Below are 47883 nucleotides of genomic sequence, written 5' to 3' on the forward strand. Positions count from 1 at the left end.
CCAGGTGACGCAGCAACACTGGCGGGACTGCACGCACACTGTTCAACGGTCGGCCACTCATGCGCACGAAACCGATGTGCAGTGCCAGGCCCAGCTTGTGGTTGTCGCCTCGCCGCCTTGAGATCAGCTCCAGCTCGGCTTGACTGAAGCTGAAGAAGGCCTGGAGTTCAAAGTCAGTGAGCTCGCGCGGCAGATCGCGCAGGCCAAGGTATGGGGTCTGCCAGCCTTGCATTTCGGTTGCTCCTCGTCTCTCGAAAGGCAGCCAACGATACGCGGCGAAATACCGAACAGCAATCCCTTTGAAATCAACAAGTTACCTGCCCATGCCCGCGCCGTTGCTGGGGAAGCGAACCGTCACTTTTGACACTGAAATCAAATGGACCCCGTTCGGGGGAGCCGGCCGTCAGGCACTTCGACTGGGTGGTGAACTGCACCGGGCTCGACCCCGGCACTGCCTGGCGGTCCAACCCCTTTCTGAATGCCCTCGCAGACCGCGGTTGGCTGCGGCTGGACCCGACCGGCATCGGCGTGCATGTGGGGTCCCACTGCGAAGCGCTGGATGCGGCCGGGAACCCGCAACCCACGCTGAGGGCCGTCGGTCCGCCTACCGCCGGAGTGTTCGGCGACCCGCTTGGGGTGCCGTTCATCTCCGCTCAGGTCCGGCGGATCCTGCCGGACGTGCTGCGCACCTTGGATTGCTGAGTTCGGGCCGCTCACCTCGGCAGCGCGTGCGTGTGACCCGCGAACGCCCCCACCGGCGGCGGGGGCGAGGGGCGCCGCATTGACAGCCCGCGGGCGCCATCGAATAATAGCGAACCGCAAGTAATTTTCGTCCGAGGTCACACATGCTGAATTCCGAGAACAATGAGATCCTCACCCGCGTCGGCCCCGGCACTGCCATGGGTGGCCTGTTCCGGCAGTTCTGGCAGCCCGCGCTTCTGTGCGAGGAGCTGCCGGCGCCCGATTGCGCTCCGGTGCGGGTTCGGCTGATGGGCGAGAACTTCGTTGCCTTCCGGGACTCCAGCGGGAAGGTCGGGCTGCTGGACGCGCATTGCCCGCACCGCCTGGCCGAGCTCTTCTTCGGGCGCAACGAGGAGGGCGGCCTGCGCTGCGTGTACCACGGCTGGAAGTTCAGCGTCACCGGCGAGCTGCTGGACATGCCGAGTGAACCTGCCGGCAGCCCGATGCGGTGCAATCCGAACATTCGCGCCAAGGCATACCCGGTCCACGAAGCCGGCGGCATCGTCTGGGCCTACCTGGGCCCGCAGGAGTCCATCCCGCCTTTGCCGCAGATGGAATTCATGGGCCTGCCGGCACAGAACTTCTACACCTCGAAGTGCCTGATGAAATGCAATTACCAGCAGGCGCTGGAAGGCAGCATCGATACAGCGCACCTCACCTTTCTGCACCGGTCCATGGCACCCATGCAGAAGGACGTGTTCAACGTCGGCCACCTGCAGGAGTACGGCGACGCCGACGGGGCGCCACGCTTTTTCTGCGAGGACACCGAGTACGGCATGCGCATCTCTGCGCGCCGGGACGGAGGCGAGGACACCTACTACTGGCGCATCACGCAGTGGCTGATGCCCGCGGCCGTGCTGGTGCCGACAGCCGAAGGCCTGGTCTGCAGGGCCAACCTGTTCATCCCCATCGACGATGAGAACTGCTGGTGGTACCGCATCCGCTACCACGCCGGACGTCCTCTGAGCGACGATGAACTCGCCGAGTACAAGGGCGGCGGCCTCGACTACGCGAAGCTGGTTCCGGGAACGTACATCCCCGAAGGCAACCGCGCCAACGATTACCTGATGGACCGCACCCTCCAGAAGAGCGGCTCGTTCACCGGCATCCTGAGCGCCCAGCTGCAGGACCTCGCAGTGCAGGAGAGCCAGGGCGCGATCGCCGACCGGACCAAGGAACACCTGGGCTCCTCGGATACCGCGATCGTCAAGTGCCGCCGGCGCCTGATCGAATCCGCGAAGAGGTTCGCCACGGAAGGCACGATCCCGGCGGCCGTCGCGCGCGCCGATCTGTACAAGCGGCGCGCCGTCGCCATACTCTTGCCCAAGGAGATGACCGCAGACCAGGCGGGAACCCATCCTGCGACCTTGCCGAGCGCCTGAGCGCGCCGCTGCAGTGGTCGGGCGCGCGCCGCCGAAGGGCGCGCCCGTGCATCGCCACCAATCCAAAGGAGACTCCGGTGAATGTTCTCGTGAAGTTCCGCCAAGCCCTCGCCCTGGCTGCCGCTGTAGTGGCGACCGCCTGTGCGTTTGCGGCGCAGGCCCAGCCCAGGGATTCCTGGCCGTCCAAGCCGATCCGCTTCGTGGTCCCGTTTGCCGCAGGCGGCTCAATCGACGTAGTGGCCCGTCTGATGGGCCGGCACTTGGAAGGACGGCTCGGTCAAAACGTCGTGGTGGAGAACCGCCCCGGCGCAGGTGGAACCGTCGGTGCGGACTTGGTGGCGCGGGCCGCGGCCGACGGGCACACCTTCCTGTTCACGGCGCAGGGGCCGCTGGTGCTCAATCCCTTCCTGATGAAGCGCCTGCCTTACAACGCCGAAACTGCGTTCGCGCCGGTCACCATCGTGGCCGAGGCACCGAATGTTTTGGTGACCAACCAAGCGTTCCCGGTGTCGAGTTTTTCCGACTTGCTTGCTTTTGCCAAGTCAAACCCGGACAAGATGACGTTTGGCACGCAAGGAGTGGGCACCACCGGGCACGTCACCGGCGAACTGATCAATCAGCTGACTGGGCTTGGTCTCACTCACGTTGCCTATCAGGGGTTTCCTCCCGCCCTGACGGACGTTCTGGCCGGGCGGGTCGGCATGATGATCGGGGACACGATCAATCTCGTGCCGCGCATCCGATCCGGCCAGCTGCGTCCCATCGCGATCGCGTCTGCCCGACGCAGCACCGTGCTGCCGCAGGTGCCGACCTTCGCCGAGGCGGGTCACCCTGAAATCGTCTCGGGCCCATGGTTCGCGGTGCTGGCACCCGCAGGCACCGGCATCGAGATCCGTCGCAAGCTCTCCGATGAGATGCGCCAGATCCTGAATCAGGGTGAGGTCCAGGAGAAGTTGAAGGAACTCGGCGTGGAAAGCCGAGGGATGACTCCGGAGGAGTTCGATGCCTACCTGAAGGCCGAGTACAAGCGCTGGGGCGGCGTGATTCGCAAGGCGGGGATCACGCTGGACAAGTGACCCGGCTACGGATCGCAGGCGCCAAGCCTGCCGGCTCGGCTTTCCAGCAGGGACATGGTGGTGAAGAAGGTACTCAGATCATCGGCGGGAATCCCGGCGAGAAGGTCGGCTTCCACCAGGTTGATCATGTCCTCCACCTGCCGGTGGACTTTCCTGCCGGTGGCCGTCAGGCTCAGTCGCAATCGCCGGCGGTCCTCGGGGTCCACGCCCTTCTTGAGGTAGCCCTGTTCGACCAGCTTGTCGATCGCCCGGCCGACGAAGAAGGCATCGGTGCTGGTGCGCTCGGCGACCTGCATCGCCGAGAGGGGCTCGTAGCGTCCGATGACGGCCATGACACGCCAGCTGGTCACCGTCAGGCCGAACTCGCTCTTCCACCACGGGGCGAGATGGCGTGTGATGCGCGATGCCACCGACAGGCAGCGGTAAGAGATTCTGTTTTCAAGAGGCACACGGGGAGCGTTGCGCATGCGCAGATTCTACGGATCGGGACAGCCGCGTCGGCTGCCGGTCCGCAGCGCGGCGCGAGCATTTCTTCGTCTGCCAGTCGGGAGAAGTCGAGACCATGAATGCGCAAATGCTGCAAGTGCGCGTGGCGCGCAAGATTGCCCTTGCGCTGGACATTGCCTTGTTCGAACTGGTGAGCACCGACGGCAGGGCACTGCCTCCGTTCTCTGCGGGCTCGCACGTGGACGTTCTGTTGCCCTCTGGTGTCACGCGCCAGTACTCGCTGTGCAACGATCCGGCGGAGTCGCACCGCTACCAGATTGCCGTGCTCAAGGACCCGCGGGGTAGGGGAGGGTCGCGCGCGATGCACGAGCTCGTGCGCGAAGGTGATGTGATCACCATCAGCGCACCCCGCAACCATTTCCCACTCACTCCGGGTGCCGAGGAGACCTTGCTGATCGCTGGCGGCATCGGCATCACGCCCTTACTGTGCATGGCCGAGCGGCTGTACGTGCTCAAGCTGCCTTTCACCCTTCATTACTGCACGCGTTCGGTGGAACGCACAGCGTTCCGGGAGCGCATCCAGCAGGCCGGCTATGCAGCGCACGTGCAGTTGCACCTTGACGACGGCCCGCAGCAGCAGAAGCTCGATTTGCCCGCGCTGCTGCGCACGCCACGGCGCGGAGTCCACATCTACACCTGCGGCCCCCAGGGTTTTATGGACGCTGTGCTGTCCAATGCGCGCAGCAGCGGCTGGCCGCAGGACCAGCTTCACTACGAGTTCTTCAGCGCCGCGCCGCAGAAGCTGGCCACCGACGGAAGCTTCGAGGTCAAGCTAGCCAGCTCCGGTCGAACCATCCGCGTTGCGGCCGACGCCACCGTGACCTCGGCGCTTGCGGCCGAAGGTATCCTGGTGCCGACCTCATGCGAGCAAGGCGTGTGTGGGACCTGCCTCACACGCGTGCTCGAAGGCGAGCCCGACCATCGGGACATGTACCTGACGCCGCAGGAGCAGTCCGCGAACGACCAGTTCCTGCCTTGCTGTTCCCGCTCCAAGTCAGCTTGCCTTGTTCTGGACCTTTGAGGCCGACGACGCGGCTGCGCCGCGTGGGCCGGAAGCCCGAGCGCGAGGAGTCGACCGGATGCCCAAGGCCGCTAGCGAGATCCTTGCGCCAAGCGCGCACGCCAGCCCGCCCCTGCTGCAAGCCTGGCTTTTTCAGGACGTCCGCTCGATGCCGCCCCCCGCAAGCGGACCGCACGCGCTCCTGGGAGCGCTTGCTTGGGCCGGTGGGCTATTGCGGATCTTGGCCATCGCGTACAGCGCAAAAAGACCAGCGGCCGCCAACCAAGCAGGGGCAGCCGCATCATCGCAGTCCAGCGCACTGGCTACATCGCTGACCTGCAGGGATGCCGGTTCACCCGCCCGGCCATCGCGGCGGGCTCCTGACGCCTGCGCACGGCGCGCGAACTCCGGGCCAGCAGGCACTTGCAGGAGTTCGAGTCGCATCGCCATCGGAAGCGCTTGCCACTGTTCCCGCGACAGCCGCAGACCGCATTCCTCCAGCTTGTGGGCGTACGGCGAGCGGCAGCCGGCGATTTGCAACTCCGTCGCTGCTGCTGCTCTGGCTCACACAAGCAGGGCAGGGCCGGTTCTGCACCTTACTCCACACCGAGAAGCACCTCGACGAAGATGATCACTTTGACAGGCAGGCGCTCGCCCTTTTCACTGGGTGCGTGTCATTGATCGGTAAGTCTCAGCAAGCATCCTATGGCAGAGCTGCATCCGAAGTCGCACCCCCCCACAAGCCCGATGTCGAGTGACAGCTCGGTGCGTTCCGTGGAACGCGCCATCGATGTGCTCTTCAGTTTCACACAACAGGAGCCGGTTCTCGACATTCCTGCGCTGCAGCAGCGCACCGGGCTGTCCCGACCCACTCTCTACCGACTGTTGCGAACACTGGAAAGCAGGGGGCTGATCTACTCGTTCGGCAACCCGCTACGTTTCCAACTGGGCGCCCGCATCGGCTTGCTCGCGAGCACGTGGACGCCTGCGCCTCCGCTGGTCACGCTGGCTGCCGGCCCACTGGAGCAGCTTTGGCGCAGCACCCAGGAAACCGTCGCGCTCATGATGCCCGTCTCCGCTTCCCATCGCATGTGCGTCTTCGAGCGGAAGAGCCCTCAGGCCCTCTCGTTCAGCCGCGGAGTGGGTTACACCGAGCCGCTGCACAACGGTGCCAGCGGCAAGGTCATACTGGCGCACTTGACGCCGGACCAGCGGCGGCAGTCGCTCAGCAATCTCAGCCGCCGTGCACGCGACCAGATCGCCCGTGACATCCAGACCGCGCTCCAGGACGGTGTGCTCGTGACGCACGCTGAAGTGATGGCGGGGACGGTGGCCGTCGCCTCGCCGGTGCTGACAAAAAGCGGCCAGCCGGTGGCGGCAGTCTGCGTGTTCGGGACGGAGATGCGGCTGCGCGGCGCCGCACTGCGCTCCTGTCGCAGCCAGACCGCCAAGGCGGCGCGCGACATCTCGACGCGACTCTGATCTGTCCACGCTCCGGACATTTTGAGGGTAACCCGCAAGACCCCGGCCCGCGGGAACGACTAGAGTAGGCCGGCAATCAACGATCGCAGCCGCGTCGACAGACGCGCCATCATCCTCCTCTAGGCTTCCCATGCGCCAAATATTCACGCTGATTTGCGTTGCTTCGGCCGCTCTGGCCTCACCCCTTGCGTTCGGGCAATCCTGGACACCGAGCAAGCCCGTGCGCATCGTCGTGCCGGCATCGGGCGGAACGGTTGATCTCGTCGCGCGTGCCGTGATCCCGGCGTTGCAGCAGGCTCTCGGTCAGCCGGTGATCGCCGATGCGAAACCAGGCGCGTCGGGCAACATTGCCGCTACCCTGGTTGCGAAGTCGCCGGGTGACGGTCACACCATCCTCACCGGTTTCAATCCGCTCGTCATCAGTACGTTCCTCTCAAAGAACCTGCAATACGATCTGCAGAAGGATCTGAAGCCGATCACGCTGGGTGTTACCTCCGAGCAGGTCCTGGTGGTCAACTCTGAAGTCCCAGTGTCCACCTTGGCTGAGTTCGTGGCGCTCGCGAAGAAGTCCGATGGGAACATGAACTTCGGATCCATCGGCACCGGCAGTGCGTCGCACCTCACGATGGAGCTGTTCAAGTCCCGTGCGGGCGTCGAGATCAAGCACATCCCCTACAAGGGGGCTGCCCCCGCCATGACCGATCTCCTCGGCAAGGTGACCCACGCAGGGGTATTTGCGGCGGCAAACGTCATTCCCTACGTCAAGGACGGCCGGCTCAAAGCGCTCGCGGTCACCGGCAGCAAGCGGCTGAAGGCGCTTCCCAATGTCCCCTCCATGGCGGAGGCAGGCTTCCCGAATTTCAGTGCCACCATCTGGATCGGTTTCCTTGCTCCGGCCAGCACGCCGGACCCGGTGGTGCGCGACATGCAGCAGCAGTTCGCGCGGGCGCTCATGAGTCCCGGAGTGCAGAAAAACATGGAAGCCAACGAGTTCGACGTTGTTGCGAACTCACCGGAGGAATTTGCAAAGTTCCTGAAGCGGGAAGCTGAAACCTGGGGCAGGGTCGCCAAGCAGGCGGGCCTCGTCGCCGAGTAGCGTTACCGGCCACCGATTTTTTCCAAGGCGCGCGCTCCGCGCCGAACCAAGCAGGTACATCCCATGCAGAACCCTGGCCACTTGCCTCCGGCATTGCCGCCCACCCACTATCTGGACAACCGGATCTTCACCGATCCATCCATCTTCCGGGAGGAACAGGAACGTCTGTTCTCCAAGGTGTGGCAGTTTGTCTGCCATGAGAGCGAGCTGCCGAACAGCGGTGACTTCCGCACCACGCAGGTCGCGGGAAAGCCACTCATCGTGGTCCGCGACGAAAGCGGCAGCATCCGAGCCTTCTTCAACGTCTGCCGGCATCGTGCCGCGGAAGTGGTGCGTTCCGAGTCCGGCAACGCGCGCTCGTTCACTTGCTTCTACCACCACTGGAACTACGGGTTGGACGGAAGCCTGCGAGCGGTCTCCAAGCCGGAAGGATACGAGCGCGCATGTCTAGACAAGGCTGCGCTCGGCCTCGTTCCGGTGAGGACCGAGTCCGTGCTCGGGCTGGTCTTCACCTGTCTGGATCCGCAAGCGCCTGCGTTGAGGGAGTACCTCGGAGAAATCCTCCGCCCATTGCAGGACCCACTCGGGTCGGTGCCGATGCAAGTCATCCACTTCCACAAGGCAGTGGTCAAGACGAACTGGAAGCTCTGGCAGGACAACAACAGCGAACGCTATCACAGCATGCTGCACGCGATCAACCGGGCGACGCAACCCTGGGTGTTGGGCAAGACCAGCCCGATGAAGCTGCGCCTGTTTCCCAATGGCCATAGTGGCTACTGGTCCGAGGGCGAGGCCGCCGTCGCGTACGAGCGCGGCGGCTACACCAATGTGACCGGGGGCACGTTGCCGGGCATGCGCGACAATGAAATGCGGGTGGTCAACTTGTTTCCTGATCTGATGGTGAATATTCGCTCGAACGTGGTGCGGATCGACCGCATGATTCCGATCGACGAGCAGCACACGATGGTCGAATGGCGGGGGCTTGGTGTCGCCGGCGACGATGCCGAGACGCGGGAGCTAAGGCTGCGCCATCACAACATGTTCTGGGGCCCGGCGGGGCGCAACCTGCCGGAGGACCTGATTGCGGTGGAATCGCAGTACCGTGCCATGCGTGCCGACGCAGTCCGCTACAGCATTCTCGCGCGAGAGGAAGACCTCAATCCGACGGACGACGCGAACCTGCGAGCCTATTATCAAGAGTGGAACCGGCTGATGGGGCGAAGCGCGTCAGCACCGTTCGAGGCGCACGCACAAGAGGTGACGCTGTGAGCTACGAGAATCTTCTGGACGCGTTCGAGGTGCAGCAGTTCATCCAGCGCACGGCCGCGCTGTTGAACGCCGAGAAGCTTTCCGAATGGCTGGAGCAGTTCCATTCGGATGGCTTGTACGAGATCACCGCGTACAGCACTGAGCTTGGCAAGGAGCTGGCATGGTGGAAGCAGGAATTGCCGCTGCTGCAAAAAACCATCTCGGAGGTGCCGAGACACGTGCGTGATCCGGCCAAGCGTCTGCACGTGCTGGGACCGCCGCTGGTGAGCGTGACGGGTGACGCGGCGCGAGGGCAAACGGCCTTCTCGGTATTTCGCACCCTGCCAACAGGGGAGACCAGCCTCTTCGTGGTGGGCCGCTACCTTGACGAGCTGGTGCGGGTCGGGAGCGGCTGGCGCTTCAGCGTCCATCGGGTGCAACTGGAGACACGCGTCCTCGATGCATTTACGCATCTGCCGCTGTAGATGTCGCAGCCAAGCGGTTGCTCACAACGCGAATGCTCCTGATGGGCGGCTTGCAATGTCGCGGAGTGTTGGCCAAACGGCGAGTTCGTACGTGACGAATGCCCAGGTATCGTCGCAGAGCGAAGCTTGAGCCAGGCTGCCGACTGAACATTGAGCGAGGGCTAGATGCCTTCCGCGAGCGTTCGGCACGCGATAAGCCTCGAGATCGAATGCTTTCCAATGGTGAACACCTTTGAACGCTGGACATGCAACGAATGCACACCCCGCTGGTTCGGCAAGCCATTCAGGTGCTGAGGACACTCCAGATCATTTCCGGTCGCCCAGGGTTGCACTTTCCTGGCGAGAGGGGCGCATGAGCGGCGCCCAGGTCGCACTGTTCATCGCTTTCGTGGTGGTCGCGACCCTGGCGCAGGGGCTGACAGGCTTCGCGTTCGTGCTGGTACTGCTTGGGCTCGCCGGCCTGTTCCAGCTTGCGCCCGTGACCGACCTGGCGAACGTGGCAACCACGCTGGCCGTGCTGGGCGCGGCGGCAATGCTGCGCACCTCGCTGAGACACGTCGACCGTACTGCCTATCGCGAGGCGGTGGCTGGATCCGCGCCGGGGGTTCTCGCCGGTGTGCTGTTGCTACAGTGGCTGAGCGCAAACGTCATGACCGTGTTGGGCGTGCTGCTCGGCGTGACCATCTTCGCATGCGCGATCACCATGTTGCGGCCGGGAAACGTGCTGCCAGTACGGTCCAGCGGCATCTGGTTCGGCGGCTTCGGCCTGCTCTCGGGAGTGCTGGGCGGCCTGTTTTCGGCCGGCGGCCCCCCGCTTGTGTACCACTTCTACCGACAGCCCATGGCAATGGAAGCACTGCGGGCCACCTTGGTCGCCGCGCTGACCACGATGAGCGTGATGCGGATTGTCGTCGTCCTGGCAACGGGACAGTTCAGCCTGCTTGCGCTGAAGATGATCCTGCTCGCCGCCCCTGCGGTGCTGGGGACGTCCTGGCTGCTGCGACGCTATCCCCCCCGCTGGCGACGCGAGACGGTGCTCAGGATCGTGTGCGTGTTGCTTCTCGCCACCGGCGTCAGCATCGCCGCCTCAGCCCTGCTGGGACGTTGAGTCCGCACGCATGAGGAACCTGTGCAGGCGCGACTGCGCGGCATCGATGAGGCGGCACACTACCGCCGCGTGTCACGCGGGTCGATGATTGTCCTCCACGCTGAAGGCTTCTGCAGTGAGGAACGAGGAGGTGAGCTCGCTCAGTTCCGCCTCCAGCTCGCGTTCGCGTTGCTTGGGATCGGCCGCCGCACTGATTCGCGCTTGTACGCGTCCCCTTCACCGCGCAGCGAGCCCCACTCCGCCGGCGGCCACCCAAGTTTTAGCCCGATTCCGCCTGCTGAGAACATAGTGCGCAAAAGGCGTCGCAGCGGCGAGCCAAGCACCGGCCGCGGCGGCATCGCAGTCCAGCGCCTGGGCGACCTCGTAAGCCTCCAGGCGCGCCGGTTGCCGCAGGCGCGTGTCGCGACTGGCGCCGGCCTGGAGCGCGCACAGCGCGAAGTCCGCGCCGGCAGGCAAGTGCAGCAGTTCCGCACGCGTCTCCAGCGGCAGCGCTTGCCACTCGAGCAGCGACAGCCGCAGCCGGCAGCCGTCCAGTTTGTGGCGCACAGCGAGCGGCAGCCACAGCAGGCAGCGAGCTTCGTCGGGTTCGAAGGAGAGGCAGGCGGTGGGCCCCACGTCGGGTCGCATACGGCCAGCATAGCGCCCGCCTGGAGTTCGAGAACGCAATATTCAGGTCGCATTGACCTGAATAATCGATCGTCCTCGGGCCGTGTCAGTCCGTCGTGCAGTGGCGCAGGAACCCTTCGGCTGCGGCGCCCAGCTTCTTCGCCCGGTGCAGCACGATGGAGAGCGTGCGCTGCATCGGCGGCAGGGTTGTGGCAAGCTCCACCAGCCACCCCTCGGCGATCGCCTCCTTCACCGCCAGCCGCGACAGGCACCCCAGGCCCAGTCCTGCGGCCACGACGCGCTTGACCGCCTCGTTGCTCCCCAGCTCGAGCTCCACCTCCATCTGTGTCAGATGCGGGATCAGCCAGCGGTCCGAGGCTTCCCGAGTGCCAGAGCCGGGTTCGCGCAGGACCCAGGTGGCATGGTTCAGCTGGCGTGCGCCGGCGCGGCGTTCCGCCAACGGGTGGCCGGCGGCGGCGACCACGACGATCTCATCGCTGCGCCACTTGCTGACCGAGAGCTCCGGGTGGCTGTGGGTCCCCTCGATGAAACCGATGTCGGAGCGGAACGAGGCGACCCGCTCGAACACGTCATGCGTGTTGGCGATATCCAGCAGCACGTGGCTGCGCGGGTTCGCCTGCTTCCACCTGGCGATCAGCACCGGGAGCAGGTACTCGCCGATCGTGTAGCTGGCGGCCAGCCGCAGCGACGCCGCATGGGCCGCGGTGAACAGGGCTTCCGTCTCCACCGCCTGCTCCAGGATTCCGGCCGCGCGCGGCAGCAGGGCCCGCCCATTCTCGTTGATGACCAGCTTCTTGCCCACCCGGTCGAAGAGCTGCGCACCAAGCACGGCCTCCAGCTCGCCGAGCGCGTTACTCGCGGCCGACTGCGAGCGCGAGATCTCGTCGGCCGCGGCCCGCGTCGTGCCGCCGCGCGCCACCGCCGCGAACACCTCCAGCTGGCGCAGCGTGAGCTTCAGTCTCTGATCGATTTTCTGATTCACTGCGACCGGAATTATGCGGCACGCGAATCTGTGCGCTGTCTAGCATAAGCTTATGTTCAAGTTCCTCTCCAGCGAGCCGGTGCACGATGCAACCGCGAGCAGCACCGCGGACACCGAGGTCAAGACGACTACGTGCTACATGTGTGCCTGCCGCTGCGGCATACGCGTGCACCTGCGCGACGGGCAGGTCCGGTACATCGACGGCAATCCCGACCACCCGATCAACAAGGGCGTGATCTGCGCCAAGGGCAGCGCGGGAATCATGAAGCAGGTATCGCCTGCGCGCCTGACGCAGCCGCTTCTGCGCAGGCCAGGCAGCGAGCGGGGCGAGGGTGAGTTCGAGCCGATCTCCTGGGAGCGCGCCTACGAGCTGCTCACCGAGCGCCTGGGCCGTATCCGCGCCACCGATCCGAAGAAGTTCGCCCTGTTCACCGGGCGCGACCAGATGCAGGCCCTCACCGGCCTGTTCGCGCGCCAGTTCGGCACACCGAACTATGCGGCGCACGGCGGCTTCTGTTCGGTGAACATGGCTGCCGGCATGATCTATTCGGTCGGCGGCAGCTTCTGGGAGTTCGGCGGCCCGGACCTGGATCGCGCCAAGCTGTTCGTGATGATAGGCACCGCGGAAGACCACCACAGCAACCCGATGAAGATCGCCTTGGGCGACTTCAAGCGCAAGGGCGGCCGCTTCATCTCGATCAACCCCGTGCGCACCGGCTATTCGGCGATCGCCGACGAGTGGATTCCGATCCGCCCCGGCACCGACGGCGCACTGTTCATGGCGCTGCTGCACGAACTGCTCGCGCAAGGCCTGGTCGACCGGTCCTTCCTGCAGCGGTTCACCAATGCGCCGCAACTGGTGGTGCTGGACGAGGGCGAGCGCGAAGGCCTGTTCGCCTTCGATCCCGCCGCCGGCCCGCCCGGCGACGGCCGCCACCCGCACAACAAGCTGGCATGGGACCTGGCCAGCGGCCGGGTGGTGCAGGCCTATCCGGAAGGCGTGCAGGAAGGGCGCCAATTGGCGCTGGAGGGACACTACAAGCTGGCGGACGGGACGCGTGTGGCGCCAGCCTTCCAGCTGTTGCGAGACCGCGTTGCCGACACCACGCCCGAGTGGGCAGAGGACATCACTGGCATTCCGGCCGAGCGCATCCGCCAGCTGGCGCGGGAAGTGGGGGAGACGGCGCTGCACCAGGCCTTCGAACTTCCCATTCCATGGACCGATGCGTGGGGGAAGCGGCACCCCACCACCCAAGGGCGGCCGGTGGCCTTCCACGCCATGCGCGGGCTGGCGGCGCATTCCAACGGTTTCCAGACGGTGCGCGCGCTGGCGGTGCTCATGAGCGTGCTGGGCACCATCGACGCCCCCGGCGGCTTCCGCCACAAGGCGCCGTACCCGCGCCACATCGTGCCGAACTACCGGGCCTTCAACGACCCGTCCATGATCAAGCCCAACACGCCGCTGAACGCGGCGCCGTTGGGTTTTCCCGCCGGTCCCGACGAATTGGCGGTGCACGAGGACGGAACGCCGCTGCGCATCGATCACGCGTTCTCCTGGGAGCACCCGCTGTCGGCCCACGGGATGATGCACAACGTCATCACCAACGCGGTGCGCGGTGACCCCTACGAGATCGACACCCTGTTGATCTTCATGGCGAACATGGCGTGGAACTCCACCATGAACACCATGGAGGTGCGCAAGAAGCTCAACGCGCGCGGCGAGGACGGCAACTACAAGATTCCGTTCCTGGTGGTGTGCGATGCCTTCCAGAGCGAGATGGTCGCCTTCGCCGACCTGGTGCTGCCGGACACTACATATCTCGAGCGGCACGACGTCATGAGCATGCTGGACCGGCCGATCTCAGAGTACGACGGTCCGGTGGATTCCGTGCGAGTCCCCGTGGTGGAGCCCACCGGGAACTGCAAGCCGTTCCAGGAGGTGCTGATCGAGCTGGCCTCGCGCCTGAAGTTCCCCGCCTTCACCCAAGAGGACGGCACGCGCAAGTTCAAGGACTATCCCGATTTCGTCGTCAACTTCCAGGCCCAGCCGGGCGTGGGCTTTCTCATGGGCTGGCGCGGCAAAGAGGGCACTGAGCACCTGCGCGGCGATCCCAACCCCCGGCAGTGGGAGATGTACGCCAGGAACAACTGCGTTTTCCAGTACCACATGCCGGAAGACCAGCAGTACATGCGCAACTGGAACCAGCCTTACCTGGACTTCGCCAAGGACAAGGGCTGGCGGCAGCGCAACGACCCGGTGCAGCTGGCCATCTACTCGGACACGCTGCAGGCCTTCCGGCTGGCCGCGCAGGGCAAGAGCAAGGGCCGCCAGCCGCCGGAGCACCTGCGCGAGCGCATCGCCACCTACTTCGATCCGCTGCCGTTCTGGTATGCGCCGCTGGAGACCGCCTGCATCGACGCCGACCGCTACCCCCTGGCGGCGATCACCCAGCGGCCGATGGCGATGTACCACTCCTGGGATTCGCAGAACGCCTGGCTGCGCCAGATCCACAGCCACAACTACCTGTACGTGAACCCGCGCACCGCGCAGGAAGCTGGCATCGAGGACGGCGGCTGGGCCTGGGTGACCAGCGCCTGGGGCGAGCTGCGCTGCATGCTGCGCTACAGCGATGCGGTGGAGCCGGGCACGGTCTGGACTTGGAACGCGATCGGCAAGGGTTCCGGCGCCTGGCAGTTGGCGCCTGCCGCCGACGAGTCACGCAAGGGCTTCCTGCTCAATCACCTGATCACGGAGGAGCTGCCCTTTGCCGGCGGACACATCAGCAACTCCGACCCGGTTACCGGCCAAGCCGGCTGGTACGACGTGCGGGTGAACCTGCGCCCGGCGGCCCCCGAAGAACCAGCGGAAACCTTCCCCCAGATTGCAACCGTGCCGAGCGCCCCAGGCGTGCTCGGCGGCGCCCGCAAGGTGCTTGCCTACCTCGTTCCCAGGAAGCCATGAACCCAGTCCAGCCAGCCCCCGAAACACTGGCCAAGCAGCTCGCTCTGGTCATCGACCTGAATGTCTGCGTCGGCTGCCATGCCTGCGTCACCTCGTGCAAGGAGTGGAACACCTCGGGCGCGGCCGGCCCGCTGACAGACCTGAATGCTTACGGCGAGCGGCCCACCGGCACCTTCTTCAACCGGGTCCAGACCTTCGAGGCCGATAGCTACCCGGACACGCAGACCATCCACTTCCCCAAGAGCTGCCTGCACTGCGAGGACCCACCCTGCGTGCCTGTCTGCCCTACCGGTGCCAGCTACAAGCGCAAGAGCGACGGCATCGTGCTGGTGGACTACGACAAGTGCATCGGCTGCAAATATTGCAGCTGGGCCTGCCCCTACGGCGCCCGTGAGTTCGACGAGGAACGCAAGGTGATGACCAAGTGCACCCTGTGCGTGGACCGCATCTACGACGAGCTGCTGCCGCCGCAGGACCGCAAGCCGGCCTGCGTGAAGGCCTGTCCGACTGGCGCCCGCCTGTTCGGCGACGTCAAGGATCCGGACTCCGAGGTATCGCAGGCGATCCGCGAGCGTGGCGGCTACCAGCTGATGCCTGAGTGGGAGACCCAGCCGGCCAACCACTACCTTCCGCGCCAGGTCACCCGGAGCACGGCGCCGCAGGCGCAGCCGAAGTTCCGGCTGGGCGATTTCCTGAAGGGCGAACCGGCGTCCGGCAAGCACAAGCCAGGCAGCGGTGCGTTGGAAAAAGACGCCCGATGAAGCCAGCCCTCTCGATCATCCTTTTCACCACGATCGCCGGCGCCGCCCAGGGGATGGTGGTGGCACTGGCGTTGGCCACTCTGGCCGGAATGGCGCCCGCCACGGCGCTCGCCCCCCTGCTTTGGGCGGCCACCGGCATGTTGCTGGTGGCCCTGGTCGCCTCCTTCTTCCATCTGGGGCATCCGCTGCGCGCCTGGCGTACGGTGCTGATGTGGCGCACCTCCTGGATGTCGCGCGAGGTGATCGTGCTGCCGGCGTTCATCGCGCTGGTAGGCGGCTGGGCGCTGCTGGCCACACTGGCGCAGCGCGACGCGGTGGCGCCGCACTGGCTCGCCGGAATGGCGATCGTCGGCGCCGTGCTCCTGTGGTACTGCACCGCGATGATCTATGCCTGCATCCGCTTCATCCAGGAATGGGCGCATCCGCTCACGGTGGTGAACTACACGACGCTCGGCCTGGCCTCCGGCTTTGTCACGGCCGGCGCGCTGGCGGTAATGGCGGGGGAACCCGGGTTCGCCTCCGACATCGCCCCCTGGGCGCTGGCGGCCACGGCGCTGGCGTGGTTCACCCGCACGCTGTCGCTGCGCCGCAATGCGCGGCTGAAGCCGAAGTCCACCACCCAGACGGCGACCGGCATCCAGGCGGCGCGGGTGGTGCAGAAGTCCATGGGCATGACCGGCGGCTCCTTCAATACGCGAGAGTTCTTCCATGGGGCTTCGGCACACGCAATGCGCATGGCGCGGACAGGCTTTCAGGTGCTGGCCTTCGCACTGCCGATCCTGCTGCTTGCCTGGGCGCTGCTGAGCGGCTCGGCGCTGGCGTGGCTGCTGGCGCTGGGATCTCAGGCAGCAGGCCTGCTGGCGGAGCGCTGGTTCTTCTTTGCACAGGCACGGCACCCGCAGAACATCTACTACCAGGCAGTGTCGTGACGCCGGCGCTGCCCTTCCTGCGCTGGCTGCCGCAGTGGCGGCAGAAGGACGTGCTGCGGGCGGACCTGCTGGCCGGCCTGACCGGGGCCATCGTGGTGCTGCCCCAGGGCGTGGCCTTCGCCACGCTGGCGGGCATGCCGCCCGCCTACGGCCTCTATGCGGCGATGATGCCGTGCGTGATCGCCGCGCTGTTCGGCAGCAGCCGCCTGATGGTGACGGGGCCGGCCAATGCCATCTCGCTCACCACCATGGCGCTGGTGGCACCGCTGGCGGCGGTGGGCAGTTCGCAGTACGTGGGCCTGGTGCTCACGCTCACGTTCGTGGTGGGGGCGCTGCAGTTGCTGCTGGGGATGGCGCGCGTCGGCAAGTGGGTTGAGCTGGTGCCGCATGCGGTGATCGCCGGCTTCACCGCCGGCGCCGCCGTGCTGATCGTCAACAGCCAGGTCGGCACGCTGCTCGGACTCGACCTGCCGCGCGGGCTATCGGTGGCGCAGACGCTGCGGGCGGTATTCACGACCGGGCAGTCCATCCAGGCGCTACCGGTGATCGCCGCCATGGCCACCATCCTGATCAATTTGGCGGCGCTGCGGCACAGCCGCTGGATACCGCCGATTTTGATGGCAGTGATCGGCGGCACCGCCATCACCTGGCTCGCCGCCGGCCTGCTGGGCGCGCAGCCGGCCACCGTGGAGGCGCTGCCGGGGGCGCTGCCGCCGCTGTCGCTGCCCGACTTGCGCCAGGTGCCGAACCTGGTGCTGCCGGCGCTGGTGATGACGCTGCTGGCGGTGACCGAGGCGATGGCGATCGCCAAGGCGTTCGCGCGGCGCGCCAACGAGCCTTTCGACGGCAACCAGGAACTGGTCGGCCAGGGGCTGGCCAACCTGACCGGCTCCTTCTTCTCATCGTATCCAGCCAGCGGTTCATTCAACCGCTCCGGCGTGAACGTGGCGGCCGGCGCCCGCACGCCGCTGGCGGCGGTCAGCGCCGCCGTGCTGCTGATCGTGATCCTGTCCTTTGTCGCGCCCTGGGCGCGCTGGCTTCCGCTGGCGGTAATCGGGGGGCTGCTGGTGGTCGTGGCGTGGGGGCTGGTGAACCCGCGCGAGATCCGGCACCTATGGAAGCATGAGCCGGTCGACCGGCTGCCGATGGTCGTGACCTTCGCCGGGACGGTGACGCTGTCGCTGGAGTGGGCGATCCTCCTCGGACTGGCGACGGCCTGGGTGTCGCGGCGGCTGGCGGGCCCGGAGACGGGGAGTGGGAGCTTGTAGGGGGGAGGCAACTCGGCCGCGGACCACGTACTTCACGGTCGCCGGCAGGAGCTGCTTGATTCCCGCAGCCCGGCGTCCCGCATCGCATGGCCCTGCGGCTTATCCAGTACCGCGTCCGGCAGTAAACGCTGAACAGCCCGACCGGGGCTTTGTTCATCTAGACGCGTCCGGTTTTGCGATTTACCGGCTAAAACCGAGGCGCGGTCTGTAGCTGGAGAGCACCACCAGCAACCGTGAAATTGCCGCGCGCAACGAGATGCGCGTCAGATGCAACTTCGGCCAACGAGAGCACCGGCGTGGTTCACCCGCACGCTGTCGCTGCGCCGCGATGCGCGGCTCAAGCCCAAGTCCACCACGCAGACCGCCACAGGCATCCAATGCGGCGCGGGTGGTGCAGAAGTCGATGGGCATGACTGGTGGCTCGTTCAACACGCGCGAGTTCTTCCACGGCGCCTCGGCCCCCGCAGTGCGCATGGCTCGGGTGGGCTTCCAGGGCTGCCCGCCTGGGCGCTGCTGTCCGGCTCGGCGCTGGCTTGGCTGCTGGCGCTGGCCTCGCAGGCGGCCGGCCTGCTGGCCGAGCGCTGGTTCTTCTTCGCCCAGGCGCGCAATCCGCAGAACATCTACTACCAGAGCGTGTCGTGACCTGCTGCCCTTCGGGCGCTGGCTACCGCATTGGCAACGGAAGGACGTGCTGCAGGCCGACCTGCTGGCCGCCCGTCAGATCACAGCAACCCTTAGCCTGTGCATGCACGCTGCGGCAGTTCTGCAGCAACATAAGATTCCCGTGGATCTGAGGTGCCGCGTGTCCGGTCCACTTGCTGCTTGCGATAGTCAGCGGCCAAGAAAGGAACCCGGCTCTTGCCACCGTACCCGTTCTTCCCAAGCAGGCTGGCCGCCGAAGGAATTCGCGCCGCGGGCGCGCGAGCTCAGGCCTTTGGGCGGCGGCTGATCTGAACGGGCGCTCCGCCGAAGCGCTGCTTCGAACGATAGGTTGCAACGCCGGCATCCATCTCCTGGACGTGGTGCGGCAGCCAATCGAGCAGTTCCACGGATAGGCTCTGCACCACCCGCTGCTTCATTTCGGGCGGATGGGCGGCGCCGACCAGCACCTCCCGGACTTCATCGAAGGACTTCAGCACGTTGGCATGTTCGTCCAAGTGGCACTTCGAGTTGCCATCCTTCATGTCGCGCAGGTGCTCGTCCTCCATGGCGAAGTGCTGCGCCGCGTGCGCGCGCAATGCGTCGAGGGCAGGCACCATGTCGTCCGCGGATGCGCCCAGCAGGCGCGTGATGAGCGCGTGCAACTCTTCGTGGTCGCGGTCAAGGGTTTCCTCTCCCAGCTTGAGTTCGGATTTGTCCATAGCGTAATTGGACCACGAGTCGTGCCGGGCTGCCTCAGCCGCAGCTCGTCGCAGCCGAGGCAAGCCATGCGGAGCTCCTGCAGTGCGGCTGGCGAACTGCACTCGTCCTAGCAGCGGTTCCCGCGCGATTCCCTTTGAGCTTTCAAAAGGGGGCGCTCGTCCGTGGCGAGCTGCTGGAGGGCACGGGCCGGGAACGGTCCGTATCAATAGAGGCTACAGGCACACGCCATCCGAGTCTTCCTGCGCTGCGGCCGGGATCGAGTGTGAAGGAGGTTTGCACTCGAACGTGCACTTGAGAGCTGGTCACCACTGCCGGCCTGAAGTCCACCACGCAGACCGCCACCGGCATCAATGCGGCGCGGGTGGTGCAGAAGTCGATGGGCATGACCGGCGGCTCGTTCAAAACGCGCGAGTTCTTCCACGGCGCCTCGGCCCGCGCAGTGCGCATGGCCCGGGTGGGCTTCCAGGTGCTGGGCTTCGGGCTTCCCCTCCTGCTGCTCGCCTGGGCGCTGCTGTCGGGCTCGGCGCTGGCCTGGCTGCTGGCGCTGGCCTCGCAGGCGGCCGGCCTGCTGGCCGAGCGCTGGTTCTTCTTCGCCCAGGCGCGCCATCCGCAGAACATCTACTACCAGGCCGTGTCGTGACGCCGGCGCTGCCCTTCGTGCGCTGGCTGAAACGTGCGCGAAAATCCCCCTGTGAGCATCCCACCCTCGCGCCCGGCGCCTGTCGGCGCACAAGGCAAGCCAACTCTGAAGGACCCGCAGGAAATCGAGGATTTCCTGCTGTACCGGCTTTTTCGTATCACGCACGTCGGCCTGCGTGGGACGGACGACATGTACAAGCGGGAACTCGGAATCTCCCGCCGCGAATGGAGGATCCTGGCGTACCTCGCCCGCACGCCGGATGCGAGCCTGAAGGCCCTGGCGGCGGACGCGGGCATCGACGTGGTCGTGGCGAGCCGGACCGTCGCCGACATGCATTCGCGTGGGCTGGTGGACAAGCGACGCTCCCCGGGCAACAAACGCCTGGTGTGCCTGCGCCTGAGCGACGACGGTGTCCAGATCCACGGCAAAGCCAAGCTGATGGCTGCGGCTTACAACCGTGAGCTCGCAGAGTGCTTGACCCACGACGAGGCGTCATTCCTCTTCGAACTGCTGACGAAGCTGGAACGGCAGGCAGCTCTTCTCACTCGCGACAGGTAGCCTTGGGCCGTGTCCCCCAAGTGCGTCAGAGGCTTGAACGCACTTCGTCGAACGTCATGCGGCGCGGTCTGGTGACCGCAAATGCATAGCCGCCGAACAACTCAGGGCGGCTGGCGGACGGCGGCAACTGCCGCTCGCTTTGATGGCTGCGCACCGCCTCCAGCAGCATACGGCGGCATTGCGCGATGGGCATGTCGGAAGGCATCAGCTTCTCGCGGGAGCGATCATGCACGCGTCCCTGGCTCTCCTGCACCGCCAGATCTTGCAGCTGCGCGCTGCGAATACCGGTGAAGGACGCACGCCGCTGCAAAGCACGGTCCTGCAGGTAATCGTTCTCGCGCGACCCGCGCGGAAGGTAGGAACCGGGCACCAGCGGTGCATAGTCCTCGCCGACATCCCTGTAGCTATCCAGTTCGGCAGCGGTCAGCGGCCGGTCCTGGTGCCAGCGAATCCGGTACCACCAGCAGTTCTCGTCGTTGATCGGGATGAACAGGTTGATGCGGCTCACGTTGCCCGGCGCCGTGGGCACGATCACGAAGCACGGCAACAGCCACCGCGCGACACGCCAGTACGCGTTCTCCGCACCGGCGTCACGGCGCGCGCCGATTTGCAAACCGTAGTCGGTGCGCTCGGCGAACAGCGTTGGACGTCCGTCCTCGTCCGAATAACGGATCATGTCGCCGATGCCGAATACGTCGGAGCTGGTCTCCCCTTCCTTGTGCAGGAAGGAGATGTGCGAGTAGTCGATGCTGCCTTCGAGCGCCTGCAGGTAGTTGCAGCGCATCAGGCACTTGGAGACATACGTGTGCTCGCCAGGAACCACAGTGAACGCCATGGCCGGGGGCAGCGCATGCGGCTCGCCTTTTCCCATCCATGCCCATACGATGCCGCCCCGCTCCTGCGTCGGGTAAGCCGTGGTGGAGAGTCGTTGCATCTGCGCCGGGGTGCAGCTGTCGGTCGGGACATCCACGCACCTTCCGCCGGCATCGAACTTCCAGCCGTGGTAGATGCAGCGCAGGCCCCCCGCCTCGTTGCGGCCGAAGTAAAGCTCCGCCCTGCGATGCGGGCAAAAGGCGTCGAGTAGGCCGACCCGCCCGCTGCTGTCGCGAAACGCGACGAGATCCTCGCCAAGCAGCCGCACGCGCGCTGGGGGGGCGTCAGGCGCCGGCAGCTCCTTGGAGAGCAGCGCGGGCATCCAGAACTCCCGCATCAGTTCGCCCATGGCCGTGCCCGCGTCAGTCCGCGTGAGCAGGTCGTTCTCTTCCGCTTTCATCGTTTTCCCCCTCGGGCGCGACGCCGCGTTCATTCCTTGTCGATCTTGATTTTCTTCAGCGCTTGTTCCCAACGAACCGTTTGCTGCTTGAGCATGGTGTCCACCTGCTCCGGGGTGCTCCGGTCGGAGATCATGGCGCCGGCTTGCGCGAGACGATCGCGCACGCCTGGATCCGCGAGTGCCTTCGTGAATTCCTCATTCAGCCGCTGCCGAACGGCTGCTGGCGTCTTCGACGGCGCGACGAGAGCGTACCAAGACACGACCTGCGCATCGGGGAAACCCGCTTCGGCGAAGGTGGGCACGTCGGGCAGATCTTTCACGCGGGTCGGCGAAGCAACCGCTAGGGCGCGCAGCGATCCGCTCGCGACGTGGCCGCGGGCGACGGACATGGGGGACATGGCGAACGCGAGGCGCCCCGTCAGAAGATCGGGCATGCCCGGCGGCACGCCCTTGTACGCAATGGGCTGCAGTTCGATGCCAGAACTCAGCCTTAGCATCTCGGTGTTGAGGTGCATCGAGGTTCCAACGCCGGGCATCAGGTAGTTCAGCTGCCCCGGCCGCTGCTTCGCGTACTCCACGAACTCCTTTAGCGTCCGCACCGGCAGCGATGCGGGCACCAGCGCCACCACCGGCGCGTTCACGAGTTCCACGATGCCGCTGAAATCGTCGGCCGGATGCCAGGTGCTCTTGCCGGCCGTCAGTCCGGGATTGGTGACGTGGCTAAGCGTAGCCAGCAGCAGCGTGTAGCCGTCGGCCGGACTGCGTGCGACGTGGGCAGCGCCGATCGATCCGCCCGCGCCCGGACGCGCTTCGACCACCACCGGCACTCCCCAGTTGGCGCTGACCTTCTCCGCAATGATCCGCGTGAGCACGTCGGGCGAACCGCCTGCGGGGAACGGGACGACGATCGTCACCGCCCGTGCGGGGTAAGCCTGCGGCAATGCCGGCGTTCCGAAAACCATGGCCAGCGACGCCATGAGCAGCGTACCGAGCATCCTGCGATTCGTCATCGAGTGTCTCCTGTGGGAAAGCCTGTTGGCAGAGTATATGCTCCAAGCGGCCACGTCGGTGGCGGGACACTTGACGAGCACAATCGTTTTCCGCTGCGGAGGTGACGATTGACTTGGTCAATGGGAAGAGCCGAACGTAGCATCCGCCCACTTCCGCATCGGACACGACATGACCCAGACAGACAACAGCGCCATCGTTGCCACGCCCCTGAACGGGCACATCGGGGCCGAGATCTCTAACATTGACTTGGGCCGGCCCCTGGCGCAAGCCGATTTCGACGCGCTGCAGGCAGCACTCGCGCGCTACGAGGTGCTCGTCTTTCGCGACCAAGACATTTCGCTCGAAGCCCAGATCGCGTTCGCGAAGCGGTTCGGCAACCTGTCCACGCATCCGTTCGCGACGAACCTGCCCGACGTGCCGGAGGTGATCGAGTTCGACAACTCCGGCCGCAACCCCGCCGGGCCGACCGACTCGTGGCATTCGGACGAGACATTCCGCGCCCGCCCGCCAATGGCCACCATCCTGCGGGCTAAGGTCGTGCCACCCTATGGCGGCGAGACGGTGTTCGCCAGCATGACGGCCGCTTACGACGGCCTGAGCGAGCCCATGAAGGTGTACGTCCACCGGCTGCGGGCGCGGCACGACTTCAAGCCCTGGCGCCACATGTTCGCGGGCTCCAAGGCTGCGCGCATGAAGCTCATCGAGCTGGAGGACGAATTTCCAAACCCCATGCACCCGATCGTGCGCATCCACCCGGTGACCGGACGTCGCGTGCTATTCGTGAATCCGCAGTTCACTGTCGGCATTGAGGGGCTAAAGGAAGACGAGGGCCAGACCATCCTGAACTTTCTGTACCGCCAGGCGATGGTCCCCGACTACCAGCTGCGCTTGAAATGGAGGCCGCACACCATCGTGATGTGGGACAACCGATCCACCCAGCACTACGCGCCGCACGACTACTATCCGCACCGCCGCAATATGGCGCGGCTTACCGTCGAAGGCGGCCCCGTGGATGGCCCAGTCGGCGATTACGAGCCTCAGCCGGAGAACCCGCTGAAGCTGGCACAGCCGCCGTCGCAGGACACCGACGAGAAGCTGCTGCGACCGTTCGAGCGCGCGATGATGTGAGCCTGCGCGCAAGGAGCCCGCTCAGCGCGGCACTTGCGCTCGGCTGTCCCCCTGCCTGAGCATTCGCCGGAAGGCGATGAGCACGATCGACCGCCGGATCGCCATCGGCATGAACAACCATTGCACCGGCACATGCTGCAGCATCCAGTTGGTGGTGGCGATGCTCACGATGGTGAGTGCGAACGCAATTGGTACGTGAGGACGGAGCCAACATCTTCTGCGGATGCGTGCCTGGCGGCCAGCGCGGAGAACTGCGGCGAGTCGCCGACCACCGTCGCGCCCAGGAACAGTGGGGGCGACGCGCGCGCTGCCTACGCGCTCGCTCCAGTGCCCGCGCGGCAGAGCCGATCGCGCCGCTGGCCATCACGAGGAAGGACGACGGCGACACCTAGCCCGGATATTTCGCGAGCCTAGGTGGCTGCCTAAATCTTGAGCAGTTTCGGGGGTCCGCGGAATTCGTGCGGGTTGGAGGCAGGCTGGTAGGCCTCTTTTTCTGCCGCCCAGGCGTACTACCCCCTTACCCCCGTTGTTTGTCGGCGTGCCGAGGACAGCACTATGCGAGGTTCTACGGGGCCAGGGCACGCGCTGCCATGAGGAACACGTGCTTCGGTCCCTCACCCCAGAGGCTGCGTTGCGGGCCGCCCAGGCTGCCCTGCAAAGTTGCGCGCGCACAGGCTATCAAGTGGGCGGCGCGGTCAGCGACCGTGCGGGCCACTCCCTGGTCATGCTGCGCGATCGCCTCGCTGGACCGCATACGCCGGAAACTGCGTTGAACAAGGCCTATGCCGCGGTCACGTTCAAGATGGACACCCTGGCGTTCGCCCGTGCCACCCAGGCTACGGAGGTATCCTCGGGAATCCGGGAACTGCCGCGCGTGGTCGCCATCGGCGGTGGGCTGCCTATCGAGTCCGCCGGTTCACTGGTGGGCAGTATCGGCGTGTCGGGTGCGCCCGGCGGAGATGCCGATCACGCCTGCGCGCCAGGCATCGCCGCCATCAACGACGATCTCGAGTTCTGAACCCCGGCCAGGTCGTCGTGGCGGAGACAAAGCTGTGGCGCAACAACCGTGAGGCAAGGCGCAGCGTGCTGGCCTATGGAGCTGACCGCCTCAAGGCACGAGACCCTCTCTGGCGCACAAAAGAAACGACGCGGGAAAGCACGGGTTCTGCTGGTATGGAAAGGTGAACAGAGGATCCGACGCACAAGCCCGGCGGAACATTCCAGCCCGCCTAGTCAGATAACTGGTCTTATCGCAGTAGCTGCATGCCGGGAGTAAACTGGGCTTCGGCAAAATGCCCGAGTTCCCGGAGGCTCCAGTGCCAGCCGCCGCTCCCACCCCACGAAGCAGTCCTTTCGACGTCAATGCTTTGGCAGCGCTGCGCGCCTGGCATGAAGGCATGCCCTCGCGCCAGGCAGTCGAGCGCTACTTGCCCGAGCGCCTGAATGCGGGGCACACGGCACGTGGTGTGCTCGGCGCGGTTCGACGCGAGCTGGCCAGGCATGCACGATCGCGCTTGCGCGATGACCTGGCCGAAGTGTTCGAGCGGCCTGCTGCGGAGCGCACCAGGCATGCCAGGGCGGTGGCCGCAGCACTGCATGAACTGCGGCATCTGCCCGCACCGCAGCCGCTGATCGGCGACGCCGTCGAACGCTGGTTGCCCGCTCGCGCGGCCGCGGCGCTGAAAGGGCAGGGCATCCGCACGCTTGCGGAGCTCACCGTGCGCATTCCGCGCCGGCGGCAGTGGTGGGTGGCGATTCCCGGGCTGGGACAGGCCTGCGCACGCGAGGTCGAGGCGTTCTTTGCCGCGCATCCGCAGCTGACGGAACGTGCGCGCGCGCTGATTGCGCAGGACGCGCCCGGCGACATCGTGCCGCTGGAGCGCATGACCTCGCCTCGCGCCGAGCTAGACGGCTCACGTGGCAGGTTCCGTGCCCCGGCGCACACCTGCTTAATTGACGCCAGCCATGACGGCGAGGCTGTCCTGAGTTGGCTGCAGCTGCACGAATCGCTCGCCACTCGGCGGGCGTACCGCAAGGAGGCCGAACGGCTGCTGCTGTGGGCGGTGATCCAGCTGGGAAAACCCCTTTCGTCGCTGACGACCGATGACGCCATCGCCTATCGGGCGTTCCTGCGCAATCCGACGCCGCAGCGCCGCTGGGTGGGGCCGCCGCGGCCGCGCAAATCCGGCGAATGGCGGCCGTTTGCCGGCGCTCTGGCACCGAAGTCGATCGCCTATGCGCTGTCCGTGCTCGGTGCCATGTTCCGATGGCTCATGGCGCAGCACTATGTGCTGGCCAATCCCTTTGCCGGGATCAAGGTTCGTGGCGCCGGCGACAGGCAGCCCCTGGACAAGGGACGGGCGTTCTCGCAGGCGGAGTGGAGGCTGGTGCGCACGATTGCCGATGGACTGGAAGTCTCCTACGGGTGGGAACGTGGCGCCGCCGATCGCGTGCGATTCCTGCTGGACTTCGGATATGCGACGGGACTGCGCGCCGGCGAACTGGTGGGTGTGAAGCTGCGGGACGTCAGGAAAGACGAGCGCGACGACTGGTGGCTGCATGTCGTAGGGAAGGGCGCGAAGAACGGCAAGGTGGCCCTGCCGCCGCTCGCGCGCTCGGCGCTGGATCACTACCTTTGCGTTCGCGGACTGCCCACGTCGCCAGAGCTGTGGGTGCCGGCGACGCCGCTGCTCGCTCGCATCGGGGCCGAGGATCGGGGCATCACAGGAGCGCGGCTGTGGGCGGTCATGAAAAGGTTTTTCACCACCGCGGCCAAGGTGCTGGAGCGGGACGCGCCCGCCCTCGCGGCGAAACTGAGGCAGGCGAGCCCGCATTGGATGCGGCATTCGCACGCGAGCCATGCGCTGGCCGCCGGCGCCGACTTGACCACCGTGCGGGACAACCTGCGGCATGCCTCAATCACCACCACGTCCACGTACCTGCACGGAGAGGAGGTCAAGCGCGCTCGCCAACTCGCCGCTGCATTCGGCCTGTGAGTCGGTGTGCGGCGTCGACCATGTGCTCACCGTCTCTGCGCGGGTGCGCCTGCTGGGCGCACAGTGCGACGTGCTGTCCCCGTATTGGCGGGCACTTGGCGACACACCGACGGCGCGTTGACCAGCTTTAGACACGAGCGCCGCACCCGGGTGTCAGGCGCGGGTGGCGCGCCAGTAGGGGTGATCTCGGTTTCAGTGCAAATCGTAGCGGTTTGAGATCCGGGGAAACCCTGGTCGCCGCAGCCCGCCGCCAGCTCGCTGTCGCCTACTCGGGGGGCAAGCCGGGATAGAGCCAGAAATGACACATAGGTCACTTCCGCTGCGCCGCCGGGCCCCAAACCTAACTGCAACGCTTAGGCGGCCGGGCATTCATCTGCGGGATTCTCCCTGAAGGGCTGTCGTGTGCCGCATGCCGCTTACCCGCTCGAATCAACGCGCGGTCTTGGGAACCCTGGGTTTCGCCGGGCTGCCTTGTGCGGCTCGGGTGCTTGGTGCGCGCTTGGCGGCCGCTGCTTCCAACCGCCGGCGCATTGCCTCCAGCTCGCGGGCCTGGAGGTCCCGCTGCTCCAGCAGTTCGGCGGCGCGCCCCTCCAGTTCGCCACTGCGCTGGCGTAGCGCATCGATCTGCTGCTGGCGCTCCAGGACTTCCTGACGGTGAGCATCCGCCTGCCCGGCCATCTCGCGTCGCATTTGCTCGATCTCCTTCTGGAGCTTCCCGGCATTGCCACGCTCTCGGTCCACATCCAGCAGCGCCCGCTTCATCTCTCCCGCGTGACGTTCTTCGGTTGCCGTTGCCATCATGCGTTGCTGTTCGAGTTCCCGGGTGAAGCGTTCCTGGGCCGCATTCAACGCTGCCTGCAACTCCTGGCGGTGGACCGCGGCGGCATCGACCTGGCGCTGGTGGGCGGCGACCTCGCCATGGGCTCGGGCCAACTCGCTTTGCAGCTCCACTACCCGCTCCTGGGTGGTCCGCAGCTCGTCTTGTGTGACGCCCAGCGCCGCCTCTGCGGCATCCGCCCGCGCGCTGGCGGACTGGGCGAGCCCTTCGGCCGCCACCATCGTCGCGCGAGCTTCTTCGCGCTGTTGCGCCAACGTGTCCTGCGCGGCCGCCTGCGCCTGCTGCCACAGGGCGCCGACCATCTCGCCGGCGGCGTCCTGCAGCGGCCGCGGCAGATCGGGATGCTCGATGCGCACGCGGCTCTTCTCGCGCAGGGTTTCCCAGAACCTGGCCAGCGCCTCGGCCGGCGCGCTCATGCTGCCTTTGCGCACCAACTGGTACAGCTTGTTGGCCGTGGGGGTAAGCCCATAGCGGAAGAACAGCAGCACGCACACCTCGCGATACAGATCCTGCGTCTCTGGATGCTGCGCGCGCAAGGCCTCGATCTCGGCCTGCATCCGGGCTTCGGTAACGGGAAGAGTGTCCATGGGAGCGGCTTTTGTCTTGAATGTAGAAAATAATACAACGTAATACGTTGGATATTTTTCAATTTCATCAAATCTATGGACATAATCAATCTAATGTCCATAATATCCAGCGATGCGACCATTTCCCAGTAGCTCACCGTGAATCCGCTGGTCACCCTGGATCAGTTGGTATTTCCCGCGCGCCTCGATGGCAGCCTCGGGCGCAATCGCGCTACGTCGCCGGGGCAGTTGACCGCGACCGATGACCGCTCGGCAGTCCTCGCCTGGCTGGCTCGCTACACGGACTCTCCGGCGACCCTGGCCAGCTACCGCAAAGAGGCGGAGCGCCTCATGCTGTGGTGCGGACTGCAGCATGGCGTGGCGCTGTCAGACCTGACCCATGAGGACCTGTTGATCTACCAGCGGTTCCTGGCCGACCCGCAGCCGGCCGAGCGCTGGGTGATGGCACCCGGTCAAAAGCCGAGCAGGACTTCGCTGCTGTGGCGACCTTTTGCGGGTCCGTTGGGTGCGTCGAGTCAGCGCCAGGCTCTGTCGATCTTGAACGCGATGCTGTCATGGCTGGTGGGGGCGGGCTATCTCGCCGGAAACCCGCTTGCCCTCAGCCGGCGCAAACGAAGGCACGCCGCGCCGCGCGTCAGCCGCTTCCTCCCCATGGAGCATTGGACAGTCGTCAAGACCACGATCGAGGCGATGCCCGTCACCACCGAGCGGGACCGACTGCACGCCTCACGCTGCCGCTGGTTGTTTTCATTGCTCTACCTCGGTGGGCTGCGGGTTTCGGAGATTTGCAATGCAACTATGGGCGGTTTCTTCAGCCGCCGCGGCGCCGACGGCCGCGAGCGCTGGTGGCTCGAAGTCACCGGCAAGGGCAGGAAGGCCCGGCTCGTTCCGGCCACCAGCGAACTCATGGCTGAATTGATCCGCTACCGCAAGGTGGCCAGTTTGGGTCCGCTGCCGCTCGAAGGGGAGGCCTTGCCCCTCATGATTCCGCTGATCGGCCCGACCAAGCCGATGGCGCGTAGCGCGATCCACGAAATCGTCAAAGCGGTGATGCGCGAAAGCGCAGCCCGACTGCGCCAGCGCGGGCCTGATTTCGAGGCTGCAGCCGCTCACCTTGAGCAGGCGTCAACGCACTGGATGCGGCACACAGCTGGCTCACACCTGAGCGAGAAAGCCGATATCAAGGTGGTTCGCGACAACCTGGGCCACGCCAACATCAGCACGACCAGCGTCTATCTGCATTCCGAAGACGACGCCCGCCACGACGCCACGGCGGCTGTGCATCGCGTCGGATGGGCGACGACGTAGTGTGGCGACCGCCGCCATTCATCGCGCTTGGCTTCTGAACCGCCTTTTTGTGACGGAAGTCAAAGGTGAAAACAAGGCCAGCGCAAGCGCCAGCGCGGGGATGGTGGTCATCGCCACAGCCTGCTGCTCATGACGGCCAGCGGGGATGCTGGTCGTCCACCACGTAGGCGTGCGAATGCAGCTTGCCAGAGCCGCCCGCACCCTCCGCGAGGTGCGGGTCGCCGGCCGCGAGGTCATCGTGCGCGTGAGGCAGATCGGTTTCCTCGGCCGCGGGCCAGACACGGACGGCAACGATGATCGCGAACGTGGCGACGGCCGCCAGAGTCAGGAAGCTGGTCGTCATGCCCGCCTTCGCACCCAGCCATCCGGCTAAGGGATAGGTGAGCAGCCAGCAGGCGTGCGACAGCGCGAACTGCGCGGCGAAGACCGCGGGCCGGTCCTCCTCGCGGGCCGAGCGCCGCAACAGGCGGCCTGAAGGCGTTTGGGCCAGCGAGTAGCCGACCCCCATGACGAACCACAACGCGAGCAGCACCAGGTAGCTGGATGGCGCTGCGACGCCGGCAAAGAGGCCCAGGGCAATCAGGCTGGCGCCCGCCAGCATCACGCGTCGTTCAGGGAGCTTTTCGAGAAGTTTCGGCAGCGTGAACGCCACCAGCATGGAGCCGCCGCCGAACGCGGCCAGCGCCATGGCCGTGGCCTTCTGCGTCAGGCCCAGGCCCGACTGCACCAGGACCACAGTGTTGACGATCACCATGGCGCTGCCCGAGGCGATCGCCAGATTGAGCGCCAGCAGGCCGCGCAGGCGAGGCGTGGCCAGATAGATGCGCGAGCCGCGCGTCGTGCGCTCGTAGATGCTGCGCTTGGGCGGCAGCTTGGCTCTGGGCAGCACCGCCGACACGACCAGCGCTGCGGACGCGAGGAAGCCCATCACCGTGCCGTTGAAGAGGCTGTGGTAGCTGACCACCGTAAGCAGCAAGGCCGCCAGCGCCGGGCTGACCAGGCTCTCGACGTCATAGGCCAGCCGTGAAAGCGACAGGGCCTTGGTGTAGTCGGCCTCGTCGGGCAGCACGTCGGGAATCGTGGCCTGGAAGGTGGGGGTGAAGCCGGCGGAAGCCGATTGCAGCACGAAGATCAGCACGTAAATCTGCCAGATCTCGGTCACGAAGGGCAGCATCAACGCCACGCCTGCGCGCACCAGGTCCAGGCCGACCAACAACGCGCGCCGCGGCAGCCGCTCGGCGAATGCTGCGGCCACCGGCGCGACGCCGATGTAGGCCACCATCTTGATCGCCAGCGCTGTCCCGAGCACCGCGCCGGCGTTGGCACCCGCCAGGTCGAACGCCAGGAGGCTCAACGCCACGGTGGCCAGCCCGGTTCCCAGCAGCGCAATGACTTGCGCGAAGAACAGATGCCGGTAGGTCCTGTTCCGAAGAACGTCAAGCATGGTGTGCGGCCGTGTTTTCCTGCTGCGCGGCCGCGGACTTCTTCAGCGCAGCTCTGGGCATGGCTTGGCCGGCGCAATCGAGAACCTTCACGTAAACCAGGTCGCCAACCTTGAGGGCCGACTCTTTCGGGACGGTGACCGTCTGCCATTCCGGTTTGCCCATCTCGGTGTACCGAATTCGCGCGAAACGGGTCGTGGAGGCCTGAGCTGCCTCGAGCTTGCAGCGCTGGGCGTACCTGTGCCTCAACTCATCGTCCTCTCCCACCGCCTCTACCGCGCCCTCGCGCCAGCCCGCCTCCCACGGAAAGCGGCCCTCGTAGACAGGGTTGTTTGCACAACCAGATATGAGACCTGCTGCCAACAGTGCAGCCAACTTCATCCGCGAATAGTCCATCCCAATTCTCCTTTCGCTCAGACGCGAAAAAATGCCCAACCTCGCCGTGGCGCAGGTCCGCGTTGTCAAGAAACCGTCGGTTCACAATCAGTCGTCCTGTAGTCCCCAGATCAGGTGCGCGTCGATCAGAAGCCGATATCGCGTCCTCAGAGCATCCACGCGGGCCTGTGTGGAGCCCAGCGCGGCGTCCACCAGTTGCCGGCGCGCGAGCAGCACAGCCTGCAGGTCGGCCTCGCCCAGGGTGTAGGCGCGCTGTGTCAACTGCGCGTTCTCCTGGGTCGCGGCTCGTGCCTGCTCAGCGAACTTCCAGCGCTCCAGGCTGCCGCGGGCGTCGGTCAAGCCTTCGGCGATTTCGGATTCCAGCTCGCGCAGGGCGCGCTCCACAGCCGCGCGGGCCACGTCGACCTGGGCCAGCGCTTCGCGCGATTGCGCGTTGCGATAGGTGCCCCCCAGGGGGATGCTCAAGGTCAACCCCACAATGCGCTCGGCTCCACCAGCTTCCGATGTGGCGAGTACTCCCACGGTCGGGTCCGCCAGCCGGTCGGCGCTGGCCCGGGCGGCGGTCAACTCGGCCTGTTGAAGTTCTTCCTTGGCAATGCGCAGGTCACGGCTCTCGGCCAGGATCCGCTCGCGCCACAGAGCGTCGTCGGGCGTCAAAGCCACGGGCTCGCCGAGCGCGGCGACCTGCCCCGATACGGGGAATGGCGCGAAGCGTGCGCGCAGCTTCGCCCGCGCCTTCGCTTCCTCGTTGGCGGCACCGCTGAGCTGGCGCTGCACCTCGGCCAGATCGGCACGGGCGGCGTTCTGCTCCAGCATCGAGGCGTCGCCCGCCCGGCGACGCGTGCCGGCGGCGTTGAGGCTGGTCTGGGCGAATCCCAGTTGCTCGCTCCAAAGCTGTCTGGTGCGATCGGCTGCGAGCCAGTTCAGCCAGAGATCGAGAAGCTCTCGTGCGGCTTCGTGGCGCGCTTCGCCCAGCCGCGCTTCGGCGAGCCGAAGCTGAGTCTCGCCGAGCTGCCGGTCCAGCGCTGCCTTGCCGCCGATGCGCACCGCACGCTCCAGCCCGATCGACCATTCGTTGACATCCTGCGCGCCGCTCCGGTAGCGCCGCCGCTGCGTCGAAGCACGGGCCGTCCATTCGTGAGGCCCGGCCGCGAGCATGTCGGCGCGGTGGCGGGCGGCCTCCAAAGCATGGCGGGCCTGAACCACGCGCGGATCGCCGTCGATCAGCGCCTTGGCCTTGTCGTTTGACGGCAAGTCCGCCGGCGCGGCCTGAGGCGCAAGGGCCGCCGACAGGGGGGCACCAGACGCTTGCGCCCCATGGGCCGGTGCCAACAGCGCACCGGCAAGTGCCGCGCTCGCCGCGAAAATCCACCGCTTCATTCGATTTTTCCTTCGGCCGTCAGCGCGCTGGCCCAGTAGCGCAGCCCGGTCCCGCGAAATTCTTCGCGCAAGCGTTCCAACAGTTGATTCACTTCTTCCTCTGTCACCAGGATCTGGACCTGCACCGCGGCGCTTCGGCCCAGCACCTGCTCGACGTTGCTCAGGCGCCCGTGCGAGGTCCCATGGCTGAAGGTGGGGACGCTGGTGAAGACTTCCTCGCCCACCGCGTCCAGCAGCACATCCAGCAATTTCTCTTCGACCGACGGCGCGGCCAGCAGGGTCAGGCACAGCTTCGGGATTGCGCTAGACATGGGCCACCTCCTTGGTCTTGGCGCTTGCGGCCGGCTTCGCGTGCGCGAACCGCAAGTACAGCAGCGGCAGCAGGATCAGCGTCAGGGCGGTCGCCGTGATCAGTCCGCCGATGACCACGATGGCCAGCGGGCGCTGAATCTCCGAGCCCGGGCCGGTGGCGAACAGCAGCGGTACCAGGCCGAACGCCGTGATGGACGCGGTCATGAGCACTGGCCGCAACCGGCGCATCGCGCCTTGCCTGACCGACTCCACGAGCGACAGGCCTTCCGCATGCAGCTGGTTGAAGTAGCTCACCAGCACCACGCCGTTCAGCACCGCGATCCCCAGCAGCGCAATGAAGCCGACCGAGGCCGGAACCGACAAGTATTCGCCCGACACCCACAGCGCCACGATGCCGCCCACGAGCGCGAACGGAATATTGCTCAGGACCAGCAGCGCCTGGCGTACCGAGCCGAATGTGGAGAACAGCACCAGGAAAATCACCCCGAGCGACAGCGGAACGACCAGTCCCAGACGCGCGGCCGCCCGCTGCTGGTTCTCGAACTGGCCGCCCCAGGCGATGCGATAGCCGGTGGGCAGCTTCACGGCCTCGCCCACCTTCGCTTTGGCCTCCTCGACGAAGCCCACCAGGTCGCGGCCCGTGACGTTGGCGATCACCACGCTATAGCGGCTGCCCATCTCGCGGTCGATCTTCACCGGGCCGCTGTCGCGCGTCAGCTTCGCCAGCTCCTGCAGCGGAACGCTTTGGCCGTCGGGCGTCGTGACCCGCATGGCGCCGAATTCCGAAGGCGAGATCCTGACGCTGTCCGGCCCCCGCAACACGATGGGGATGCGCCGGTTGCCGTCGATCACGGTGCCGGCGCGCTGTCCCTCGATCTGCACGCGCAGCGCGTCCTGCACGTCCTCCACCGAGAGCCCATAGCGACCGGCCGCCAGCCGGTCCACCGCGACGCGCAGGTATTGCACACCGTCGTTCTCGACCGTGTACACGTCCTGGTTGCCGGGTACCTGCTTGATCAGCGCTTCGATCTGGGTGGCCAGCTCGTTGAGCTTGTCGAGTTCGGGGCCGAACACCTTGATCGCCACGTCGCCGCGCACGCCGATGATCATTTCGGACACGCGCATGTCGATCGGCTGGGTGAAGCTGTACTTCACGCCCGGCAGGTCATCCAGCACCTTGCGGATCTTGTCGATCAGGGCGTCCTTGTCCGCCAGCTGCCAGTCCTCGCGCGGCTTGAGCACGAGGAAGGTGTCGGTCTGGTTCAGGCCCATCGGGTCGAGGCCGATCTCGTCGGAGCCGGCCCGCGCGACCACGCCGGTGATTTCCGGGATGTTGCGCATCAGCGCCTGGTGAATCTTCAGGTCCAGCGCCGCGGTTTCCTCCAGGCTCACCGACGGCAGCTTCTCGATGCCGACGATGATGTCGCCCTCGTCCATGGTCGGCATGAAAGTCTTGCCCACCAGGGTGTAGACGATGGCAGCGACGACAAGCATCGCTGCGGCCACGCCGTACACCACCTTTTCGCGCCGCATGGCGAAGGCCAGCGCCGGCTCGTAGGCCTTCTGCAGCTTGCGCGGCAGCCACGGGTCCTCGTGCGCGACTTTCTTCAAGAGAAAGGACGCCAGCACCGGGATCACGGTCAGCGACAGTAGCAGCGAACTGGCCAGCGCGAACACGATGGTCATGGCCACCGGCACGAAGAACTTGCCTTCCAGGCCCTGCAGCGTGAGCAGCGGCAGGAACACCACCACGATGATGAGGATCCCTGCGGCCACCGGCGCGGCCACCTCGCGCACCGCGCGAAACACGATGTGCAGCTTGGGCAGTTTTCCTTTGGACCGGTCATGGCCCAGGTGCTGCACGATGTTCTCGACGACCACGACCGCGGCGTCGACCAGCATGCCCAACGCGATGGCCAAGCCGCCCAGGCTCATCAGGTTGGCCGACATGCCGGCCATGCGCATCAGCAGGAACGTCGCGAGCGCCGCCAGCGGCAACACCGCGGCCACCGTCACGGCCGCTCGCACATTGCCAAGGAAGGCGCCGAGCAGCACCAGCACCACGAGAGTCGCTTCAAGCAGCGCCTTGGACACCGTGCCCACGGCTTTCTTGACCAGCTCCGCCCGGTTGTAGAAGACCTTGATCTCCACACCCTCGGGGAGGGTCGGCTTGATCTCCTCGAGCTTGCGGGTGACGCCCTCGACCACCTTCTGCGCGTTGGCGCCGGCCAGGCCCAGCACCAGGCCCTCCACGGCTTCGGCCTTTCCGTCCTGCGTGACGACGCCGTAGCGCGTGAGGCTGCCGTCCCGCACCATTGCGACGTCACCGAGCCGCACGCTTGAACCATTGCCGCGCTTGACGATGATGGCACGCAGGTCGTCCTGGGTCTTGATGCTGCCTTCGCTTCGCACGAGCAGCACCTCGTCGCCTTCGCCGAGGCGCCCCGCACCGTCATTGCGGTTGTTGGCTTCGATCGCCGCCTTAAGCTGCGCGGTGGACAAGCCCAGCGCTGACAGCTTGACTGGATCGGCCACCACTTCAAAGCTGCGGACCTTGCCCCCCAGAGCGTTGACGTCGGCCACACCCGGCACTGAGCGCAGCGCTGGCCGGATCACCCAGTCCAGCAGGCTGCGCCGGTCTTCCAGCGACATTCCTGGGGACTCGACCGTGAACATGAACATTTCGCCCAGCGGTGTGGTGATGGGCGCCATTCCCCCGCTGATGCCCTGCGGCAGATCGGCGCTGATATTGGTAAGGCGTTCCCCCACCTGCTGGCGCGCCCAGAAGATGTCGGTGCCGTCCTGGAAATCCACCGTGACGTCAACCAGCCCGTATTTCGAAACCGAACGCAGCATCCGCTGGTTCGGGATGCCCAGCATCTCGACCTCGATCGGGACTGCGATGCGGCTCTCGATTTCCTCCGGCGTCATGCCAGGCGCCTTCATGATGATCTTGACTTGGGTGCTGGAGACGTCCGGGAACGCATCGATCGGCAGGTTGGTGAAGGCGTACCAGCCCGCGCCGGCGAGCAGCGCACCGGCCAGCAGCACGAAGAGGCGCTGGGCGAGCGCGAATTGAACCAGACGGGTAAGCATCATCTGGCCTCCGCAGGGCCGCCCCAAGGCAGGCCAGCGCCCCCTTTGGGGGCAGCGAAAAAAGTGAGCGTGGGGGCCATCAATTACTCCCGCTCTTGCCCTGCCAGGCGGCCTTCAGCGCGATGACGGACGTGGCCGCGATTTCCTGGCCGGCCTGCAGATCACCTGCGACGCGCACCGTCTGGCCGGCGCTGGCCAGCACGGTGACGGGCCTGGCGACGAAGCCCTTGGGCGTGCGTACGAACACGAAGGCCTTGTCGTTCTGCCGGACCACCGAGGCCAGCGGCACGGTCCAGCCTTGGGCCGCAGCCATAGGCAGACGCACCTGGACGAACTCGCCCGGGCGCAGCAGCTGCGCGCCACGGGTGACCTCGGCTCGCAACGTGAGCGTCTGGCTGTCGCTGACCGTGGCCCCGAGGCTTTGGCCAGCCGCCACAGTCTCGCGTCCCACCACGGTCATCGGCAATCCCTTGACCGATGCGACGCCACCTTGCCAATTGACGGGGACTTGAACGTCCAGCCACAGTCGGCTCGCATCCGCGATGCGCACCAGGGCATCGGCGGGCTGGACGCGCTGGCCGGGCTTGACAGCCAACTGGGAGACCAGTCCCGAAGTGCGCGCCCGCAGGATCACGACGCTGTCCACCGTGCCGCCATCGGCGACCCGGCGGATCGTGGCGTTGTCCAGGCCAGCCAGGCGCAGGGCCGCCTCGCTCTGATGCTGGCGAGCCTGGTGCTGCGCGGCGGCTGCTTCGGCTTCCTGGACGCGCCGCTGCGGGATGATGCCCTCGGCGAAAAGCTGGCGTTCCCGCTGCAGCGTCCTGGCCGCGAGCCGGTTCTGCGAGGCCGCTTCCATCAGCTTGAGCTGCAGTTCTCCGAGCTCGGGACTGGCCAGGCGCGCCAGCGGCTGGCCGGCCCGCACCGAGTCGTTCTCGGCGACGAGTAGCTGGTCGATGACGCCGGCCAATGGCGCGCTCACGACCTGCTCCTGGCGCGGCGGCAGCACGACGCGCGCCGGATAGGTCGGGCCTTCAGCGCCGCCGCCGGGCTCGAGCCGCTGCAGCTGCACGCCCAGGGACTGCATCTGCGCGGGGGTTACCGCGAATTCATCGGCGGCCTGGGCGGGCTGCAGCACGGCCTGGCTCACAACCAACGCGAAGGCGCGGCGCCATAGCGCGCGCCGGGAAAGACGGTTAAACATTCGAAGACTCCACAAAGGGCGCGCATTGCGCACAGGCAACGCGGCCGGACCAAACCGGGGGCGAGGTTCAGGTGTGGAGAGGTGGAGCGCGGCCGGCGGGCGGCAAACTTCGGTGCGTGGAATGAGGTCGCGCCAACGCGGCCATGCCTGCGGCTTCGGCTGCTGCCGGGCCGGGCTCTGCGACGGCGAAAGCCTGGCTGGGAGCGAAGCTGTGGTCCGGGTCATCGCCCAGGGTGAGCGAGCTTAGGTCAAGCTGCGGACGCACCGCGAGCACGGCATGCGAAGCCCGCAAATCGTGATCGTCATCTTCCAGGTGCGGCGCGGTGGCCTGTGCGTCGTGTACGGACGCGGTGAGCCATTGGGCATCAACCCCTGAGTCGTGCCGGTGGTGATGCAGCGGCGAGCTGACCTGGTCCCATACCAACACCAGCACCAGCAACCAGCGCAGAAGCCAAAGCGCCCGCGCGGCCACTCCGGCGGACTGTTTGGCTTGGATGGCGTTGGCGTGCATGGTCCGGTCAGGTGGCAGCTGTCACAGGTACTTGGTGATGTCTTTGAACTCGGCGACCGCAGCGCGGCTGCCCCGGGGTTGCGCCCGCACCGCATCTTCCAGGCAGTGATCCAGGTGATCGTGGATCAAGGCCTTCTTGGCGGCGGAAATCGCCTTTTCCACGGCATGCAACTGCTGGACGATCTCCAGGCAAGGCTTGCCCTCGTCGATCATCGCGACGACGTTGTGCAGGTGCCCATCGGCGCGCTTGAGCCGGTTGCGAACCTGCGGATGAGTCGTATGGATGTGCAGAGATGTCACTGAAAAATATCCTACCCGGGAGGATACACGGCTTTCGGGTCGCCCGTGTGCTGGAGACTCATGTTCAGGTGACTGCCGTTTACTTGCCCGTGAAATTGGCGGCGATGAAGTTGCCGGTCATCGTGAAGAACATGTAGAGGGTTTCCTTGGCCTTGTCCTTGGCGGCGGGATCCTTGAAGGCGACCTTCCATTCCTTGCCCTTCTTGCCGTCAACCTGTTCGATCGCGTTGTGCTGCAGCGCCTGCCAGGTCGATTCGAGCTTGCCGGATTTGACCAGCGCCTCCTTGCGCTGCTTGGCGCAGCCCAGCACGACAGTTTCGGCGGCGGGCTTGGAACCGTGGAAGTGGCAGCTGCCGCCTTCGTTGGCGAGGGCGGGAGGGGCGGCTGCGAACAGGGCGATCAGCGAAGCGGTGGCGACGAGGTTTTTCATGTGAGTTCCTTGAGGTTGAAGAAGTTGATCTAGTTGAGGGTGTTGCGGCTGTCGTCGGTCGTCTTTTCGATGTCCATGTCCTCGTGGACGTGCCGGTGTTCCTGAGCCGGGAAACGGAAGCCATTGGGGTCGCTGTCATGCTGGTAGCCGTGCAGCTGCATCAGCAGCAACAAGGCACCGGCGTAGACCAACGCCACGTTCGCCGCGAAGCTGAAGCGCGCGAACGAGGCGCGGCGACGCCACAGCGCCAGCGCCCCCACCATGGCGCTCAAGGCAGCAATCTGGCCGAGTTCCACGCCGACGTTGAAGCTGAGGATGCGCAGCAGGATGCCGGTCTGGTCCTCGCCCAGCGGCAACTGCTGCAGCCGCGTGGACAGGCCGAAACCATGCAGCAGCCCGAACCCGAACACCGCGGCCAGCAGGTTGGGCGACTTGATGTCGAAGTACTTCTGGAAGCCGCCGTTGTTGTCGAATCCCTTGTAGATCACGCTAACCGCGATGATCGCGTCCACCAGGTAGTAGTTCCAGGTGATCTGGTAGAAGGTCGCGAAGATCAGCGTGATGCAGTGGCCGACGGTGAAGGCCGTGACGAACTTCGCGATGTCCTTGAATGTCGTCAGGAAGAACACCACGCCGAACAGGAACAGCAGGTGGTCGTAGCCGGTGAGCATGTGGCTGGCGCCCAGGCCGATGTACTGCAGCAAGCCGCCGTCGAGCATGCGCTGGCGATCGGCATCGGAGATGCCATGCGCGAGCGCGAGCAGCGGCGCCGCGAGCGCCGCCGCGGCCGCCAAAGGGATGAGCAAGGGTTTGATTTTTGGCATTGGATTTGTATGAGTTGTCGATCTACATTTGCAATAGGCTGGGTTAGCCCACAAACGAAGCTAGGCATGGCGCCAACCGCAACTCCCTCACCCACGCGCATCAGGCGGGTCGCGTTCTGGGCGCTGCTGAGCTTGGCCGTTGCCGCACTTCTGTGGGGAGCGGTCTTGCTGGTCGTGGGATATGTGACGCTCGACTGAGCGTCATGAGCAGCCCGGGTAGAACGGGCCGGCTATCAGGCGGCCGCTTTGGGAGGTCGCAGGAGGCCGTCGAGGAGCGGTGTCGGACCGGGGGCCCGGACCGCTACGTCAGGCGAGAGGGGCTGCATCTTGGCGATCTCGCCCCAACCCGCCGTTAGCAGGCAGGCCGTATTGAATCCGGCGTCAGCGTGTTCGTGTTGCGAGGCGTCATCACTGTCTTCGACATGAAGAGACAGATCGTCGTGATGGTGATGCTCGGTATCCTGCCAGTGCAGCGTGATGTGCTCGAACTGCTGCGACCGTTCGGCAACGCCCTGTGAGTTCAGCACGGGCAGCGACTGGCACAGGAAAGCGATCAGCAGAAGAAATGAGAGCAGACGGCGCGACACAGCGGCGGATTGTAGCCGTCGTCGTGGTGGTCTTGGGCTGCGCTGGGTAATAGGCGCCTATGAGTGCAATGGCCAAACTCTTGGCTCCGGGAGCGCCTTGGTTTATCACGTCGACTCTTACCATGAAGGTGAGGTGGCGCGAAAAGCGATTGGTGCGCGGATAACGCTTCACGAACTGCTGAGGCGGCCGGTGAGGCTACCGGGCGGGCATGCCGGGCGGCCCGCCCGGGTGGCCACCCCGAAACCCGCGAGATGCCCTATAATCTATCCGAAGGTTCGGAATATTTAAGGAGATGGCCATGGCCGATACCGCTTTTGTGCCGGCGGCTGAAGCAGCCTTCATCGCCGGGCTGAGTGACAAGCAGATTCAACGGGTGGTCGACGAGGACATCCTGTTCTTTCCGCTCGTCCATCTTGACAACGGCCGCCGCTTTGCGCGGCTGGCAGCCGTCTTCGCGAGGTTCTATTTCGAACTGGACGACACGCTTACCGCGACGGCGCGGCGTTCGGCCATCCGGCACGTCTGCGACCGGGTGCTGGCTCGTTCGGACATGAATGAAATGCTGGCGCTGAGCCTGCATCATTCCGTCATGGACTGGGACGTGGTGATCCACAACATTCACGTCGGCTTTGACCACTTCGTGGTCGATGCCCAGGCACGAGCCGCGCAGATCGATCACGCCAACCGCCTCATCGTGGAGGACGCCGACATCATGGGAGGCGCGCCCGTCTTCAAGGGCACGCGTGTTCCTGTGGATACGGTGCTTGCCATGCGCCGTTCCGGCAGCACCGCGGGCGTTGTCAAAAGGCACTATCCCTTTGTGACCCCTGAACTACTGGAAGCCGCCGAAATCTACCAGGCGGTGCATCCCCGCCGGGGCAGGCCCCCCAAGGCGGAGGTGGCATGGCCCGCGTGGAAGCTGCGCAGCCGCAAGCTGGTGCGCCCCGCTGCTCGGGTCTGTCTCCTGCAGATACTCGCCACCCGCAGGCGGACTGAAGATTCCTGCGATGAAGTGGTTCCAGATCATTTGGGTCATGGAAATTCCGGTGCCGGCGTCAGGCTGCTTGCAGCATTGCTTCGGGCGTGTCATTGATGGTGGTGCGGCGCAGTTCACGGCGCTCAGTAATGTCGTATCTGCGGCCCCTGTGCACGGTGCTGCGGTTATCCCAGATCACCGTGTCACCCACTTGCCATTCGTGCGCGTAAACCCGTTCACGCTGCGTAGCGTGTTCAAGCAGGTCAATGAGGAACATGCGCGACTCTGCGGTCGGCCATCCAAGAATCTGGCGCGCATGGACCCCGACGTATAAGAGTTTCCGTCCGGATCCCGCATGCGTATCCAGCAGCGGCCAGACGGCTGGCGGTATTTCCATTTTCTGGTTGTCGGTATATGCCTCGCTTCCCAGCAACTCACGCGTATGCAGCGCGAAGTGCTCGGCCTCCAGGCCTTGCAGGTCCTTCTTGGTGCGCTCGTCCAGTGCGTCGTATGCGGCACGCAAATCGGCGAACTCGGTATTACCCCCCCATGAGGGCTTCACGACGCAATGCAGCAGGGAATACGCCGCACGGGGCTTCATGAATGAACTGTCGCTGTGCCACAGTTGATTGGCAAAATTCGACAGGTTCTTGGGTGAGTCCCGTTTGGCCACCTTGCCTTCGTCGTCCACATTGGAGATATCCAGCAGCCGCTCGTCGTCCAGCCTGCCTCCACGCTTGGTGATTCGCTTGAGGCCGATATCGAGCGGCCCAAACGAAGTTGCCAGCGCGACCTGCTGCTGCTGCGTGAGCGCCTGCCCACGAAAAACGAGGACCGCGTGTTCATTCATGGCAGCATTGATGCTGCGCACGTCGGTATCGGACAGCGGCGCCGCAAGATCAACTCCGCTTGCTTCAGCACCGAAAACGGGATGAATGGATTTTAATTTCAGGGACATATCTATTTACTCCACTTCAATCTTTGCGTCGGCTATGACTCGCGCCCAGCGCCTCATTTCGGACTGCGTAAATGCATCGAACTGCTCAGGCCGAGTGACTACCACTTCCATTCCGTAGTCTTCGATGCGTTTGCGAATTTCCGGATCGGCCAGTACTCTGGCTGTATCGGCCTGAATCTTTTGAACGATGGGCTTGGGCGTACCTGCCGGCGCCACGAACCCAAGGAATCCCTGCATCGAAAAGCCGGGGATCGTCTCGGATACCGAGGGATAGGCGTAGCCCGGAACCCGCTTTGGCCCCAATGTCGCCAGCATCTTCATCCGTCCCGCCTTGACGTAGGGCAGTACGGATAGAAACGGGTCCACGACCAGGTCGATCCGGCCTCCCATAAGTTCCGTGTGCGCCGGCGCACTCCCTTTGTAGGCCACATGCAGCATGTCAAAGCCGTAGTCGCGCTTGAGGAGCTCCCCTGCAAGGTGTGTGTTGCTGCCGGCCCCCGGCGTTCCATAAGTCAACTTCCCGGGATTTTTCTTGGCGTACGCGATCATTTCGGCCAGTGTGTTGAAGGGCGCGTCCGGCCTCGCAACGATGGCCGACTGAATAGTGACCAGCTGCGTGATCATTGCCAGGTCTTTGGCCTGATAGGGCATCGACTTGCGAAGGAACGGATTGGTCACCAAGGACGAATTCACCATCCCGAACGTCATGCCGTCGGGCAACGCCTTGGCCACAAAGTCGGTGCCGATCGTCGTGCTTGCGCCCGGCTTGTATTCGACGATGACGGATTGCGCCCAAATGTCAGAGAGTTTCTGTGCAATGACCCTGCCGATGGTGTCTGTCGGGCCGCCCGGTGGGAAAGGGATGATCAGTCTCACTGTGCCCTTTGGCCAGTCCTGTGCGGCTGCGACGTGGGGGGCGGCTATAGCCAAGAGGGCCAGGACCACGGCCGCCAATCTGTTCCAGTTCAAAGCAGTCTCCTTGTCTTCGGTTTTATTGCGTCTCGACGCTGCTGCCAGCGGCTGCCGACAACAGCACATCGGTGTGTGCGCCCAGCGCCGGCGCTGCGGATCGGGTCTGTGGTCGCAGTCCATCGAACGAAATGGGCAGCCCGACCATCTGGATCGTGGCGCCAGGCACCGACTGCGCCAGCCCAAGTGCCTGCATTTGCGGATGCTCAAGCATCTGCTTGACGTTCTGCACAGGGGCACATGGCACCCCGGCCGCATCGAGCAAAACAGTCCACTCGGAATTCGTGCGCCGAGCCATCGCTGCTTCGATCATTTCGTACAAGGCCGGTGCATTGCGCACGCGATCCGGGTTTGATACGAATCGCTCGTCAGTGATCCACTGCGGATGACCAAGTACTTGCGACAGGGCTGCAAAAAGCTTGTTGTTTCCCGCAGCGACGACAAGCTCGCCATCAGCCGTGCAATAGGCGCGGTAAGGAACGATACCCACTTGGCCCGAACCGCATTTTCGCGGCACCTCCCCAGCGGCGAGGTACTGGGCAGCGAGCATCGTCATCCAGGACGCTGCGGTTTCGAACAACGAGACGTCGACCATTCCGCCGACTCCCGATTCCTTCCGGCGAAGCAGTGCCGACACGATCCCTATCACGGCCCACATCCCGGTTCCCATATCCACTATCGAAGGCCCAACGCGTACAGAAGGCCAGCCCTCTTCACCGACCGCACTCATGATTCCGCTGAACGCCTGCATCAAGGGGTCATAGCCTGGGTGATTTTTCAGTGGCCCTGTTGCGCCGAATGCGCCAAGGTTGCAGTAAACGAGCGATGGCTTGCGCGCGAGCAGCGCCCGCGCACCGAACCCGACCGCGTCGGCCTGCCCAGGCCGCAGGTTTTGCAGCACCACATCAGCACGGCAGTCGATCAGGCTGAGTAGCCGCTCCTGGTCGGCCGGATCTCGAAGTCCGCACACGATGGACTGCTTGTTGCGATTAAGGCTTTGAAACATCGCTGCTGCGCCATCGACAAACGGAGGGCCCCATTTGCGCGCGTCATCACCTTCTGGCTTCTCAACCTTGATCACTTCTGCGCCCAAGTCTCCAAGGATTTGTCCCGCGAAGGGGGCAGCAACGCTATGGCCAAACTCGATGACGACCATGCCGGAAAGCGGCAGATGGCTCGTATTCATTTCACGAAACCTTTGCCGTCAATTTCAGACAGCCGAACAATTGTTTTAAAAACTGGAGCAAAAAATGCAACCAACACTTGCCAAACTATTTTCGCTGTGCGAAAATTAATTCGTATGACGAAATCATCGCCGATTGTTCAAAACGAGTCAAGTAGAGAGTCCCTACCTGACCGCGAATTTGTTACCGCGCTCGCTCGGGGGATCGATGTGCTGAATGCGTTTAGTAGTGAATACCCTGAGATGACGCTCAGTCAGGTCTCAATGCGAACAGGCCTGAGCGCAGCTACGGTTCGCCGTTCGCTGATTACGTTCGAGCAACTGGGATATGTGCGCAGGGAAGGCCGCAACTTTCTTCTCTCGCCCAAAGTCCTTACGCTGGGTACGAACTACTTGAGGGTCGGCAGGGATTCATGTAAAACCCAGCAGAAACGACCCTAAGTCTATGATTCCATTGGGATTATGGTGGCATCGAAGTTCAAGGGGCCAATCTTCCGCCGAAAATCCAGCGTGTAGTCACCAAACCGGTTGATGTGCGCCGTGCGGAACGGCGCCAGGCCGCCCAGGATCTCCAGCGTGATCTCGGTCCCCTCGTCGCGAAGCTCCTGCAGCACCTTCGTCATGCCCACCACGTTGTGCAGAATGATCATGTTGGCCACCAGGTGGTTGTACTTGATCACCTTGCGCTGCTCGTGCCGGATGTTCTCCGCAATGATCCCTTCTCCCCCAAAAAATGACCACTGAGCAAAGCCGTTGAACTGCTCGCTCTTATTGGTTTCGGCATGGATTACCTTGCGCAGCCCGACATCGCCGATGTAGCTCAGCAGGAACATGGTCCGGATGACCTTGCCAAGCTCTACAAACGCGAAATACAGCTTGTTCTTGCGGCTGTAGGTGCCGAGCCGGCGCAGGATCGCCGACGGCGTGATCTTGCCGGTCTTGATGGAAACCGCCACCCGCAGCATCGCCGGCAAATGCAGCTCAATCAGCCGCCAGTCGATCACATCGCTGAACAGCGCATTGATGTTGCGGTAAACATTGCCCGGCTCCGGGCGATGGAATTTGAGGTCTTGGATGCCCCGGATGCGCGGCATGAGCTGGATGCCCAGGAGGTGCGCCAGCGCGAAGACCGGGTAACTCTGGGCCTGGGTGTCCCCGTGAATCGTGTCCGGTCGAATGTCCGATTCGTTGGTCATCAGCCCGTCAAGGATGTGGATGCCCTCATAGGTGCCGCAGGAAATGAAATGGCTGAACAGCGCGATGAACTTGTCCGATACATGGTAGTAGCCGATACCGCCGTACCCACCATAGCGGATATGGTGCTCGGACAGTAGGTTTTGCTCGTAAAGATTCCACTTGGTGCCGTCCGCCGACGCGTGTTTGCCCGTGCCCCAGTAGCCTGGCAGCTCAAACTTGTTGTAGGCGTTGATCACCTTGACAATGGCCTTGTCCAGGAGGTCCTCGCTGACGTATTTCAAGTTCAGCCAGGAAATCTGCCGGCGGCTCAGACCTTTGATCGATTTGGCGGTCTGCACGGGCCCCAGGTTGCAGCCGTAGCAAAACAGCGTCGTGATGACGCGCATGCGCAGATCCTCCAGGCGGCTGTCGGTCCCGGCGAGTGGCCGGAACAGCTTGTGCAGGTCCAACCAGCGCTCGGTGTCGATCATGACGTCCACGATGCTGGCCGCCTCCATTCGCTCGGTGATCAGGGCGTCGATCCGCGCGGCCGCCTCGACGATTTCTGAGCGCGGCGGTTTCCGCAGGATCAGGCGGCCGTCGACGATCTCGGCATGGGCGTTTTCCGGGAAAGTGGCGTCGATGTCGTGGGCCCGCTGGGACATCGCCGATTTGAGCATCGCCACAAAGGTGCCGGGATCTGTCTCGATGCCGGTGACCTGGCCATAGTCGCCCACTTCTCTTTCAAAGGTTTCGTCATCGACCAACTGCTCGCGGTAATCGTCATAGCGCTCGCCGTACTTGATGAAGAGATCGCCCGACTTCAGGTCGTCTTTGACAGCATGCATGACCGCCAGTTCAAAATACCGGCGGTGGACAGCCTCCGCCCGGCCCTTGCCGGATGGACGGACCAACACCAACCGCTTCCACTGGCCTGACATCCAGCGGAAATCCTTGTCTTCAGTCAGGCCCAGCATGTCCAGCGGCACGATGTCCGCACGGTTGTCGCGCAGCTTGTAAAGGGCCTCGATCAGCCGCTCCGCTACCTGGTCCTCGCTGCTGGCCTTGGGCGAGGCGATGCCGATGCAGTTGAGCAACTGGGCCCGGACCATCTTGTAGGGCTGCAGCAGGAAAGGCAGATGGTTGCGGCCCGCATAGGCCAGGTGCTGTTCGCATTCGTTGAGCAGCTCGTCCACGTCGGCCACCAGGGTGGTGCCGATGGCGTCCACACGCTGCGTGTCGGTGCCCTCCAGCTGGTAGGCGCCCAGGATGTCTTTGAGCTGGCCAACCAGCATGTCGGTTTTTTGGACCCGCTCCTGCTGGAACGAGAGCAATTTCTGCCTGGCATTGTTTTCCAGGTTCTGCATCAGGCGAATAAACAGGTCCGCGGCATCGTCCAGGGACTGGGCATGCTGCGCCCGGATGAAGATCACCGCCAGGGCGTAGCGCTTTTGCGGCTTGAGTTCGGCCATCTCGGCCGCATTGAGGGCGCGCGCCAGGTGGCGAAACTGTTTGAGCTTGGGCACCGGCACGTCGGGCTTGGGAAGCTGCTCCACCAGGTACTGCAAGCGCCGGATGTGCTGGATGTAGGTGCGCGTTTCCTTGTTGGTCGGCCGCTTGGGTTCGCGTTTGAGCATTTGCCAGGCAGAAACCGACTCGCCCGTGGCGGTTTTAAGCAAACTGTCGATCAAGGTCCGGGTATGGGCTGTCAGCTGGTTGGTGATTGCGGAGAAATACCGGTTGTTGCTCTTTTCCCGGGCTCGATACGCCATCCGGTCCAGCGTCGAGAAGGCGGGCAGCTCGTAGCGATGGTGGACCAGCTCCTCCAGCATCACGTTGATGATGTCGGCCACCGCGTGTTTGGTCTCGGCCGCCGTGTCGGCCACGACCTCCAGCCAGGCGTGGCCCCCCGGGTTCATAGGTTTGACATTGAGGTGCCGGCGTAAGGTCGCAAACAAGGCGGTGCGCGAGCCCGAGGCCTCGAAGCGCTTGAGGTCCGCCGCCGGGGGCGGCCTAACCACGCCCACCTGCTGCGCAATGTGCTCCCGGATCACCGGCGGCACTTCGGCCAGGGAGATGAAATAGCCCAGGCGCTGGAAGACTTTCAGGTGGATCAGTGCCGCCATGCGCGGCAAGGCGCGCTTGCCGATGCCGGCAGCCAGGAGTTGTTCATCCTTGGTCGGTGTGTAAAGCTCCGCCAGCTCACGGGGTGTCGGATCGGGTTTCAGGCTGGGATAGGCCGTCTCATGGAGCGTGGTCATTCGCGGGGACTACCCCGCCTGGCGGCAATGCTTCCCATCGCCTCAATCCCAGTAGGTGTCGGTCGCGGGTTCGTGAAATGAGGTTTCCAGCAGGCACTGGTTGTCCTCGGCGATGCGGTACATGTCATCGAGCAGCGTGGCGATCACCTCGTCCAGCAAGTCACGTGACAGGTAGGGAACTGCGAGCTCGTAGAGCGTTCCCTCGGTGTTCAGGCGTTGCATGGCGAAACGCTCAAAGCAGGTCTGCTCGATCAGCCGGTGACCGCGAGCCAGGCCGCGCGACTGCTTGCTGAAGCGGGCCAGCACCAGCGTGACGCGCAGGACTGCCATGGGCGTCGTTCCTTCGGCCGGTGGGCGGGGCGCTTCGATTTGTTCGGTCAACAACAATGGCAGTAGCTGGGGTCCATTTGATTTCAGTGTCAAAAGTGACGGTTCGCATCGCCAGCAACGGCGCGGCCCTCGGCCGGTAAGTTGTTGATTTCACAAGGATTGCTGTTCGGTCTGGCGCGGCGTATCTTTGGCTGC

General features: G+C 65.0%; 47 protein-coding genes and 1 pseudogene. 23 read left to right on the forward strand and 25 right to left on the reverse strand.

The window, feature by feature from the left end; all coding sequences use genetic code 11:
* The coding region (locus GHT07_RS19980) for a DUF4158 domain-containing protein (RefSeq protein ID WP_153586874.1) at nucleotides 1–232 on the reverse strand (232 nt) is incomplete at its 3' end.
* 128 nt (nucleotides 233–360) lie between these two features.
* Here GHT07_RS19980 and GHT07_RS19985 point away from each other — a divergent pair.
* The 3 genes from GHT07_RS19985 to GHT07_RS19995 all read left to right on the forward strand — a co-directional run bounded on the left by GHT07_RS19985 (nucleotide 361) and on the right by GHT07_RS19995 (nucleotide 3199).
* Complete coding sequence (locus GHT07_RS19985) at nucleotides 361–702, forward strand: FAD/NAD(P)-binding protein (protein ID WP_153586875.1); 342 nt, start codon at nucleotides 361–363, stop codon at nucleotides 700–702.
* A gap of 143 nt (nucleotides 703–845) precedes the next feature.
* Complete coding sequence (locus GHT07_RS19990; RefSeq protein ID WP_070401280.1) at nucleotides 846–2123, forward strand: Rieske 2Fe-2S domain-containing protein; 1278 nt, start codon at nucleotides 846–848, stop codon at nucleotides 2121–2123.
* 77 nt (nucleotides 2124–2200) lie between these two features.
* Nucleotides 2201–3199, forward strand: a complete 999-nt coding sequence (locus GHT07_RS19995; RefSeq protein ID WP_153586876.1) for a Bug family tripartite tricarboxylate transporter substrate binding protein — start codon at nucleotides 2201–2203, stop codon at nucleotides 3197–3199.
* A 5-nt stretch (nucleotides 3200–3204) separates the two neighbouring features.
* Here the strand turns inward: GHT07_RS19995 and GHT07_RS20000 are convergent, their stop codons facing one another.
* On the reverse strand, nucleotides 3205–3666 hold the full coding sequence (locus tag GHT07_RS20000; RefSeq protein WP_083293378.1) for a MarR family winged helix-turn-helix transcriptional regulator: 462 nt from the start codon (nucleotides 3664–3666) through the stop codon (nucleotides 3205–3207).
* Between the two features lie 95 nt (nucleotides 3667–3761).
* On the opposite strand from GHT07_RS20000, the gene GHT07_RS20005 reads away from it, so the two are divergent.
* The 6 genes from GHT07_RS20005 to GHT07_RS20030 all read left to right on the forward strand — a co-directional run bounded on the left by GHT07_RS20005 (nucleotide 3762) and on the right by GHT07_RS20030 (nucleotide 10125).
* Entirely contained in the window at nucleotides 3762–4727 is a 966-nt protein-coding gene (locus tag GHT07_RS20005; protein ID WP_070401278.1) for a PDR/VanB family oxidoreductase, read from the forward strand.
* Nucleotides 4728–5480: 753 nt separating this feature from the next.
* Entirely contained in the window at nucleotides 5481–6188 is a 708-nt protein-coding gene (locus GHT07_RS20010; RefSeq protein ID WP_175442902.1) for an IclR family transcriptional regulator, read from the forward strand.
* A gap of 220 nt (nucleotides 6189–6408) precedes the next feature.
* Nucleotides 6409–7284 carry a Bug family tripartite tricarboxylate transporter substrate binding protein gene (locus GHT07_RS20015; RefSeq protein WP_175442901.1) on the forward strand — a complete coding sequence of 292 codons (876 nt, stop codon included), beginning with the start codon at nucleotides 6409–6411 and terminating at the stop codon, nucleotides 7282–7284.
* A 63-nt stretch (nucleotides 7285–7347) separates the two neighbouring features.
* Nucleotides 7348–8553: an aromatic ring-hydroxylating oxygenase subunit alpha gene (locus GHT07_RS20020; RefSeq protein ID WP_070401275.1), complete on the forward strand. Its 1206-nt coding sequence runs from the start codon at nucleotides 7348–7350 to the stop codon at nucleotides 8551–8553.
* Entirely contained in the window at nucleotides 8550–9017 is a 468-nt protein-coding gene (locus GHT07_RS20025) for a nuclear transport factor 2 family protein (protein WP_070401274.1), read from the forward strand. Before GHT07_RS20020 ends, GHT07_RS20025 begins: the two co-directional genes overlap by 4 nt.
* Nucleotides 9018–9369: 352 nt before the next feature.
* Complete coding sequence (locus tag GHT07_RS20030; RefSeq protein WP_070401273.1) at nucleotides 9370–10125, forward strand: TSUP family transporter; 756 nt, start codon at nucleotides 9370–9372, stop codon at nucleotides 10123–10125.
* 216 nt (nucleotides 10126–10341) lie between these two features.
* Here the strand turns inward: GHT07_RS20030 and GHT07_RS20035 are convergent, their stop codons facing one another.
* Together GHT07_RS20035 and GHT07_RS20040 are read right to left on the reverse strand one after the other, a co-directional pair.
* Nucleotides 10342–10752, reverse strand: a complete 411-nt coding sequence (locus GHT07_RS20035) for a nitrate reductase associated protein (RefSeq protein ID WP_083293375.1) — start codon at nucleotides 10750–10752, stop codon at nucleotides 10342–10344.
* Between the two features lie 85 nt (nucleotides 10753–10837).
* Nucleotides 10838–11734 carry a LysR family transcriptional regulator gene (locus GHT07_RS20040; protein ID WP_070401271.1) on the reverse strand — a complete coding sequence of 299 codons (897 nt, stop codon included), beginning with the start codon at nucleotides 11732–11734 and terminating at the stop codon, nucleotides 10838–10840.
* A 52-nt stretch (nucleotides 11735–11786) separates the two neighbouring features.
* Here GHT07_RS20040 and GHT07_RS20045 point away from each other — a divergent pair, with 52 nt between their 5' ends.
* From GHT07_RS20045 to GHT07_RS20065, 5 genes and pseudogenes are all read left to right on the forward strand, one after another.
* Nucleotides 11787–14696, forward strand: a complete 2910-nt coding sequence (locus tag GHT07_RS20045; protein WP_070401270.1) for a molybdopterin oxidoreductase family protein — start codon at nucleotides 11787–11789, stop codon at nucleotides 14694–14696.
* A complete protein-coding gene (locus GHT07_RS20050) occupies nucleotides 14693–15457 on the forward strand; it encodes a 4Fe-4S dicluster domain-containing protein (protein WP_070401269.1) in 765 nt (254 codons plus the stop codon). Before GHT07_RS20045 ends, GHT07_RS20050 begins: the two co-directional genes overlap by 4 nt.
* The gene (locus GHT07_RS20055) at nucleotides 15454–16386 is read left to right on the forward strand and encodes a dimethyl sulfoxide reductase anchor subunit family protein (RefSeq protein ID WP_070401268.1); all 933 of its coding nucleotides are present in this window, start codon (nucleotides 15454–15456) and stop codon (nucleotides 16384–16386) included. The genes GHT07_RS20050 and GHT07_RS20055 overlap by 4 nt, the downstream gene beginning before the upstream one ends.
* The gene (locus GHT07_RS20060; RefSeq protein WP_070401267.1) at nucleotides 16383–17654 is read left to right on the forward strand and encodes a SulP family inorganic anion transporter; all 1272 of its coding nucleotides are present in this window, start codon (nucleotides 16383–16385) and stop codon (nucleotides 17652–17654) included. Before GHT07_RS20055 ends, GHT07_RS20060 begins: the two co-directional genes overlap by 4 nt.
* A gap of 306 nt (nucleotides 17655–17960) precedes the next feature.
* A pseudogene (locus tag GHT07_RS20065) lies at nucleotides 17961–18296 on the forward strand (DMSO reductase); the annotation flags it as partial.
* Between the two features lie 284 nt (nucleotides 18297–18580).
* Here GHT07_RS20065 and GHT07_RS20070 read toward each other — a convergent pair.
* The gene (locus GHT07_RS20070; protein ID WP_070401265.1) at nucleotides 18581–19015 is read right to left on the reverse strand and encodes a bacteriohemerythrin; all 435 of its coding nucleotides are present in this window, start codon (nucleotides 19013–19015) and stop codon (nucleotides 18581–18583) included.
* Nucleotides 19016–19380: 365 nt separating this feature from the next.
* Here GHT07_RS20070 and GHT07_RS20075 point away from each other — a divergent pair, with 365 nt between their 5' ends.
* Both GHT07_RS20075 and GHT07_RS20080 read left to right on the forward strand, forming a co-directional pair.
* Complete coding sequence (locus GHT07_RS20075) at nucleotides 19381–19656, forward strand: hypothetical protein (RefSeq protein ID WP_194792993.1); 276 nt, start codon at nucleotides 19381–19383, stop codon at nucleotides 19654–19656.
* 51 nt (nucleotides 19657–19707) lie between these two features.
* Nucleotides 19708–20214: a MarR family winged helix-turn-helix transcriptional regulator gene (locus GHT07_RS20080; RefSeq protein WP_153586877.1), complete on the forward strand. Its 507-nt coding sequence runs from the start codon at nucleotides 19708–19710 to the stop codon at nucleotides 20212–20214.
* A gap of 25 nt (nucleotides 20215–20239) precedes the next feature.
* Here the strand turns inward: GHT07_RS20080 and GHT07_RS20085 are convergent, their stop codons facing one another.
* A complete protein-coding gene (locus tag GHT07_RS20085; RefSeq protein WP_187085595.1) occupies nucleotides 20240–21487 on the reverse strand; it encodes a Rieske 2Fe-2S domain-containing protein in 1248 nt (415 codons plus the stop codon).
* 29 nt (nucleotides 21488–21516) lie between these two features.
* Nucleotides 21517–22497, reverse strand: a complete 981-nt coding sequence (locus GHT07_RS20090) for a Bug family tripartite tricarboxylate transporter substrate binding protein (protein WP_153586879.1) — start codon at nucleotides 22495–22497, stop codon at nucleotides 21517–21519.
* A 169-nt stretch (nucleotides 22498–22666) separates the two neighbouring features.
* Here GHT07_RS20090 and GHT07_RS20095 point away from each other — a divergent pair, with 169 nt between their 5' ends.
* Nucleotides 22667–23626 (forward strand): TauD/TfdA dioxygenase family protein, encoded by a 960-nt coding sequence (locus tag GHT07_RS20095; protein ID WP_153586880.1) that lies wholly within the window; start codon nucleotides 22667–22669, stop codon nucleotides 23624–23626.
* A 21-nt stretch (nucleotides 23627–23647) separates the two neighbouring features.
* On the opposite strand, the gene GHT07_RS20100 is transcribed toward GHT07_RS20095, so the two are convergent.
* Nucleotides 23648–23794 (reverse strand): hypothetical protein, encoded by a 147-nt coding sequence (locus GHT07_RS20100; RefSeq protein WP_153586881.1) that lies wholly within the window; start codon nucleotides 23792–23794, stop codon nucleotides 23648–23650.
* A 433-nt stretch (nucleotides 23795–24227) separates the two neighbouring features.
* Between GHT07_RS20100 and GHT07_RS20105 the strand changes: the two genes are divergently transcribed.
* Nucleotides 24228–24644 (forward strand): GlcG/HbpS family heme-binding protein, encoded by a 417-nt coding sequence (locus GHT07_RS20105; RefSeq protein ID WP_323741034.1) that lies wholly within the window; start codon nucleotides 24228–24230, stop codon nucleotides 24642–24644.
* A 274-nt stretch (nucleotides 24645–24918) separates the two neighbouring features.
* On the forward strand, nucleotides 24919–26622 hold the full coding sequence (locus GHT07_RS20110; RefSeq protein ID WP_070401345.1) for a site-specific integrase: 1704 nt from the start codon (nucleotides 24919–24921) through the stop codon (nucleotides 26620–26622).
* Between the two features lie 429 nt (nucleotides 26623–27051).
* Here the strand turns inward: GHT07_RS20110 and GHT07_RS20115 are convergent, their stop codons facing one another.
* Nucleotides 27052–28047 (reverse strand): DNA-binding protein, encoded by a 996-nt coding sequence (locus tag GHT07_RS20115; protein ID WP_153586883.1) that lies wholly within the window; start codon nucleotides 28045–28047, stop codon nucleotides 27052–27054.
* Between the two features lie 138 nt (nucleotides 28048–28185).
* On the opposite strand from GHT07_RS20115, the gene GHT07_RS20120 reads away from it, so the two are divergent.
* Nucleotides 28186–29355: a tyrosine-type recombinase/integrase gene (locus tag GHT07_RS20120; RefSeq protein WP_323741035.1), complete on the forward strand. Its 1170-nt coding sequence runs from the start codon at nucleotides 28186–28188 to the stop codon at nucleotides 29353–29355.
* 127 nt (nucleotides 29356–29482) lie between these two features.
* Here GHT07_RS20120 and GHT07_RS20125 read toward each other — a convergent pair whose 3' ends face one another.
* The 10 genes from GHT07_RS20125 to GHT07_RS20170 all read right to left on the reverse strand — a co-directional run bounded on the left by GHT07_RS20125 (nucleotide 29483) and on the right by GHT07_RS20170 (nucleotide 39229).
* Nucleotides 29483–30799 carry an MFS transporter gene (locus GHT07_RS20125; RefSeq protein ID WP_153586884.1) on the reverse strand — a complete coding sequence of 439 codons (1317 nt, stop codon included), beginning with the start codon at nucleotides 30797–30799 and terminating at the stop codon, nucleotides 29483–29485.
* Nucleotides 30792–31193, reverse strand: a complete 402-nt coding sequence (locus GHT07_RS20130) for a hypothetical protein (RefSeq protein WP_153586885.1) — start codon at nucleotides 31191–31193, stop codon at nucleotides 30792–30794. The genes GHT07_RS20125 and GHT07_RS20130 overlap by 8 nt, the downstream gene beginning before the upstream one ends.
* A gap of 87 nt (nucleotides 31194–31280) precedes the next feature.
* Nucleotides 31281–32573, reverse strand: a complete 1293-nt coding sequence (locus GHT07_RS20135; RefSeq protein ID WP_153586886.1) for a TolC family protein — start codon at nucleotides 32571–32573, stop codon at nucleotides 31281–31283.
* Nucleotides 32570–32884: a DUF3240 family protein gene (locus tag GHT07_RS20140; protein ID WP_153586887.1), complete on the reverse strand. Its 315-nt coding sequence runs from the start codon at nucleotides 32882–32884 to the stop codon at nucleotides 32570–32572. The genes GHT07_RS20135 and GHT07_RS20140 overlap by 4 nt, the downstream gene beginning before the upstream one ends.
* Nucleotides 32877–35981, reverse strand: coding sequence for an efflux RND transporter permease subunit (locus GHT07_RS20145; protein WP_153586899.1), 3105 nt, complete (start codon nucleotides 35979–35981; stop codon nucleotides 32877–32879). Before GHT07_RS20145 ends, GHT07_RS20140 begins: the two co-directional genes overlap by 8 nt.
* Nucleotides 35982–36060: 79 nt before the next feature.
* A complete protein-coding gene (locus GHT07_RS20150) occupies nucleotides 36061–37182 on the reverse strand; it encodes an efflux RND transporter periplasmic adaptor subunit (RefSeq protein WP_228488456.1) in 1122 nt (373 codons plus the stop codon).
* A gap of 67 nt (nucleotides 37183–37249) precedes the next feature.
* Complete coding sequence (locus GHT07_RS20155) at nucleotides 37250–37693, reverse strand: hypothetical protein (protein WP_153586889.1); 444 nt, start codon at nucleotides 37691–37693, stop codon at nucleotides 37250–37252.
* Nucleotides 37694–37714: 21 nt separating this feature from the next.
* Nucleotides 37715–37993 carry a metal-sensing transcriptional repressor gene (locus GHT07_RS20160; RefSeq protein WP_323741036.1) on the reverse strand — a complete coding sequence of 93 codons (279 nt, stop codon included), beginning with the start codon at nucleotides 37991–37993 and terminating at the stop codon, nucleotides 37715–37717.
* 79 nt (nucleotides 37994–38072) lie between these two features.
* Nucleotides 38073–38423, reverse strand: a complete 351-nt coding sequence (locus GHT07_RS20165; protein WP_153586890.1) for a DUF6488 family protein — start codon at nucleotides 38421–38423, stop codon at nucleotides 38073–38075.
* Between the two features lie 29 nt (nucleotides 38424–38452).
* Nucleotides 38453–39229 carry a HupE/UreJ family protein gene (locus GHT07_RS20170; protein ID WP_228488457.1) on the reverse strand — a complete coding sequence of 259 codons (777 nt, stop codon included), beginning with the start codon at nucleotides 39227–39229 and terminating at the stop codon, nucleotides 38453–38455.
* 84 nt (nucleotides 39230–39313) lie between these two features.
* On the opposite strand from GHT07_RS20170, the gene GHT07_RS21670 reads away from it, so the two are divergent.
* A complete protein-coding gene (locus tag GHT07_RS21670) occupies nucleotides 39314–39445 on the forward strand; it encodes a hypothetical protein (RefSeq protein ID WP_267237663.1) in 132 nt (43 codons plus the stop codon).
* Between the two features lie 35 nt (nucleotides 39446–39480).
* Here the strand turns inward: GHT07_RS21670 and GHT07_RS20175 are convergent, their stop codons facing one another.
* Nucleotides 39481–39834, reverse strand: a complete 354-nt coding sequence (locus GHT07_RS20175) for a hypothetical protein (RefSeq protein WP_153586892.1) — start codon at nucleotides 39832–39834, stop codon at nucleotides 39481–39483.
* Between the two features lie 299 nt (nucleotides 39835–40133).
* Between GHT07_RS20175 and GHT07_RS20180 the strand changes: the two genes are divergently transcribed.
* Nucleotides 40134–40928, forward strand: a complete 795-nt coding sequence (locus GHT07_RS20180; RefSeq protein WP_194792994.1) for a DUF433 domain-containing protein — start codon at nucleotides 40134–40136, stop codon at nucleotides 40926–40928.
* Here GHT07_RS20180 and GHT07_RS20185 read toward each other — a convergent pair.
* The 3 genes from GHT07_RS20185 to GHT07_RS20195 are packed head-to-tail and all read right to left on the reverse strand — an operon-like array spanning nucleotide 40891 to nucleotide 43924.
* Nucleotides 40891–41769, reverse strand: a complete 879-nt coding sequence (locus GHT07_RS20185) for a TauD/TfdA dioxygenase family protein (protein ID WP_153586894.1) — start codon at nucleotides 41767–41769, stop codon at nucleotides 40891–40893. The genes GHT07_RS20180 and GHT07_RS20185 overlap by 38 nt on opposite strands.
* 6 nt (nucleotides 41770–41775) lie before the next feature.
* The gene (locus GHT07_RS20190) at nucleotides 41776–42738 is read right to left on the reverse strand and encodes a tripartite tricarboxylate transporter substrate binding protein (protein ID WP_228488458.1); all 963 of its coding nucleotides are present in this window, start codon (nucleotides 42736–42738) and stop codon (nucleotides 41776–41778) included.
* A gap of 22 nt (nucleotides 42739–42760) precedes the next feature.
* Nucleotides 42761–43924: a CaiB/BaiF CoA transferase family protein gene (locus tag GHT07_RS20195; protein ID WP_153586895.1), complete on the reverse strand. Its 1164-nt coding sequence runs from the start codon at nucleotides 43922–43924 to the stop codon at nucleotides 42761–42763.
* Here GHT07_RS20195 and GHT07_RS20200 point away from each other — a divergent pair.
* A complete protein-coding gene (locus tag GHT07_RS20200) occupies nucleotides 43871–44362 on the forward strand; it encodes a helix-turn-helix domain-containing protein (RefSeq protein WP_153586896.1) in 492 nt (163 codons plus the stop codon). The two genes, GHT07_RS20195 and GHT07_RS20200, sit on opposite strands and share 54 nt — an antisense overlap.
* Nucleotides 44363–44364: 2 nt before the next feature.
* Here GHT07_RS20200 and GHT07_RS20205 read toward each other — a convergent pair whose 3' ends face one another.
* On the reverse strand, nucleotides 44365–47358 hold the full coding sequence (locus GHT07_RS20205) for a Tn3 family transposase (RefSeq protein ID WP_024815559.1): 2994 nt from the start codon (nucleotides 47356–47358) through the stop codon (nucleotides 44365–44367).
* Between the two features lie 42 nt (nucleotides 47359–47400).
* On the reverse strand, nucleotides 47401–47688 hold the full coding sequence (locus GHT07_RS20210; protein ID WP_228488459.1) for a hypothetical protein: 288 nt from the start codon (nucleotides 47686–47688) through the stop codon (nucleotides 47401–47403).
* Nucleotides 47689–47883: the final 195 nt, after the last annotated feature.

Source organism: Caenimonas koreensis DSM 17982 (assembly GCF_009646335.1).
GTDB classification, from domain to species: domain Bacteria; phylum Pseudomonadota; class Gammaproteobacteria; order Burkholderiales; family Burkholderiaceae_C; genus Ramlibacter; species Ramlibacter koreensis.

Coding starts and splice junctions, on each gene's coding strand:
- GHT07_RS20070 (WP_070401265.1), bottom strand. CDS start 19,015: ATGGACAAATCCGAACTCAAGCTGGGAGAGGAAACCCTTGACCGCGAC.
- GHT07_RS20085 (WP_187085595.1), bottom strand. CDS start 21,487: ATGAAAGCGGAAGAGAACGACCTGCTCACGCGGACTGACGCGGGCACG.
- GHT07_RS20045 (WP_070401270.1), top strand. CDS start 11,787: ATGTTCAAGTTCCTCTCCAGCGAGCCGGTGCACGATGCAACCGCGAGC.
- GHT07_RS20000 (WP_083293378.1), bottom strand. CDS start 3,666: ATGCGCAACGCTCCCCGTGTGCCTCTTGAAAACAGAATCTCTTACCGC.
- GHT07_RS20205 (WP_024815559.1), bottom strand. CDS start 47,358: ATGACCACGCTCCATGAGACGGCCTATCCCAGCCTGAAACCCGATCCG.
- GHT07_RS20135 (WP_153586886.1), bottom strand. CDS start 32,573: ATGAAGCGGTGGATTTTCGCGGCGAGCGCGGCACTTGCCGGTGCGCTG.
- GHT07_RS20030 (WP_070401273.1), top strand. CDS start 9,370: ATGAGCGGCGCCCAGGTCGCACTGTTCATCGCTTTCGTGGTGGTCGCG.
- GHT07_RS20035 (WP_083293375.1), bottom strand. CDS start 10,752: ATGCGACCCGACGTGGGGCCCACCGCCTGCCTCTCCTTCGAACCCGAC.
- GHT07_RS20150 (WP_228488456.1), bottom strand. CDS start 37,182: ATGTTTAACCGTCTTTCCCGGCGCGCGCTATGGCGCCGCGCCTTCGCG.
- GHT07_RS20185 (WP_153586894.1), bottom strand. CDS start 41,769: ATGTCCCTGAAATTAAAATCCATTCATCCCGTTTTCGGTGCTGAAGCA.
- GHT07_RS20005 (WP_070401278.1), top strand. CDS start 3,762: ATGAATGCGCAAATGCTGCAAGTGCGCGTGGCGCGCAAGATTGCCCTT.
- GHT07_RS20210 (WP_228488459.1), bottom strand. CDS start 47,688: ATGGCAGTCCTGCGCGTCACGCTGGTGCTGGCCCGCTTCAGCAAGCAG.
- GHT07_RS20050 (WP_070401269.1), top strand. CDS start 14,693: ATGAACCCAGTCCAGCCAGCCCCCGAAACACTGGCCAAGCAGCTCGCT.
- GHT07_RS20095 (WP_153586880.1), top strand. CDS start 22,667: ATGACCCAGACAGACAACAGCGCCATCGTTGCCACGCCCCTGAACGGG.
- GHT07_RS20140 (WP_153586887.1), bottom strand. CDS start 32,884: ATGTCTAGCGCAATCCCGAAGCTGTGCCTGACCCTGCTGGCCGCGCCG.
- GHT07_RS21670 (WP_267237663.1), top strand. CDS start 39,314: ATGGCGCCAACCGCAACTCCCTCACCCACGCGCATCAGGCGGGTCGCG.
- GHT07_RS20090 (WP_153586879.1), bottom strand. CDS start 22,497: ATGACGAATCGCAGGATGCTCGGTACGCTGCTCATGGCGTCGCTGGCC.
- GHT07_RS20180 (WP_194792994.1), top strand. CDS start 40,134: ATGGCCGATACCGCTTTTGTGCCGGCGGCTGAAGCAGCCTTCATCGCC.
- GHT07_RS20110 (WP_070401345.1), top strand. CDS start 24,919: ATGCCCGAGTTCCCGGAGGCTCCAGTGCCAGCCGCCGCTCCCACCCCA.
- GHT07_RS19990 (WP_070401280.1), top strand. CDS start 846: ATGCTGAATTCCGAGAACAATGAGATCCTCACCCGCGTCGGCCCCGGC.
- GHT07_RS20125 (WP_153586884.1), bottom strand. CDS start 30,799: ATGCTTGACGTTCTTCGGAACAGGACCTACCGGCATCTGTTCTTCGCG.
- GHT07_RS20115 (WP_153586883.1), bottom strand. CDS start 28,047: ATGGACACTCTTCCCGTTACCGAAGCCCGGATGCAGGCCGAGATCGAG.
- GHT07_RS20055 (WP_070401268.1), top strand. CDS start 15,454: ATGAAGCCAGCCCTCTCGATCATCCTTTTCACCACGATCGCCGGCGCC.
- GHT07_RS20020 (WP_070401275.1), top strand. CDS start 7,348: ATGCAGAACCCTGGCCACTTGCCTCCGGCATTGCCGCCCACCCACTAT.
- GHT07_RS20130 (WP_153586885.1), bottom strand. CDS start 31,193: ATGGACTATTCGCGGATGAAGTTGGCTGCACTGTTGGCAGCAGGTCTC.
- GHT07_RS20145 (WP_153586899.1), bottom strand. CDS start 35,981: ATGCTTACCCGTCTGGTTCAATTCGCGCTCGCCCAGCGCCTCTTCGTG.
- GHT07_RS20165 (WP_153586890.1), bottom strand. CDS start 38,423: ATGAAAAACCTCGTCGCCACCGCTTCGCTGATCGCCCTGTTCGCAGCC.
- GHT07_RS20155 (WP_153586889.1), bottom strand. CDS start 37,693: ATGCACGCCAACGCCATCCAAGCCAAACAGTCCGCCGGAGTGGCCGCG.
- GHT07_RS20200 (WP_153586896.1), top strand. CDS start 43,871: ATGGCCAAACTCGATGACGACCATGCCGGAAAGCGGCAGATGGCTCGT.
- GHT07_RS20195 (WP_153586895.1), bottom strand. CDS start 43,924: ATGAATACGAGCCATCTGCCGCTTTCCGGCATGGTCGTCATCGAGTTT.